The sequence below is a fragment of the Bacillus cereus group sp. BfR-BA-01379 genome, from assembly GCF_022663605.1.
GTDB classification, from domain to species: Bacteria; Bacillota; Bacilli; order Bacillales; family Bacillaceae_G; genus Bacillus_A; species Bacillus_A mobilis.
The window spans coordinates 57672-115342 of the sequence record NZ_JAKUFT010000003.1; the positions used below are offsets into that span (position 1 = coordinate 57672).

The following is a 57671-nucleotide window of genomic DNA, read 5'->3' on the forward strand; positions in this document are numbered from 1 at the left end:
TTTTGATGAAAGCTAGTCTATTTTTAATCATTACATCATTACTTAATAGTAAAGGAAGTAGAAAGGATAGAGCGATGTTTGGAGCGATTATACAACAAATTGTATTAGGTATTTCATTAGCTGCGCCGGTAGGTCCGATTAATATTGAAATGTTAAAACGAGGAATTGAACGAGGTTTTTGGCATGCGTGGGTTGTTGGAATTGGTGGAATGACTGCAGATATTTTGTTTATGCTTCTCATTTATTTCGGTTTATCTTCTGTGTTTATGTATACATATGTACAAGCTTTTATGTATTGCACAGGGTTTTTCTTATTATTTTATTTAGGATTTCAAAGTGTAAAACAAGGAATTTCCCACACGAATATGGAATATAAAAAGGAAGAGGTAGGTGGCCTTAAACAATCGTTTATGGCAGGTTTTTTAATTGCGATATCCAATCCATTAAATCTTGTTTTTTGGTTTGGTATATACGGAAGTACACTTAGCTCATTGCTTACGAAAGTAACGAAACAAGAAGCCTTTTTGTACAGTCTTTGTATTATCCTTGGCATTATTTTATGGAATTTAAATATCGCTTTTTCTGTCCATTTTGGCAGAACTTTATTAAAGCAAAAGGCACTTGGCTATATAACAGCCGGAGCAGGTATTATTTTAGTAGGATATTCTATCCATTTTGCATACAAAGCTTTACAGTTGTTCACATAAGATTGAAGGGGAGATTTTTATGTATCGAACCACTATTGACGGAAAAGAAATTATTATTACGCTAGCACCAAAAATCCGAAAAGAAATTACTGATAGGAATCCACTATATGAAGCGGTATTTCATAATGCAGCAAGATTACTACAAACAAAGCAACCGACGTTTGCGGTAAATCATGAAATATTTGGGCTCATTATTGGAGAGGTTCAAAGAGGAGAAGTAACAGTATTTGCGGTGGAACATATTATTCCAAAGCAAAATATATTTGGATCGAACAATTTTTTCTCGACAATAGAGCAGCAGGCAAATTTGTAAGGTGAATAGAATAAGAATAGAAAATAAAAGAAATAGTCGTAACGATATGTTGCGGCTGTTTTTTTGGAAAAGGGGGAAGGAAGATGAAGAGAGTGGGGAAAGAGTTCTTTTTACAACATGATATCGTTATTATGTATGGTATTTTATTTATTTTCATCATTATTTTAAAAATGCAATTATTCACATGGATCGGTATGTTAGCGTGTTTGTTTGGGATTGTTTTTTATACGCTTAACGAATATTTAACACATCGATTTTTATTTCACTTAAAGCCACCAAAAAACGTATTTTTATTAAAAATGTTAAGAAGATTGCATTATGATCATCACGTATATCCAGATGATTTAAAACTATTATTTTTGCCTGTATGGTTTAGCATACCTAGCTTTACTATATATTTACTCATATCATACGCTATAACAAAAAGTGTTACTATTACACTTTCATTTGGAATCGGAATGATTATTATGCTTCTCGTTTATGAATGGAAACATTATATTGCCCATAAACCAATTCGTCCGTTCACTAAGTTTGGACGATGGCTTAAAAAACAGCACATATTACACCACTATAAAAATGAAAAGTTTTGGTTCGGTGTTTCAAATCCAGTATTCGATTTCATATTTGGAACGCTTAAAGATGGAAAAGAAGTTGAATTAAGCGAAACAGCTCGTAATTTAGAAAAAGAGAAAAAGACAGAAGTAGTGCGATAAGCACTACTTCTGTCTTTTTGTTTTAATGAGCATTGAATCTTTATTGGTATGAGATTGCAGTACGTAAATTTTATGTTGAAAAAGTATATTAAAAACTTAGGGGAAAATGCCGAAAAATGTCTATCGAAAAATCTTTGCAGGAATGTATGGATTGTCTAAAATGAAAATAAGTTTCTGAATATTTATAAAATTTAGTCTTTGTGTATACAAGGGGGAATTGTATTTCTAGTAAGAGAGGGGATTAGAGAATGAAACGAGATGATACGTCAGCACGTAAGTTACAAAATGAGGTGAATTATACAGAGGTTGTTCAGTCAGAAGAATTTCAATTGCTATTAAATACAAAAAAGAAGTTTATCGTTCCGATGAGTATTTTCTTTTTAAGCTTTTTTATTGCATTACCTATTTTAACATCGTATTCAAAGGTGCTCAATACACCAGCATTTGGGGATGTTACGTGGGCGTGGGTGTTTGCATTTGCACAATTTATCATGACGTGGTCATTATGTATGATTTATAGCCAAAAAGCAGAATCCTTTGATAAAATCTCACAAAACATTCTGCAAGATATGCAAAAAGGGAGGGGCTGAATTTGAATATTACTGCGTTTGCACTATTTTTAATTATTGTTCTCGGTACGCTCGTCATAACCTATTTTGCATCGAAAAAAACGAAAAATGCGAGTGAATTTTATACAGCTGGAGGGGGATTAACTGGTTGGCAAAATGGTCTGGCCATTGCGGGAGATTATATGTCTGCTGCGTCTTTTCTTGGTATAGCCGGAGCGATCGCATTAACTGGGTTTGATGGGTTCTTTTATAGTATCGGTTTCTTAGTTGCTTACTTAGTTGTATTATACTTAGTTGCAGAGCCACTTCGAAATTTAGGGAAGTACACGCTAGCAGATATGATTGCGGCGCGTTTTGATGCGAAAAAAGTTCGCGGAGTTGCAGCGCTTAATACGATGACGATTTCGATTTTTTATATGATTGCACAACTAGTTGGGGCGGGTGCACTTATTAAATTATTATTAGGGATCGAATATACGACATCCGTTTTAATCGTTGGTACATTAATGACAGTGTACGTTATTTTTGGCGGAATGACTGCGACAAGCTGGGTTCAAATTGTAAAGGCTGTACTACTTATGGCTGGTACATTTATTATTTCTGTTATCGTTTTCTCCAAATTTAATTTTAGTGTGACTGAAATGTTCGCTCAAATGAAAACGGCTACGCCATTAAAAGATTCATTTTTAAATCCAGGAGTAAAGTATAAAGATGGTCTTGATACGCTATCTTTAAATTTAGGACTAGTTCTTGGTACAGCTGGATTACCACATATTCTTGTTCGTTTTTTTACAGTACGTGACGCAAAAACAGCACGTCAATCTGTTGTATACGCTACGTGGTTAATTGGTGCATTTTATATTATGACAATTTTCTTAGGATTTGGGGCGGCGGCATTTGTAGGGAATGAGGCGATTATTAAAGCGAATCCAGCTGGTAATATGGCAGCACCTTTATTAGCGAAAGCGCTAGGTGGAGATTTCTTATTTGCTTTCGTATCAGCCATTGCCTTTGCAACGATTTTGGCTGTAGTGGCAGGACTTGTATTAACAGCCGCATCAGCATTTGCACATGATTTTTATAATGAAATTATTCGCAAGGGGAAATCAACGGAAAAAGAGCAAGTTTCAATGGCTCGCTATGCGTCTATTGGAGTAGCGGTATTATCCATTATACTAGCGTTATTTGCTCAAACATTGAATGTAGCATTTTTAGTTTCATTAGCATTTGCAGTTGCAGCGAGTGCAAATCTACCCGTTATATTATTCACAATATATTGGAAGCGCTTCAATACAACGGGTGCTATTTCGGGTATGGTTGTTGGTCTTGTATCAGCAATTGTTCTCGTAGCGTTAAGTCCAAATGTTTGGAACCCTGTAGCTGGAAAAGCTATATTTGTTGGGGAAGCGATTTTCCCATATACGACACCTGGAATTATTTCAATTCCGCTTGGATTCCTTGCAGCATATTTAGGAACCGTGTTATCTAGTAAGAAAGAAGATGCAGCGAAGTTTGATGAAATTCTTGTGAAATCTAATACTGGTCATGGTATTAGTGATGCATCTTCCCATTAAAAAGAGAAGGGCTTTTCGATATATAAGAAAAGCTCTTTTTTTCTTGTAAATATTAATGTATTGTAAGTAGGATTTTGTCTTAATTTTGTGGAATGAAAATAAGCAGGGAGAAAATTAAATCATCATGGCACCAGCGCAGCTTTTGTGAAAAATAAGTTGTTATGGAAGGTGGAAGAAATGATGAAAACGAAACAGACAGATGAATTGTTAGCAAAAGATGAGCAATATGTTTGGCACGGAATGCGTCCCTTTAGTCCAAATAGTACAATGGTAGGGGCAAAAGCAGAAGGGTGCTGGGTTGAAGATATACAAGGAAAAAGATATTTAGATGGTATGAGTGGTCTTTGGTGTGTGAATAGTGGATATGGAAGAAAAGAGCTCGCAGAGGCGGCTTATAAGCAATTACAAACATTATCATACTTTCCGATGTCACAATCGCATGAACCTGCTATAAAGCTTGCTGAAAAATTAAATGAGTGGCTTGGAGGAGAGTATGTTATTTTCTTCTCTAATAGTGGTTCGGAAGCGAACGAAACAGCTTTTAAAATAGCAAGGCAATACTATGCGCAAAAAGGTGAACCGCATCGTTATAAATTTATGTCACGTTACCGTGGGTATCATGGCAATACAATGGCTACGATGGCAGCGACGGGACAAGCGCAGCGTAGATATCAATATGAGCCATTTGCTTCAGGATTTTTACATGTAACACCGCCAGATTGTTATCGTATGCCTGGAATAGAAGCAGAGGACATTTATGATGTAGAATGTGTAAAAGAAGTAGATCGCGTTATGACATGGGAATTAAGTGAAACGATTGCAGCTTTTATTATGGAACCAATTATTACGGGCGGAGGCATTTTAATGCCACCACAAGACTATATGAAAGCCGTTCATGAGACGTGTCAAAAACACGGTGCACTACTCATTAGCGATGAAGTAATTTGCGGTTTCGGACGTACAGGGAAGGCATTTGGATTTATGAATTATGATGTGAAGCCAGATATTATTACGATGGCAAAAGGGATTACGAGCGCATATTTACCATTATCAGCGACAGCTGTGAAAAAAGAAATATATGAAGCATTTAAAGGGAATGGAGAATATGAATTCTTCCGTCATATTAATACATTTGGTGGAAATCCTGCAGCTTGTGCATTAGCACTTAAAAACTTAGAGATTATGGAAAATGAAAATTTAATTGAGCGTTCTGCACAAATGGGCTCGCTTTTATTAGAGCAATTAAAAGAAGAAATTGGAGAACATCCACTTGTTGGGAATATTAGAGGGAAAGGTCTACTAGTTGGAATCGAACTAGTAAATGATAAAGAGACGAAAGAGCCCATTGATAACGACAAAATTGCAAGTGTTGTAAATGCTTGTAAAGAAAAAGGGTTAATTATAGGGCGAAATGGTATGACAACAGCAGGATATAATAACGTCTTAACATTAGCACCACCACTTGTTATTTCGAGTGAAGAAATCGCTTTTGTTGTTGGAACGTTGAAGACAGCGATGGAACGTATTTAATGAATGAAGCGAGCTTGTAGATTACAGCTCGCTTTTGTTTAGTAGGAGGGGCTTTTTATGGAGAAACATGATCTGAGTCAACATTATCACATCGGATATTATGAAGATGGATATGATTTAGAAGTGACGGCGTACAAAAGAATAAATGAACCAGTTTGGGATGCTTATATTCCGCATTATGAGGTAGACGATTTTTATAAGAAAGTGGAGAAAATGAAACTGGGTGAATATACGGATGATTACGGCATTATGGTGTATTCATTTAGTGATGATATTGACGATGAAGAAGCACGAATTATGTTTGAAAAATGGTTAAAAAAGAACGAGATTGTGTAAAGATAAAAGTAAAAAGAGATTGCTATCTTATAAGATAGCAATCTCTTTTTATATATAAAATTTATTTACTTGCTTTCATTGCTTTATCTTTTGCACCAAAAGTGTATTTTAACATTGGTGGTGTAATCATTGTAGTTAAAATAACAACGATAACGATAGCTGTAAAGTAATCTTGTGCTAGTAGACCTGAAGAAAGTCCTGTTCCAGCGATGATAAGTGCAACTTCACCACGAGAAACCATTCCAGCACCGATAATGGCAGAAGACTTAGCGTCAAATCCAGTCATTCGTGCACCGAATCCACAACCAATTAGTTTCGTTAATACAGCGATTACTGTTAATGCTAGGATGAACCAAATTTGATCACCAATACCGTCAAATGTAATATTCATACCGATACTAACGAAGAATACTGGAACGAACATAGCGTAAGCGATTGGTTCTACTTTCTTTTCTACTTCATGTTTGTAGTTCGTTTGAGAAATAGCGATACCAGCTGCGAAAGCACCGATAATGCCAGCAATTCCTAATAGCTCGCCGAAATATGCGAATGAGAAACAGATGATAAGAGCCGCACTCACGATAGACTCAGATACGCGTAGTGGTGATAACCAGCGCATGATCGCAGGAACACCTTTCCATCCGATTAAAATAATAGAAGCGAAGAATACAACTTTCTTCAAGATAACCATTGTTAAGTTAACATCGTCTGTACCTAAGAAGCTCATTGCAAATGCTAATAAAATAACAACAAGAATGTCATCAAATACAGCAGCGCCAAGCATAGTTGTACTTTCACGTGTTTTCATCTTTCCTAAATCACGAAGTGTTTGTACGGAAATACTAACACTTGTCGCACATAGAAGTAATCCTAAAAATACAGCATTTCCTTGTTCCATTCCCATAACAAGACCAGAAACGTAACCACCTACGAATGGAAGAATGATACCTCCAAGTGCAACTGCTAAAGAAGAATTACGATTTGCGTTTAATTCCTCTAAGTCTGTTTCAAGTCCTGCCATAAACATTAAAAGAATAACACCAACATTACTTAATTGTGTTAGAAGCTCTGAATTTTCAATCCAACCTAATACAGCTGGACCGATAACGATACCGACAATTAATTTACCTAGTACAGAAGGTTGACCTAGTCTAACACTAAGATCACCAGCAAGCTTTGTACTTAATAAAATAAGTGCAATTTGAAAGAAAAATTCGAATTCCATCGGATCCTCTCCTCATCATTTTTATTTTTATCATACGATTTCTCGGGATTTGCCTAATGAAAATATGTAAAACCCATTAAACAAAGGGTCTGATTACAAGTTCTTTTGAACTCGTAATTTGAACCTGTAATTAATATATAATAAAATGTATGAAAAATCAATGAAAAAATAGCAGATTTTCATGATAGGATTCGATTTAGGTATGGAGGGAACCACTATATAATAAGAAGAAACAAGGTGACATTTTTTATGAATTGGAGAAGGACATATGTTATTAAATAAACGCTTTACAATTGGAGAAATGGCAAAAATGCAAAATATAGCGGAATCTACTCTACGCTATTATGATGAAAAGGGGATTTTTCATCCGTCCATTGTGGACCCGAAAACAAATTATCGCTACTATACAATCGATCAATTTTCACTATTAGATACGATTAAATTTTTACGCCAATTAAATATTCCATTAAAGGAAATTAAGAAATATATTGATGAAAGAAATCCAGCATACGCACTCAATTTACTGGAAAAACAACAAGAAATGATGTTGAAAAAACAAAGAGAAATTGAGTATGCTTTGGCGAAAATGGAGCATAGAATTCATTTAATTAAGGAAGCAACAAAAGTAAAAGCTGAACAAATGGTAATTAAAGAGATCCCGCAGCGAAAGATAACAGCCATTGCTGTTGCCCCGAATACGACGGATGATATGTTTGAGTACTATATTCATTCGCTGCAAAAAAATATGAAACAAATGGATGATAGTTTATTTTCTGGAGATATCGGTGTAACGGTGGCAAAAAAAGGATTAATGCAAAATGAGTTTCAAGCGTATAGCAGTGTTTTTATTCTGCTGGATTACATGCCTTTTCAAATGCATAATTCAGATGAAATTAAAGAAGGTATATTTGCCTGTGTATATCACCATGGACCATATGAAGAAACGGATGAAACATATAAGAAGGTAATGAAATATATTGATCAAGAAGGATACGAAGTAAGTGGAGATGCGATTGAGATTGCATTAATTGATTGGTCTGTAACAGAAAATCCAGAGGAGCAAGTAACAGAAATTCAAATTCCTATCATGAAAAAACAAAGCAATAAGTTGTAGGGCTCGTATCATAACAAATTGGCATCAAACACAATAATTAAGTTACCTATTTTTTAATTCTCTATTGACCTTCAAGCAACTTTAAGGTTTAAACTGTGAACAGAGCATTGAAAAAAGGAGCATTTATATGATGGAAACAACAGAAAAGTTAAGAGAAAAACCGATAAAAAGTTTATTTATTTCATATTTAATACCAGCTGTTCTTGGAATGGTATTAATGTCAGTTAATATTGTGATTGATGCGGTTATGATTAGTAGGGGAGTTGGAGCAAACGGATTAGCAGGAGTAAACGTGGCTATTCCGGCCTTTTCAATTTTCTTCTCTATTTCATTATGGATTGGAATGGGCGGAGCAACGTTATATTCCATTGCTCTAGGTGAAAATAAAATAGAAAGAGCAAGGTCTATTTTTACGCAATCTATGACGGTAGCAGTAATGATCGTAGGTGTGTTAGCAGCGATTTGCTTATGGAGAATAGAAGATATAGCATACTTATTCGGTGCAAACGAAGTGATTTTACCGTATGCGTTAGACTATTTACACGTATTATTAACATTTGGAATGATATACGTTTTAGAAAATATTTTAAGTACATTTATACGAAATGATGGAAATCCTAATTTAGCAATGGCAGGTCTAGTTGTAACGGCTGTATTAAATATAGTGTTTGACTATATCTTTATTTTCATCTTTGGATGGGGCGTAACAGGTGCTGCTTCAGCGACTATTCTTTCAGCAGCGATTGGATTCCTTGTATTATTAACGCACTTCTTTAGAAAAAGTAGTATTTTAAAATGGACGAAATTCCATTTTGAATGGGATACAGTTAAACAAATTATGATCATAGGTTTCCCGAGCTTTACAGCAGAAAGTACAGTAGCGATTGTAACGATTGGTTTTAATATTGCATTCGTTCAATATGCAGGAGAAGTAGGAGTCGCTTCTTATGCGATGGTGAATAGTATTCACGCTATGACATTACTATTATTCTTCGGTGTCGGTGCTGCATTGCAACCAATCGCTAGTTTCCATTACGGTGCAAATTTATCAGAAAGATTGCGTGAAGGATTAAAGTTCGCTGTAAAAATTGCGGTAGTACTTGGTGGTATTGCAATAATTGTCGGATTATTCTTCGGGAAATATATTATTGGTCTATTTGATGTCCAATCTCCAGAGTTATTGGAGTTAACATTAACGGGTATTAGCTTGTTCTTTATCCAATATGTATTTTTAGGCTACAACATTGTGTATGGAGAGTACTTCCAATCAGTGCGACAAACGACAAAATCAGTGCTGATTATAATGAGCCGAGGGTTACTATTTATTATTCCATTATTATGGATTATGCCAAAATTATTTGGGATAAATGGAATTTGGCTTGTTATGCCAGTAGCTGAAGTATTGACAGCAATTATCGTATTTACGATGAATCGTATGAAACATCCTGTTCCATTAAATATGGCGGGAGAGAAAGAAGCAATATAATGAAGAGAATCCCCTTGAACAAGTAAGGGGATTCTTTTATGCTTTTAAACTAATCGCAAAAGATCCATCTGTTTCTTGAACAGATGCGAAAGCAACGTTTTTAATATTAGTGATGCCTTTTTCTTTTAATTCTTTATATAACCATTTTTCGTCCTTATGAATTAACTTTAAGTTATCGTATTGAATTTGCGAATCAACGATAAGGGCAATGGGTAATCCGGCATATGTAACATCTATGTTCAAATCTTTTGGAGTTAATGGTACAAGCTCACGCTTTGGTAAAATACTAATGGCTCCGTTTGCTTCTAAAATAGCATATTCAATTTCATGAACACTTGGGTATCCTGCGACGCGAAGGTTAGACAGTAGTTCAGCAATTGGATATCTACTTTTTTGTAAGTTCTCAAAAATAATATCACCATGTTTAATTAAAATGATAGGGTGTCCAAGAATAAAACGATTTAGTTTGTTTAGTAAACTTAATTTTGTAAGAAGTAAATGCAAACATGTAATAACGACCATACCGAGAAAAGCTTGCAAAGCACCAGAGACTGGTATGGCCTGAAAAGCTAAATAAGATAAAAAGATAATAGCACCAAAATCATGAGGAGTTAGTTGTGCTAAAGCAGATTTACCGAGCATCTTAAGTGATAGTAAAAATAAGATAAAAAAGAACGATACGTTACATAAAAAGAGAAGCAATAGAGACACTCCTTCGTGCAAAGTTGTACTTACTGTTCCCGAAAGAAAATATAAATATTACTTTCAGGAGGATAAATTAGGGTGAATTGGAATTTGTCTGTATACAAACAAATAAATGGATATTATCATGAAAGAAGAAAAGAACATAGGGGTATATGGATATGAGAAAGAAGAAAATAATTAAGTATATGATAGGAATTATAATGGTTTGTGCCGTTTATGCGGGATTTTTACAATATAACATTTATAAGCATGGGCAAATGAATGCTACCTACGATGCGGATTATATAATTGTATTAGGCTCGAAAGTAAACGGAACGAAACCGTCGTACTCATTGCAATATCGTATTGATAAAGCAGCTGAGTATTTACAATCACATGAAAAAACAATTGCGATTGTGTCTGGAGGGAAAGGAAAAGGCGAAGATATTTCAGAAGCATTAGCAATGAAAAATGGATTAATGAAACTAAAAATTGCAGAAGACCGCATTATTATGGAAGATAAGTCAACAAGTACAGATGAGAATATTAAATTCTCAAAACCGTTAATTTTGAGCGATATGAAAAAAGGAATGATCGTAACAAACGATTTCCATATGTTTAGAGCGAAAAAAATAGCAGCAAAACAAGGTTTACAATTAGAAGGTCTTCCGGCTGAAACACCGAAGCGAATTGTCATTCCATCGAATATACGAGAGTATTTAGCTATTACGCAATATTGGTTTATGAATCGAATATAGAGAAAAGTAATCCCGCCTGGAAATCTAGGCGGGATTATTTTTGATAAAAATCTTACAAAGATGTCATGTTTATGAAAGGTAAAGCGATAGTTTCTGGAATGGATTCCTGACATAATGAAGATAACAAAAAATATTTAGAGGTGAATCGGATGAAAGGAAATAATATATTATCTTCACTATGTTACTTTAGTATCTTTTTTGCACCATTTTTACTGCCAATTATCGTATACTTCGTTGCGGAGGATGAAGTGAAATACCACGCGAAAAAAGCATTTTGGTCACATATTTTCCCGTATGCGGTTTTATTTGGTGGATTAGCAGTATCCGGCATATATGGCTTAAGCTTCAATCAATCTGATGGTGCTGGAATTGGAATGATGATCACATATGCGGTGTTCATTCTTGTAGGGATTTATTACTTCATTTGGAATATCGTAAAAGGTATTAAAGTTTTGAAAACAGCGTAATAAGATAAGAAATAATTTATTGTTATTTATCGATATATCGATAAAATTTCATTTACCGTATTAATAGACGTTTTAAAAAGAGCAATTCAAAAAGAATTGCTCTTTTTGTGCTTATAAGTTGTGAATATTAAAAAAGATATGTTAATTTTTCATTATGAAGAGAAAAAAGGAGGGTTTTTCATGAATGAGATTATACATAAAATGGAGCAACACGTTTCAGTTCGTAAATATAAAGAAGAATCAATCCCGAAAGATGTAGTAGAAAGAATGGTACAAGCTGCGCAGCATGCCGCTTCCTCACATTTTGTACAGGCGTATTCTGTTATATATGTAACAGATCAAGACCTAAAGGCTAAACTAGCAGAGTTATCCGGAAATCGTCACGTGAAAGACTGCGCAGCATTCTTTGTTTGTTGTGCAGATTTAAAACGACTTGAAATAGCGTGTGAACAGCACAGTACAGAGATAAAACATGAAGGAGTAGAAGACTTTATCGTTGCAACGGTAGATGCTTCACTTTTCGCACAAAACTTAGCGTTAGCAGCAGAATCGTTAGGATACGGCATTTGTTATATTGGTGGTATTCGTAATAATCCGAGAGAAGTAAGTGAATTGCTTCATCTACCCGATAAAGTATATCCTGTATTCGGAATGACAGTTGGTGTACCAGATGAAAATCATGGAGTGAAACCGCGTTTACCAGTAGCAGCAATCCTTCATGAAAATGGATATGATGAAAAGAAATATGATGAATTATTAAACGAATACGATGAAACGATGAGTTCGTATTACAAAGAAAGATCATCAAATAAGAAGAACGTAACATGGACGGAATCAATGAGTTCGTTTATGGCTAAAGAAAAAAGAATGCATATGAAAGAATTTTTAAGTGAAAAAGGATTTAATAAGAAATGAGTAAAAAGGCAGACCTGTATGCAGGTCTGCCTTTTTTGGAGGAGAAATATGATTGTCTTCGAATAAGTATAGGGGGAGGAGATAATATGAAAAAAGCATTAATCTTTTTATTTGATGGATTTGCAGAATTTGAAGTGAATATAGCGAGTTTATTTTTAATAAGTAAGGAATTCGAAATAATAACAGCAACAATAGACGGCAAAACAGTTACAGGAGAAGGTGGTTTTTTGTGTCAACCACATGTTTCTATCGAACTTATTGAAGTAGCGGACTATGAAGTGCTTATCGTACCAGGAGGGCATATTTTTGACCATTTAGAAAATGAAAAGTTGTTATCTATCGTGAACGAATTACATAAGCAAAATAAATGGATAGCGGGTATTTGTGCAGGGACATCTTTACTACATGCAGCAGGAGTACTTAATAAGAAGGAATTCTCAACATCATTAACACCAGATGAAAAACAATTAGCGCATTTACATAAATGGGAATATAAACAAAATAAAGATATAACCGTTGATGGAAAAATAATAACAGCGGTAGGATCTGCGTACGTTGAATTTGCTGCTGAAATAATGAAGCAGCTCAATTTATTTAATGAAGCTGAAGCGAAGGAGAACTTGCAATATTTTAAAAATGTAACAGAGGTTTGTGATGAAACGTTAGTATAAGTGAATAATTTAATTGTTAATACCTAAGTTCAGAATGTAGATACTCCTTTCTGAACTTAGGTATTTTATTTGTTATCATTATACATAGAAATAAAAATTAAGAAATTTTTACAAAAGTGATAGAAAATGAGAATGAAATACCAATAGTAAGTAAAGGCAGCTGCTAAAGGGGAATTGAGGAAGGAAGATGTTTATGATTTTCGATTCTGAAGAGGATTTAATTATAGCTATGAAAAAACGTGATCAAGATGCTTTGAAAGAAGTAATTGATCAATATGGAAAGTTAATTTTATACATTATTCATAAATCATTAAGTACCCCTATGGAGAAACAATATGTGGATGATTGTTATAACGATGTATTTACTGTCATTTGGTTTCATATCGAACAATTTGATACAGAAAAGGGAAACTTAAAATCTTGGATGATTGGTATTACTAAATTAAAGGCATTGGAATATAAAAAGAAAATATATAAAGAGAATAAAATCGATAAAGACGTAGAAATAGATACAGGTATTCATGATAGGTATGAAATAGAACAAGAAGAAGAGATTATGGAAATAGTTCAAGATTTAAATAAGAAAGATCGATATATCTTTTTGAAGAGGTATATTGATGGATATTCCATTGACGATATTGCGAAAGAATTAAAAGTGACGGCAGATTATATATACAATAGAATTTCTCGTGGGAAGAAAAAACTCCAAAAACTGTGGAAAGGGAGTGTGTAATATGGATAAAAGATTATTATCTATGTTAAATGAGCTCCAATATTCAGAGGAAGAAATTGCACGTTTAGAGCAAGAAGCGAATGAGTCTATAAATGTAGATAAGTATTATGTGAAAAACGGGGAATTATTGAAGAAATTAACGGTGCAAATGTTGGAAGAATCAGTTCGGAAAGAGTTACAAGAAGGAGAAGAAATCGAGTGTGAAATATTAGTGGAAGAAGGAGGATTTGTTAATTCTAAAGTTATACCGAATATATTCACGGCAGGTGCTACTTTTTATTATTACATTGTTTTAACTAATACAAGGTTACAAATTGTAGCGTTAGATTGTTATTTTAAAAAGTTGAATGAATACAATGTACTAATAAACTCAATTCAAGCAGTTTCGCAACATAAAAAAATGAAAAATGTATATGGAATTAAAATAAATAACAATTATATACAATTAGGAAGTGAAGAGTATAATCAAAAATTAACAATTTTAATTGAAAAACTAAAACAATATGGAGTGAAAGAAGAGAGATATAAGGAATTTGAAAAACGTTGGATGATTTTTTTCAATGTCTTTGTAATAGTAATAGGTGGGATTTTAGTTTTAAAATATTTAATGTGAATATAAAAAGCGGCATAATAGCCGCTTTTTATCGTTTAGTTAGTATTTTATTTATGATTTTGTAGCTCTAAAATATGTTTTTTTTCGATGTAGACTACTCCACCACACGTAATAATATAAAGCATCTTTTATATTGAAAAACTTACTTATAACAAATGTAAACTCTCAATAAGAAGATACATACCTGTACAACTTAAAAGGATATACGTAAATATTTTGAAAATCCGTTGATTAAGCCATTTGAAAATAATTTGACCTATATACAAACCTAGAAATACGATTGGAATAGCATAAAAACTGGATTCCCAAATTGTTTTATTTGTACCAGTAAAGAGTATTTGAGTTAGTAGACTAATGAAATATATAAATAGATAAAAAGCTAAAGTGGTTGCTCTCAATTTCTCTTTTTTCGTATCCGTTCCTGTAAAGTAAAGCAACAGAGGTGGTCCTGGCATACCGATACTTGTCGTTAAAAGACCAGATAATCCGCCAACTATGAAATCTCTAGATTTTGTTGATTGAATCTTAAAGTTGCATATTAGCATCAACGTTAATAGTAAGAGCAGGATGCTAATTGCTAATTTAAATGTGTTGATGTTAATGGAAGTGAAAATGATAATACCAAACGGAACACCAACTATGCTTCCGAAAATTAATCTTTTCAGTAGAATAAAATCAATGTCTGTTCTTATTTTCCAAATGAGTGATATGGAAATAATTAATGATAAAATAATATTTATTTGAATAGCTTCTTGTGGTAGAAATAGCATGAGTAAGAAAGGTGTTGCCATAATAGAAAAGCCAAAACCTGTACTTGTTTGTAAAATAGAAGCTACTAATATAATACATATGAAAATGAATATAATCTCCAAAATAGCCCTCCTACATAATCAAATCCAATACATATTTTAACATAAAGTGAAACTTAAATCAGTGAGGGCTTACTGTCCTTTAAAATGGGAAAAAAGCGGCTAAATAGCCGCTTTTTATGATGCATTTAATATTCCAATGATGACCCTGTAGCCTTAAAATATTTTTCTCGGGAAGGTGTCATTACCCGGATTGCTAATAAACAGGAAAGGAGAAGAATGAGTAATGAACTAATGATTACAGTAATTTGAACGGAAAGAAATTGTGCGGATGCCCCAATTGCTAAAATGAAAAAGATTTGGATGAAATTTTTTATAGAATCAAATACGCTATCAATACGTCCTATCATATGAACTGGGATGTTATTTTGATAAAATGTGATAAAGCCAGTACCAGCAAATGATGAAGAAATGCCAAGTAAAATGAAACCGCCTGCCGCGACTATAAATGAATTTGAAAAGGCGAAAATTACATAACCTATTGCTGTAAAAAACATACCGAATCCGATACAATGTTGAATCGGTAATCGTTTAGCAAAGAGAGAAACAAGAAATGAACCGAAAATATATGCAGCACCAGTTATACTAACAAGCATGCTATATTCCATGTCGGATAAAAACAGTACTTGTTTTGTGAATACAACTTCTTGTGAATCGAGCGCCATAGAAACAAGCATAGTAGCTTGAAATAAAACGAAAATGAGAATGATGTAAGTTTCCGTTCGAGCGAATGAAAAAACTTGTTTCAAATCACTTCGTAATGTTTGTACGAAAGTATTTGCAACTTCTTCGTTTTGCTTTGTTTGTAATGTAATGTTTGGCAAGAAATAAATGAGAATAGTAGAAAGTAGAAAGGAAAGTGAGTTGCAGTAAATAACAAAGGATGCTGAGTGCGTGGTGAGAAGTATTCCAGCAAGGGCTGGACCGATAATAAAAGCCCCGCTTGTACAAAAGTTATTCCAAGCATTGAATTGAGCGCGTTCTTCAGCTCGTATGAGCATTGTTCTATAAGAAAATGATGCTGGATCGAAAAATGATGTAGCGATGCGAGTTAAAAAGATAAAAATATAAATGGCCCAAATAGAATCAAATAGTGGAATACAGCCAATGAGAGCTGCACGAATTATATCTGTGATGAGCATAATAGACCGTTTGTTTAATCGATCTACTATGCTACCAGACCATATTTTTGTAACAACGGTCGCAATTGGACCTACAATCCATAATCCTGCTACAGCAGCAGGGGAGTTTGTGCTATTTAACACCATTACGTTTAGGGCGATGAGATACATAAAATCACCTAAACGAGAAATTCCTGTTCCCGACAATAATAATAATTTATTTTTCATGAGCAGCTGGACCTTTCTTTCATTGTTTTTTAATCTTGCAGGAAATAGCGTATTCCTCTTCGGAGTTTGATTGACGAGCGGTTTTGTTTTCCCAGCGTAATAAAACTTGTGAAACTTCCCACGTAAGCTGTTGTAATTCCTCTGGAGTTAAAAATAAATGAGATACAATATGACTACCTGTATTCGTTCCCTCTGTGCCGCTTTCTTCAATATAGAAATGAGCAGATTTTGCCTTGTAATATTTTTCAATAATTCCTCGTTTCTCTTTCGTGTCTACTAATTCAAGTAACCCTCCATCATATAAAATTTGAACGTGATAATGTACGCTACCAGCAGATTTATTTAGTTTAGTAGCTACTTGCTTTGCAGTGAGTGCTTCGTCTTTTAAAAGGTGAAGAATTTGAATGCGAGTTGCGTTAGAAATGAGCTTCTGCTGCTCAGCTGAAATAGTAAGTCTATCGTCAAACATTATGACATCTCCTTTCTTATAATCTAAATTTATTGTATATTCTAAAAAATTAGAACGTAAGGAAAATAAATCGCCTTTTTCCTTTGAATTTCGACAAAAATAAAAATAGCATGTATTAAACATGCTATTAAGTGATAGTGGATTCTTCACTCAGTTTCCCGCGGTAATACAAGAACAGCCATATAAAACTAACAAAAATACAGCATATAGCTAACAAGGTACCGATAACTTGCGGAGAAAGAATTTCTAAAAGCGCTCCTGTAAAAAACATAGATAACTGAATAAGAGATCCGTAAATGGAATAATGGAGTGAAAAAACTTTACCCACCATATTGTCCTTCGTGTAAGTTTGAAGTAATGTCGTATCAAGTGGAACGATGATTCCTCCTGCTATGCGCATACAGAGCAATGTAATAATACCGACAATAAGCTGATCGGATAAAATGAATCCAAGAAAGAAAATTCCTTGTAGGAAGTAGGCCCAGCCAAATGCTTTTTTCATTCTTTCTTTATTATGAGACGTATAAAGATTAACGAGGAGACTTCCCATCATAAGCCCAGCCCCTTGAACCGTATATAAAATTCCGATATTCGTGTGAAAAATTTTTTCGGCATAGATCGTTAGAAGTAGCTGATAAGCACCTCCAATCATGCCCCATGAAATGCCGACAAGAATTAAGGTTAAAATGATTTTTGTTTGTAATATGTACGTATAACCATCTTTTATATCAGTAAAAAATGCTTTTTTCTTATTACAAGTATCATTAGAAGGGGCGCTCATATTATAAATAAAATAGGCTGAAATAAAGTATGACAGGCTATTAACTAAAAAAGCGAACTCAATATGTAAAGATTGTGCAAGGATTCCGCCTAAAGAAGCCCCCATAATAGACATAAAACTATTCATTATACTAGAAAGAGAGTTAGCAGTTACGAAATGATCTTGGTGTACGGTATTTTTTAAGGTTGCTTGTTTAGCCGGCTCAAATAAACAAGAAAGTACAGCTAAACATATATTAGAAATGAAAATAATCTCAATTTTATATAGTGCAAATAAGTAAGTGAGGACGATCATACCTCGTAAAATATCGGTAAAAATCAGAATCTTCTTTTTAGAAAAACGATCTACAACGCCGCCTATGAATGGACTAAGCAGAAGTTGAGGTAATCCTTTACTTATAAAGGTGAGTGCAATCATAAACGGAGATTCCGTTATGCTATAGACGAATGTTACTAAAGCTACAGTATGAAACCAATCTCCAAGTACACTTAACGTTTGACCGTAAAATAGTTTTTTGAAGTTATTATTTGTTTTTAGAAGTGTAGAATAAGAAACTGACATAACAAGATTAATCTTTATGTAATGATGATGCTTGAACTTGTTTTTTCCACTCACTTAAATACACTTTTTCCGCTGTAGGAAGTCCAACAGGTAATTGAGCAATCAATTCTAAACTATTTCCATCAGGATCGTTAAAGTATACGGCGGCATGCGCTAATTCTGGAAAAACAATCGGTTCAATTGGTTCCATTCCGAAATCTTTTCGTGCTGAAATGCCTTTTTGAGTTAGCCAATGAATCGCATTTTCTAAATCATGTAAGCTTACTTGAAAGGCGATGTGTCGTAAAGAGGGATGATAATTAACTTTGTATTCTGTGCCTTCCCAAAGGCCGAGCCAACTTTCATTTTCTTTAATCCAAAAGAAAGCAATATCATCTCCTCTTTTATATAATTTCAGTCCAAGTGATTCATAAAAAGGTATAGATATCTCTAAGTTGCGGACAGGTAAATGTGCTTCGTAAAGACCTTTAATCATTGTAATCCTCCTTAGTAAAGTATTTCTTAATTTCATCGTAAACGTTTTGTAATTAGTTGAAATCGCAAAAAAGAGGGATATCACTTCATACGAAAGTATGAAAAAACAGCTCAAATATGAGCTGTTTTCGTATAGTTTTTCGTTCATTTGTTAAGGATAGGATATATTAGTATCCGTATCCGCCGCCACCCCAGCAGCTACATCCGATGATGATTAGAAGGATGAATAGTACGATAAGCAAAGCAAATCCACCGCCGAAACCAGCGCAACTTCCACCATAGCTCATATGTTTTCCTCCTTTTGAGTAAGTTAATCTATATAATTCATGGACTACTATATACAGTATGTTTTTTGTATGGAAAAGGAGCCAGTCTCTTTTGTAATTAGACAAACGCCTGTATGGTCATTTTGATTGTATATTGAGCTAGGGATATGTGAAGAAATCGTTATATATTTTGCTATTTCTTCATAAAAAAATATAAAAATTGTAAAAAAAACCATTTTTATATTTTTTTATGAGAGGATTTGTACTATAATTTTACAAGTAATATTATGGGAAAAGGGAGTTTTAGTAAAGAGATGGAGATGGGAAAATTACACAATAAAATAGAAAACAAAAAGAAAGAGCTAATTCAACTTGTTGCTAGACATGGATTGGAACATGATAAAGTTTTGTTATTTAGCCGGGATTTAGATATACTTATTAATAAGTTTATGAATGTAAAAGATAAAGCACATAAATAATTTGTAGTTTTTTATATTAAGATATTTTGCGAAAAAGGAGAGAAAAGTATTTGGAACATTTACAAGAAGAGCTATATAAACAAATAAAAGAAGAAAAAGGTATTGTTACAATTTTTTTAAAGAGTGGCGTTAGAATAGTAGGAGAAGTTGTTGCAATAGACAAATTTACCGTTTTAATGTTAGTTGATGGGAAACAACAACTGATTTACAAGCAGGCTGTATCAACGATAATGAAATAAGACACTCAAATTGAGTGTCTTTTCATTATCGTTTGCAAGCTTCCACGTCAATGCCGGCAGCTAGTAATTTCTTTTCACCATCTTGTTCAATCATTTTTTGTAATTTAGACAGGAAAGAATCAAAGTTTGTATGCTTTGCTACTTGGAATGTCATTTTATGCTCAATTGGTAGCCACGTATCAATATCAGCTTCATTATGCTGGATTTTCACCTCAAGCTTATCAAGGGCGTTAGCTACTTTTGCTTCGTACGTTTCTTTTGCTTCGAACTCCATCCATAAATCATATAATTCCTCACCGAGAGAACCTTTTAATGTTCGTTTAATATTTAAAATGGCTTCTTGCTCATTTTTTTGTTTTTGTAATTGTAATTCATGACTATTCATTGTATCAAAAGCAGGAATATCACCAGCTTCAGCTTCGACTAAGTCGTGAATAATAACCATTTTAAGTAATTTTTCAATGTTTACTTTTTGATCTAAATAAGGCTCAACTAAAATGGCCATTAGAGACATGCGCCACGTATGTTCAGCAACACTTTCTTGACGTCCATTAGAAAGCCAGCTATGTCGCATTTCATATTTTAGTTTTTCTGCTAGTGCAATGACTTGTAAAATGTTATGTTCCATTGTAATCCTCCTCATATTTCCATACTATAATTCTAATATGGAAATGAAATGTGTCAATTTTATGAGTATATTGCGATAAATAGATGATAAGCGTATAATAAGCATTATATGTGAAAACGCATTATTAAAATAAAAAAATGTTTTATAAAAATGAAAAGGAAAGGGCAGGGATATGGGAGACGAAAATCAAGGATTTGCTAGACCACAAAGAAGAAAAAGGAAGTTTGACATTTCTAGCCCAGTTGGCATTATAGTAGGTTTTGCCATAGTAATAGCGGCAATTATGATTGGCGGCGGCGGAATAAAAGCTTTTAAAAACTTTTTAGATGTTTCATCTATTTTAATTGTCATAGGGGGAACTACAGCGACAATTGTTGTGGCGTATCGATTTGGAGAAATAAAAAAATATACGAAAAGTATTTTTACTGTTTTACATAGAAGAGAAGAAGATTTGGAACAGTTAACGGATTTGTTTGTTGATTTTTCGAAAAAGTCTAAAAAACACGGATTGCTTTCTTTAGAAGTTGATGGAGAGCAAGTAGACAATCCTTTTATTCAAAAAGGAATTCAACTTATGTTAAGTGGTTATGATGAAGAGGAATTAAAAGAAGTATTAATGAAAGATGTTGAAACGGAAGTGTATGAGTTACGAAAGGGAGCGACATTATTAGATAAAATTGGTGATTTCGCTCCAGCTTGGGGCATGATAGGGACTTTAATCGGTCTTATTATTATGCTTCAAAACTTGCAAGACACATCACAAATTGGTACAGGGATGGCAGTTGCGATGTTAACGACATTGTATGGATCAGTACTTGCAAATATGATTGCAATCCCTCTTGCTGAAAAAGTGTATCGTGGTATTGAAGATTTATATACAGAGAAGAAGTTTGTTATTGAAGCAATTTCAGAATTGTATCGTGGACAAATTCCTTCTAAATTAAAGCTGAAACTAGATACATATGTATATGAAACAAAGATGAAAAAAGTAAAACGAGCAGCCTAATATTGCAAGGAGTGTTATGGTTATGATGAAACGACCGCAAAAGGGATCGCCTCGTTGGATGACGACTTTTACAGATTTAACGATGTTATTATTAACTTTCTTTGTATTACTAGTTGCTACATCAAAGCAAGATACAGTAAAATTATCACAGATGCTTGAAAAGTTTAGTGACGTGGAGCAAGTTGATGCAAAAGTGATGGAAAATACAATACCAGATATTTCACATGAAAAAAATGATGAGAAAATGATTTCGAAAAAGCGAATGGATGACTTGTACAAAAAGTTAAAAGCATATGTAGATAGTAACGGTATTAGTCAAGTGAATGTATACCGAGAAGATACAGGAGTGAGCGTCGTTATAGTAGATAATTTAATATTTGATACGGGTGATGCGAACGTTAAACCTGAAGCGAAAGAGATCATTAGTCAATTAGTCGGGTTTTTTCAATCTGTACCAAACCCGATTGTTGTGGAGGGGCATACTGATAGTAGACCGATCCATAACGAGAAGTTCCCTTCTAATTGGGAGTTATCTTCAGCGAGGGCGGCTAATATGATCCACCATTTAATTGAAGTGTATAATGTAGAGGATAAAAGGTTAGCTGCGGTCGGATATGCAGACACAAAACCAGTCGTACCAAATGATTCACCGCAAAATTGGGAGAAAAACCGTCGCGTTGTCATTTATATTAAAGAATAGTATATTTTTATTTTAGTAATAAAATAATAAAAATACAGAAATTCTTTTAAAAAAATATTAAATTTTATCGTTTTATTTTGTATAATGAGTGAGAATGATAAGGTGAAATATTAAGATATATTTATACATAGAAGGAGAGAAACAAATAGAATGGCACATAAAATTTTAGTTGTAGACGATGCAATGTTTATGCGAACGATGATTAAAAACTTATTAAAAAGTAATTCTGAATTTGAGGTTATCGGAGAAGCAGAGAATGGAGTAGAAGCGATTCAAAAATATAAAGAACTTCAACCTGATATTGTAACATTAGATATTACTATGCCAGAAATGGACGGACTTGAAGCATTAAAAGAAATTATGAAAATTGATTCAAGTGCAAAGGTTGTTATTTGTTCAGCAATGGGACAACAAGGTATGGTATTAGATGCAATTAAGGGTGGAGCAAAAGACTTTATTGTAAAGCCATTCCAAGCAGATCGTGTAATCGAAGCTTTAACAAAAGTAGCAAATAGCTAATATAAAAGGGGTGCCACAAGGAATCAAAACAGTGATAACGGAAAGATGTGTGGCCCCCTTTTTTCTTGTTTTAAAACACTAAATTGTTATACATAAATGAAATGTTTGTTAGACAGGTAGGGGATGAAAATGCAAACAGATCTGTTAAATATATTTTTTGAAGAATCGGAAGAACATTTGCAGTCGCTAAATGAAAATGTGTTAATTTTAGAACAGAATCCTGCTGATATGGGTGTAGTAGGAGAAATATTCCGTTCAGCCCATACATTCAAAGGTATGTCTGCGAGTATGGAATTTACGGAAATGGCGGATTTAACGCATAAAATGGAAAACGTTTTAGATGAAATTCGTCATGGGAATATAGTAGTACATGCGAATATTATTGATGTGATTTTTGAGTGCATTGATAATTTGGAGAAGATGGTTGCAGATGTGCAACAAGGCGGAATGGGCAATATTGATGTAATTACAACTAAGCAGAAATTAGAAGCATTATTGAATGGCAATGTAGAAACTCCTGCGGAATATATTGAGCAAGAACCTATAAATAATGATGCAGTTTCGCATGAAGTGCATATAACAGTTGAACAGCAAGCTATTTTAAAAGCAGTACGTGCCATTATGTGTATTGAAGCGCTGCAAAATATAGGTGATATACAAAAAACAGTTCCTAGTATTGAAGAAATCGAAGCGGATGCTTTCGGATTTGAGTTCACAGTATTTATGAATACGGATCGTAGCGTAGAAGAATTAAAACAGGTAGTGCTTCATGTTTCTGAAATTGAGAAAGTACTAGTGAAACAAGGAGAATCTTTACAGGAAGTAGATTCGAAGTTTGCTATAGAAGAAATGATCCAATCGGATGTAGTTACGCAGGTCGAAGCCCCTATGGAGGCAGCAAAGCAACCAGCAAGTGCTACGACAACGAAAAGCGCTGCAAAAACGAAAAATGCTAAAGGTGAGAATCGTTCCATTCGTGTTCAATTAGAGAAAATCGAACGATTAATGAACATGTTTGAAGAAAGTGTAATTGAACGTGGGCGTATTGATGAATTGGCACAAACGATTCAAAACAAGGAGTTAATTGAGCATTTAAATCGATTAGGTGATATTTCAAAAGATATTCAAAATGTACTATTAAATATGCGTATGGTACCGATAGAAACTGTTTTCAATCGTTTCCCTCGTATGGTACGTATGTTAGCGAAAGATTTAGGGAAAAAAATCGATTTACAAATTTCAGGTGAAGACACTGAAGTCGATAAAATTGTTATTGATGAAATCGGTGATCCACTCGTTCATTTAATTCGTAATGCGATTGATCATGGGGTTGAAACTGTTGAACAACGCCGTGATGCAGGAAAAAATGAGACAGGTACGATTAAATTAGAAGCGTTTCATAGTGGAAATCATGTTGTTATTCAAATTACGGATGACGGAAATGGTATTCATAAAGGAAAAGTATTAGAAAAAGCGATTAAAAATGGTGTTGTAACAGAATCTGAGGCAAATAAATTAACGGATCGTGAAGTGTATGATCTCATTTTCCAACCAGGATTTAGTACAGCTGAAGTAGTATCGGATCTTTCAGGACGTGGCGTTGGATTAGATGTTGTAAAACATACAATTCATAGTCTAGGTGGGCATTTGATTATTGATTCAGAGGAAGGAAAAGGAAGTACATTTAGAATTGAACTTCCGTTAACGTTATCTATTATTCAATCCATGCTTGTTCAAACAAATGACACGCGCTATGCCCTACCTCTTGGTAACATTGTCGAAGCGATTCGAATTAAGAGAGAAGACATCCAATCCGTACAAGGAAAAGATGTGTTAAACTATCGTGATCAAATTATTGAAGTGAAGCATTTAAGTACTGTATTTGGTGAAAAAACAGTAGATGAGGCGTTTGGGTCATATGATAGTCAAATGGTTCCTGTGTTAATTGTTCGTAATACACATCGTAGCTATGGACTTATTGTAAACACAATTATCGGTCAAAGAGAAATAGTCTTAAAGTCATTAGGCGACTTCTTTGCAGATAGTTCAAACTATTTCTCTGGCGCGACGATTCTCGGCGATGGACGAGTGGTCCTCATTTTAAACCCAGAAGGTTTATAATAGGAATGAAGGAAAGCTCCCCACTTGTAAACAATTGGGGAGCTTTTTGTGAACTATGCAAATATAAGAAAATTAATATATAAATGGAAATAAATACATATTCATAATTAGTGTAGGAAGTTTGTTAAAATAGAATGAGTTAAAGTGTATTCATTTAATAGAAAAACAAAAATGAGGAGGCAGGAAAAATGCCTGAGCAACACACAAAAGGGGATACGAGCACAATTGTGCTAGATAAAGAAAAGGAGCTTTTAACGCCTCAAGAATGTGATATTCTTGGCGAAATCGCAAATATATCATTTGGCTCAGCTTCGACAGTATTATCAACAATTTTAAATAGGCAAGTAAGTATAACTGCTCCTCATGTAGAGTTAGTGGACTTATATGATACAAGTGATGTTGAGGTTCCTCATGTTGTATTAAACATTCATTTTACAAAAGGGTTAGATATGGAGAACTTACTTGTCCTTCAGCAAGATGTTGCTTTATCGATTGCTGATTTAATGATGATGGGGACAGGTGAAGTGGAAGAAGGGAAAGAGCTTGGCGAATTAGAGCTCAGTGCTGTACAAGAAGCGATGAACCAAATGATGGGATTCGCAGCGACGTCTATGTCGGAATTCTTCCAAGATACAGTAGACATGTCTCCGCCGACAATTAAAGTTGTAAAGCTATCAGAAGAGATGGAGAAAATCTCTGGAATAACTGGAAATAACACGGTTGTTAAAGTGTCATTTGACCTTAAAATAGATAATCTTGTAAACTCTAAACTTGTACAAATTGTTCCAGTTGAACATACGAAACAGATGATAAATAAATTACTACAATTGTCTGGTGAGGCGGAAGAGCAAGATGAGCCGGTAGAAGTAGTGGAAGCTGAGATTGTAGAAGAACATGTTGAAAAAGAGCAGTTAACGCAAGAAGAGAAAGATGTACTTGGGGAGATTGCAAATATTTCAATCGGTTCAGCCTCAACGGTATTGTCAACGCTATTAAATCAACCGGTTACGATTAGTACACCAAATGTAGAAGCGATTAATGTGCGTCATTATGACGGAGTACCAGTTCCTTTTGTTATTTTAAATGTTGATTTTGTTGAAGGCCTGAAAAATGAGAACGTATTCGTATTTACGAAAGATGTTGCTTTGACAATGGTAGATTTAATGATGATGGGAACGGGAGAGATTGATCCAGAGAAAGAGCTTAGTGAATTAGAACTGAGCGGTATTAAAGAAATCATGAACCAAATGATGGGGCATGCTGCAACAGCGATGTCAGAAATGTTTAAAGAAAAAATGGATATGACGCCGCCAGACGTTAAATTTGTCACATTAAAAGAAGAGATGGAATATTTGGGAGAAGCAATGGAAGTGGATGAGCTTGTCCAAATTACGTTTAATCTTGAAATCGGCGACCTACTTCAATCAAAAATGTATCAAATTTTACCAATTTCAGAAGCGAAAGAAATGGTAAGACGACTGCTATATCCAATGGTGGAAGCAGAAGAAGAAGAGATTGCTGAGGAAGAAATAGAAGAAGAGGTTGTAGAACCTGTTGTACAACCGATTGAATTTAAAGAAGTGAAACAAATTGAGCCAGTGTATATGGATACATCCATTCTACAAAATGTAGAAATGAACGTTAAATTTGTATTTGGAAGTACAGTGAAAACAATTCAAGATATATTAAGTTTACAAGAAAATGAAGCCGTTGTATTAGATGAAGATATTGATGAACCAATTCGAATTTATGTAAATGATGTATTGGTGGCATATGGTGAACTTGTAAATGTAGATGGATTTTTCGGAGTGAAAGTGACGAAATCACTATAAGGCGTTGAAATAGGAGTTTGAACAGGCGGATGAAAAACGTAAAGTTTTTTCTAATTTGCTGGCTATGCATACATGTGTGCTTGCTCTTCCCATTGCAAAGTCAGGCAGAAGAGCAAAATATGCCAGATCAAAATATAAATGAAGTGAATGTGCAAGAAGAAAACAAGGAAGTTCAAGAACAGCCAGAGCAAGTGGAAATGAAGCAAGATAAAGAGGAACAACAAGAAGCAAAAAATGAACAAGAAACCGAAAAAAAGATAGAGACGGATCAAGGGGTTATTACAGTAAATAAGCCAGAATTACAGGTTGGCGAAGAAGTTCGGATTATTGTAGAGCCAAAAGAGACAAATATTCAAAGTCTAAAAGGTATGTTGCAGTTGCCAAAAAACAGCGATCTGTATGAGCAAGAAAGAATACTATCTTTTAACTATGAAGAAGAAACGAAGCGATGGATTGCTAACTATAAGGTCGGGATTTTTGATTTGCAAGGTGATTGGAACCTGCAGCTTGTTCAAAGTTATAAAGAAAATGAGAAAGAAGAGCTTATAGAAAATGAAGTGAAAGTTCCTCTTATTCGTATAAATAATGAAACACCAACAATAGATAAAGAGTTGCCGAAGTTGCATAAAGTTACTGTTGACGAGGCGAAGGGTAACATAATTGAACGAAAACAAGGCGATCCTATGCATGTACGAGTGAAGGCGGCAGACGCAGAATCGGTTGTGAAAGAAGTTCGAGTTACATTAAAAGGGAAAGATAATAAAGAGATTACAATTTTATTAGATTACAATAAGCACGATATGGAATGGCAAAAAGTATTTGAAATAACGGATGCGTTGCCAATCGGCACATACGAACTACTTGTAGAAATAGTGGATGCGGCCGGCAATAAATTGGTTGAGGCAAGTGAGTATATCGTTTCTGTTTTGGAGAAAAAAACAGAAGAGGATAACAAGGTAGAAGAACGAGAGAAAGAAGATAAATTAGAAGATAAGAAAGAACCTGAGAAGCAGGAAGACTCGAAAGAAGAGGTTCCGCTACAGGAAGAAAACCCGCCAGTTGTCCAAATTCCGAAGCAAGAAGAGAAAATAAACGATTTTATAAAAGAGCCGCTGAAAGAGAACGAAGATATTACTTACTTTATAAAAGAGCCATTGAAGGATCATAAGGTGGTAAGTGATGGAAAGGCCCACAAAGAGAAAAAAAGTAGAAATGACAATGGAGTTGTTTCGAAAAAGAAAGAACAAATAGAAGAACCACAAAAGAAAAAGGAAGACAATGGCGAACAAGGAGTACAAGCTTCTAATGTGTTTGCGATTATGTCAGGGTTATTCGTATTGTTTTTAGTTTTAAAGAGTAATAAAGAATGGGGCTAATTATTTCACCGTAGTGGAGGCGCTTAAATGGAAATTAAACGTACGACAATTGAAAATAAGACGCTACAACCATTAAAACAGCCTGCAGCTATTTCAGAACATGAGATTCAAAAAGAACGAAAAGGTAGTAACCTAGTGTTTACTGGGCATTCCAAAATCATTATGAAAAATAATGAAATCGGAATTTTACTTGCTAGCTTAGGTGACGGAAAGATTGTGAAGGAAATGCTTTCTAAAGAGATGGATACAGTGTTACAACTTTTTAAAAAGTTACACACGCTATCTGGAGAAGGAAAGCAAACCGAAAAAATATATGAACAAATAATGAGAAGCTTGCAAGGGCTTGTGAAACAGGCACATATAAAAGAACTGCCTTTGTTAGATGGAACGTATGATTTCGCTGAAGTACAACTATCATTTGGTAGAAAGGTACATATTCCGTTACTAGATGTAAGTGCACTTCTTTCTAACGTGGAGAGTGATTCGTCAGAAGGAAATATAAATTTAATGGTAACGGTTATTACTGCGTATATAACGAAATTATCTAATGAAACCATTTTAATTAGTGTCACGGATCGCACAGTTAAAGAGCGGGATGCAAGTGTATGGAGAGCACTTGCAGAAATGAATATGACACAATTATCACAGGCGTTGAAACGAACGATGCAAGAACATAAATGGTCCATGACGTTTCTGTTTCTCTTTATATGGATTGTTTGTATTATTTTAATTCGAGTTATATAAGAAAATGAATGGCCCCCTGAATTGTGGACATGAAAAAAGTCACATGATTCGGGGTTTTGTATGTTTATAAGAGAGTCAACAAGAGAAAGGTATTTGCAAATTTTTCCGTCAATGGTGTAAAATTACACCGTTGACGGAATGTAATCAAAAAAGGGGGCGAAACTGTGAGAAAGTTAATCGTTATTATTCTAATAGTTTGTTTATACTGCTTTCCTTTTGTCTATTTTTCGATGTATCAAGACTTTGCTAACGGATCTATGATTGGGTATGTAATTATGGTGATAGGGACTTCGATTCTTGCTTTTTTCTCTAAACTTTTTAGCAATACAATTCCTTTTATTATAGGTAATATACTATCTATAATTATTTCATATTATTTTTTATACAAGATGGAGAGTGAGTTAGGGGTAAGCTGGCATCGGGGTTATTTTAAACCGTTTACGCCTTATCAATTATTACTATTAGTTAGTCTTTTGAATGTAATCCCGCAATTCCTCGTTATGATTTTGGTGAAAAAACATAAAAAAACAGGGTGAATTCGCCCTGTTTTTTCTATATTTTTTCGTAAAAGAATGTGTCAAAGCGCTGAAGATTGAATCGTTCGGGTGTTAAAATTTGTTCTGTGCTACCAACAAATAGCACACCGCCTTTTCGTAAAGAACGACTAAACTTTTCATACAGTTTGACTCTTGCTTCTTCTGTGAAGTAAATCATTACATTACGACAAATAATCAAATCGTAATTTGTATCGAACGACTGCATTAACAGGTCATGTTGTTTGAACGTGACGTTTTGCTTCATGTTTTGATGCAATGAATATATATCATCCTCTTTTGTGAAATGACGCTCTTTCAAATCGCTAGGTAATTCTTTTAAAGAACGTTCCGTATATTGACCACGTTTTGCAGTCTCTAAAATATGAAAATCAAGATCCGTTGCTAGTATTTCATAGCGAAATGGAGATAGATGTTTCGATAAAATTAAAGAGAGTGTATATGGCTCTTCACCGGCAGCGCAAGCGGCACTCCATACTTTTAATTTTCCGTTATTTTGTTCGAGTAATTTTGGCAGTGCTTTCGATTCTAACGTTTGCCAACGTTCTTTATTTCTAAAAAACTCTGAAACGTTTATTGTAATATAGTCAATAAAACTTAAAAATAAGCTTTGATCAGCACGTAAAGTACTTAAGAAAGTAGTGTAGTTTTCAAAGCCTTTTCTTGAAATAAAAGCATCGATTCTACGGCGCATTCTATCTTGTTTATACGAAGCGATATCCATATTGAATTGTTGTTTAAAACTCGCGATAAAATGATCATAATCTTGTTCAATTATCATATTTACACTGGGCACAATAATGATATTGTGCCGCCCCCTTTACATCATACGAATTTTTTGTTCAAAGCTTTTTTTCATTTGCTTTTCATGTAAACCTGGTAAATCATAAATAACAGCATCAATCCCAGCTTCTTTTGCAATATCAACGGGAATGACAGATGTATGTTTGTCTCCATTATAAAAACAGAGAACTAAATCGGTATCTTCAATAATTTGTTTAACAAAAAACATATAATCTGATCGGTAAATAGAGTCGGAAGGATGATCAAAAGCAACATAATCGGCTCCGTGTTTTTTTAAATAATCAACGATTTCTTGAAATTCATCTGTTACTGCTTGTAACGGTTGTAGCGTGTAAAGGCATAAATTTTGAGCGAGTCTTTCGTTTTCGACGAAAAAACGAAGTACCTCATTTTCAATAGATTTATAACATAATATGTAAATTTTATGCTTGTGAGCATAGTCAGTTAAAAATTTTTTAATTTCTTCTTGATCTAATGCTGTTAATTGATTTGAACCACAAAGAAAAATATTCATAGAATTGTGCCACCTCATGCTAAATTGTAACATATCTTCTATAAAAAATAACTGCAAAATATTAGTGTTCAGAGTATAATTATAAATAACTAGATTTTACGATTAACTTTAGGAAGAAATAAAAAAATAAATAGGTGATATATATGCTGCGTTCTATCTCGCATAATCCAATCTTATCGCATATACCGCCTGCTACTCAAATGCCGAAAGAAGCAAATGTTAGAACAGGACTTGCATTTTCGGATAATTTGCATGCAGATCCGAAAAAAGATAAATTGTTAGAACAAATGGAAGCGTTTGTTGATAATATTGGAGAAATTAAAGAGAAAATTGAAATGGAATTAACACTTGATAACGTAATGGAATACAAAAATACAGTAAAATCATTTTTGAATTTTTACGTTGATAATGTATTGCAATATAAAGATGTCATGTCTCGGCATCCGCGTTATGGATATTCACAAAAAATGACGATTGTGAAGCAGGCAGAAATGGGATTAAATGAATTAGAAGATGTTATGAATTTAATTAATACAAAAACGGGACATTTAGAAATGTTAAATCAAATTGGAGAAATCCACGGTTTAATTGTAAATTTAGTCTTGTAAAAGGGAAGGAAGCTATATGTATATACAATTATATGAAAAGCTCGTTATTATTCAAAAAGCATATGAAAACATTCAAGCGCTTGGGGAACAAATATATGAGAATTTAAAACATAAAAATGTAAATGCGGTTCAAAAACTGCAAGTAGAGCAATTGCAGTACATTGATGGTTTAAAAAAGTTATCAAATTCATTTGAAGAAATGGTTGTTCAGTTTTGTAAAGAACAGGGAGTTGAATCATTTCGCGTAAGTGCGTTATTTTCGTATTTTTCTCATGAAGAAATTGAAAAAATGGAAAAATTACAAAAAAAATTAACTGAATTAGAAGAGAATGTAAAAATGATTCTTTTGAAAAATCAATATTACTTAAACGTACTATTAAAAACTACAGAAAGTATTGTGGATTCCGTTTCTGAATATAACTTAGAACGAAACAATAATTCGCAAATCTTTATGAACGAACTATTGTAAAGGGGAAGTGAAGCATTATGAGATTATCTGATTATAATACCCCGTTATCAGGCATGTTAGCGGCACAAATGGGATTACAAACGACGAAACAAAACTTGTCTAACATTCATACACCGGGCTATGTGCGTCAAGCGGTGAATTTCGGTTCTGTTGGAGCGAGTAATGGGCATACGCCGGAACAGAGAATTGGTTATGGTGTACAAACGTTAGGTGTTGATCGTATTACAGATGAAGTGAAGACGAAACAATTTAACGATCAATTATCTCAGCTTGCTTACTATAATTATAAAAATTCTGTTTTATCAAGAGTAGAGTCTATGGTAGGAACGACAGGGAAAAATTCACTATCTAGTTTAATGGATGGATTCTTTAATGCTTTTCGGGAAGTTGCAAAAAATCCAGATCAATCAAACTATTACGATACGCTAATTTCTGAAACTGGGAAGTTTACAAGTCAGGTAAATAAACTAGCGAAAAATTTAGATTCAGTAGAAGCGCAGACGACAGAAGATATTGAAGCACATGTTAATGAATTTAATCGTCTTGCTGCTAGTTTAGCAGAAGCGAATAAAAAAATTGGGCAGGCTGGTACACAAGTACCGAATCAACTTTTAGACGAACGTGACCGCATCGTTACAGAAATGTCAAAGTACGCGAATATAGAAGTATCTTATGAATCTATGAATCCTAATATCGCAAGTGTTAGAATGAATGGTGTTTTAACAGTAAATGGACAAGATACATATCCGCTCCAATTAAATAAAACGAAAGAGCCAATGTCAGTTGAAATATATGGTTCGGAAATCCCTTTAACTAGTGGTGCAATAAAATCAGCGGTTGATATGAAAGGGCAGATTGCTAGTTATAAGAAAAATCTTGAAGACTTAATGAGTTCAATGAAAAATGAAGTAAATACAGTGATGGGAAAAGAATTCTTCGTTGGGGATTATGCGAAAGAGCTGAAGCTAAATCCAGAATTCGTAAATGATTTTTCGAAAATGAAAATATCTGCTGAGACTGCAAATAAACTGGCAGGAATTACAGATGACAATTATAAAGAAGGTCTTTCATATAAAAAAGCACTGGACCAATTTATCGTTAAGGTAGCATCTGATAAAAGTGAAGTGAATGGTTATCAAAAAATTCATGGGGATTTATTAGAAGGTATTCAGCAAGAAAAAATGAGTGTCGAAGGCGTGAATATGGAAGAGGAAATGGTAAATTTAATGGCCTTCCAAAAATACTTCGTAGCAAACTCTAAAGCTATTTCTACGATGAATGAAGTGTTTGATAGTCTGTTTTCGATTATCCGATAGGGAATAGAAATTGATTGAAAATAAGTAAGGAGGAGATAGAAATGAGAGTATCTACATTTCAAAATGCAAATTGGGCAAAGAATCAGCTAATGGATTTGAATGTGCAACAGCAATATCATCGAAATCAAGTAACTTCAGGGAAGAAAAACCTTCTTATGAGTGAAGACCCACTTGCAGCAAGTAAATCATTCGCGATTCAACATTCGTTGGCGAATATTGAACAAATGCAAAAAGATATAGCAGATTCTAAAAATGTGCTAAGTCAGACAGAAAATACATTGTCAGGTATTGTGAAATCTTTAACGAGAACGGATCAATTAACGGTACAAGCATTAAATGGACCAAATGGTGAAAAAGAATTAAAGGCAATCGGTGCCGAAATCGATCAAATTTTAAAACAAGTTGTATATTTAGCGAATACGAAAGAGCAAGGTCGCTATCTGTTTGGTGGAGATAGTGCAGAGCAGCCTCCATTTGCGGATGATGGGACATACCAAGGCGGCGAAAAAGATGTAATGTGGAAGCTAAATGATGGTTATGAAATTAAAGCGTTTCGTAAAGGTGAGGACTTACTAACTCCTGTGATTCAAACGTTAGTAAAGATGAAAGACGCGATGCAAAACGGTGATCAAAAAGCGTTACAACCGTTATTAGCGGAAAATAAACAAAACTTGGATAGTGTTATTAATCGTACAACAGAAGTAGGAGCAACGATGAATACTGTAGATACGTTTAAGACCATTTTAAGCGAGCAAAATTTAGCACTTCAAGAAAATCGTAAAGAAATTGAAGATGTTGATTTAGCGGTAGCAATTTCAGACTTAGCGTATATTAATGCGACGTATGAAGCGACACTTAAAGCGGTTAGCACGATGAGTAAAACGAGTATTTTAGACTACATGTAAACAATAAGGAGTGAGAAATATGGCAGGAACGTTAACCGGTATTGGCGGTAGACAACAGATTTGGAACCTCGGAAATAACATGATCGATACTTCTAATTTCGTTGAATTAGAAATGAATGCGTTAGATATGAGAAAAACGCCGTATACAAATGAAAAAAATAGCCTTTCACAAGATAAACTTTTATATACAAGTTTAAAATCAGAATTTAGTTCTTTCACGCAAACCTTTAAAAACTTAGCGGCTTTTAAAGGAAATGAGAAAAAGGTAACAACATCACAAGACGGTTATATTAATGTAAAAGCTGATGGCGGTGCGATTGCTGGAACTTTTAATATGACAATTACTCAACTTGCACAGCGTCATCAAATAGCTTCTAAAGAAATTGATGATATAGATGCGAAGCTTAATAGAGATGAAACATTAAAACTAGGCGGTAAAGAATTAAAAGTAACATCTGATATGACATACAAAGATTTAATTAATAAAATTAATGACGGGGATTACGGCGTATCAGCGTATACACTTGGAAATAAAATTTTTATGTCCTCAAAAAAAGAAGGTAAAGAAGGAGAAATTAATTTTAAGGACAACACATCTACATTGTTTCAAGATATAGGGTTAGCTAATGAGAGTGGCGTAGCGGTTAATGTAATTAATGAAGCGCAAAATGCTGAATATACGATTAATGGTATTAAAGGTAATAGTTCTACCAATACAGTTGAAGCCCTTCCTGGTGTGAAAATTGAATTGTTAAAAGTAACTGAGCAAAAAGTAGAAGAAAAACCAGATGGTGAAAAGACAGAGGTTGATCCAAAGACAACAGAGGCGAAAGCAAAAGGGATAGAACTGAAATTTACAGTAAGTGACTCAAACGTAACAGATGCATCAAATATTATTAAAAAGATGGTTGCGGATTATAATAAAGCTGTTTCTACAATAGATATCTTTGCTGGAAAAGGCGGAGCTTTCCAAGGGCAAACGATTATGCAAAGTGTACGCCAAGCGATGAATAACGTCGTAACATTTTCTCAAGATGGTAATTATTTATTCTCATTTGGTATTCAATTAAAACAAGATGGAACGATGGAAGTTAATGACGAAGCATTAACGAAAGCGTTAAAAGAGAAGCCAGATGCAGCGAAGCAATTTTTCTTTAGTTCTAACGGTTTAGGAAAAATGATGGAAGAACCACTTGATAAATTATTCGGTGATAAAGGTATAGTTGGAGAACGTGTGAAAAACATTGATTCACGTGTAAGTGATTTAGATAAGAAGATAAAAGACATTGAGTCACAAAATTTACAAAAGCAAGATGAAATCGTGAAAAAGTATCAAAAGCTAGAAAGTACATTAGCGGCGCTAGATAGCCAATTAAAAACAATTAAAGCAATGACAAAACAAAAAAGTGATGATTAATGAAAGTTGAGGAAGTGATCGTATGCAAGCATGGCAACGTTATATGCAAAATGATATTATGACGAGTAATCCGATTAAAAATACAATTTTTATTTATGAAAGATGTATTGTAGAGTTTCGTAATTTAGAAGAGCTTTTACATACTTTTAAACTACAAGAAGGGGATGCACTTCTTGAAAAGTTAGAACGTATTTTTGAAGAATTAAAGCTTCAATTAAATCCTGAGATTACGAAAGATTTATATGATAGTCTTTATGGTTTATATGACTGGATTAGCGTTCAAATTCAAATGATGAAAGTAACGCGAGAAGCGAAAGATATTGATGCGATTGTGAAAGTATTACAAGATTTAATAGACGGTTACCGCGGAGCACTTGAAAATGAACAATGATATTTATCGAGCATTTGTCGGCTGTTTTAATGAAATCGGTGAATTGCAAGTGTCAGATGGAGAGTTTGCTGAGAAGAGTGCGATGTTAAATCGCTGGATGATGACATTGGATGAAGAAACGCGCGCGAAAGTAGCCGCAGAAGTAAGCCCATTCATCATTAAGGCAGCACAGCATATTCGTGATAAGCAAAAGATTTTGGAAGAAATGATTATGACAAATGATGGTCGAATGAAAGCAAATTCATTTTACGGTAAATATTAATAATAATGTGCGGGAACGGATTCCTCTTTTTGAAAGGGGGTCCATTCCTTCATGTAAATAAAGAATTCCGCTGGTTGAGGTTTCATTTTATGACTGTAAAAAACAGGAGTAATCTAAATAATATAAAAATAACATGCGACTAGTCGTAAATATATTGAAATGTTATATAGATTACTACGCGTATACAGTTTTTTTATATTCTTTTTATATTTTTGTATTTTTCTAAAGACAACAATGTAAAAATGGAATAAAATATGTAAGGGTACATAATAGTTAATATTTTAATAAATACATATAGGAAATTAAATAATGAAGTGAAACTTCCATCAGTGGATCATTATGTTCAAAATGATAAGTTAAAAAGGAAGGGTGTGGAGTATGCCAGATTTAGTGAGTGATGTAAGCCATTATATGAATTATTTAGTGACGAAACGAAATACTGTTTCTAGTAATATTGCAAATGCGAATACACCTGGCTATAAAGCACAAGACGTTACATTTGCTGAGCAAATGAATAAGAGTAGTGCATTATATAAGAGTAATGCTGCAGATTTAAAAAGTAATCCAGATTTATATCAAACGAATGAAATGCACTTACCGACAGTAAATACGAAAAATACGTATGCAAAGATTCAAACGAAATCAATGCAAACGAATAAAGATGGAAATAGTGTGGATGTAACGACAGAAATGCTAGATTTAATGAAAGCAAACCAATTATATGGTATTTCAATTAACGCGATTAATACACAATACGCAATTAACCAAGCAGCGCGTGGACGTTAATAGTAGAAGGAGAGACAACGATGTTTCAGGCAATTAATGCAAGTGGATCAGGGCTAACGACAGCGAGAAAGTGGATGGAAGTTACTTCAAATAATATTGTAAATGCAAATACAACGGCAGCTCCGGGGGCAGATTTGTATGAGCGCCGTAGTGTAGTACTTGAATCAAATAATAGTTTTGCAAATATGTTAGACAGTGCACCTACTAACGGGGTGAAAATAAAAAGTATTGAAGCGGACAAAACTGAAAACTTAGTGTATGATCCGACGCATCCGCATGCTAATGAAGAAGGATATGTACGTTATCCGAATGTAGATGTGACTGCTGAAATGACGAATGTAATGGTTGCTCAAAAAATGTACGAAGCAAATACAAGTGTGTTAAATGCGAATAAAAAAATGCTTGATAAAGATTTAGAAATCGGCCGAGGATAAAGGGGGAATATGGGAAGATGAAAATTCAACCAATGTTACATACACAGCCATTTGGCGCGATTCAGTCAATTGGTGCACCGAAAACTTCAGAAACACCTGTAGTCGAGGGGAAAAAGTTTATCGATTTATTGGAAGATATGAATCAAACACAAAACAATGCACAAACAGCTGTATATGATTTACTAACAAAAGGGGTAGGAGAAACACATGACGTTTTAATTCAGCAAAAGAAAGCTGAATCTCAAATGAAAACGGCTGCTCTTGTACGTGATAATCTTATTGAAAATTATAAGTCACTAATTAATATGCAAATTTAGGAAAATGGACGGGTGTGTTTAAATGGAAAAGTTAAGAAATGTTTTCCAATCGTTAAAAACGTGGCATAAGTTAGTCATTGGTGCTGCGCTTTTAGCAATTGTAACAGGAGCACTTTTATACTTCACCTTGCCAGATAAATATGTTGTTGTATATCAAAATTTAAATGATACAGACAAGCAAGAGATTACAGCAGAATTATCGAAGCTAGGTGTCGATTACCAATTAGCAGCCGATGGTTCGATTCGTGTGCAAAAGAATGATGCTCCATGGGTTCGAAAAGAAATGAATGGAATGGGCTTACCGTTTAATTCAAAAAGCGGTGAGGAAATTTTATTAGAAAGCTCGCTCGGTTCAAGTGAGCAAGATAAAAAAATGAAGCAAATTGTCGGTACAAAAAAGCAATTAGAGCAAGATATTGTAAGAAACTTTGCGGCGATAGAAACGGCAAATGTTCAAATTACATTACCTGAAAAAGAGACGATTTTTGATGAAGAAAAAGCAAAGGGGACAGCAGCGATTACGGTTGGTGTGAAGCGTGGCCAACTATTAACGGCTGATCAAGTTGCGGGTGTACAGCAAATGATTAGTGCGGCAGTTCCTGGTGTAAAAGCCGAAGAAGTGAGTGTTATTGATAGCAAAAAAGGTGTTATCTCAAAAGGAGCAGATGAAGCACATTCTAGTAGTTCTTCTTCTTATGAGAAAGAAGTAGAGATGCAACACCAAATTGAAGGTAAATTAAAGCAAGATATCGATGCAACGTTAATGACGATGTTTAAGCCAAATGAATATAAAGTGAATACGAAAGTATCTGTAAACTATGATGAAGTTACACGTCAGTCTGAAAAGTATGGCGATAAAGGTGTACTTCGTAGTAAACAAGAGCAAGAGGAAAGCTCTACTGCGCAAGAAGGTGCAGATGCGAAGCAAGGTGCTGGTATTACAGCAAACGGTGAAGTGCCAAACTACGGTACGAACAATAATCAAAATGGCAAAATCGTCTACGATAATAAAAATGGTAACAAAATCGAAAACTATGAAATAGATAAAACAGTTGAAACGATTAAGAAACATCCAGAATTAACGAAAACAAATGTTGTTGTATGGGTAGATAATGATACGTTAGTAAAACGAAGAATTGATATGACAACTTTCAAAGAAGCAATTGGTACAGCAGCTGGACTTCAAGCTGATCCAAATGGAAACTTTACAAATGGTCAAGTTAATGTGGTAACAGTTCAGTTTGATCAACCGAAAGAAGAGAAGAAGAAAGAGCCAGAAGCAAGTGGTATGAACTGGTGGTTAATCGGTGGAATTACAGGAGGCGTGTTAGCGCTCGTTGGTCTATTATGGTTCTTCTTAGCAAGACGTAAGAGAAAGAAAGAAGAAGAGGAATATGAAGAATACTTAGCAGAAGAGGAAGTTGCTGCAAGTAGTGAAAGTATTATGGAAATTCCTGAAGAGAAAATAGTAACAGAGCCAAAAGTAAAACTTGAACCAGAAGAACCGAAAGAACCGACGTTAGATGAACAAGTGCAGGATGCTACGAAAGAACATGTAGAAGGTACTGCAAAAGTAATTAAAAAATGGTTAAACGGACAGTAAGGGAGGAACAACGATGTTAGATGAAATCTCCTCCAAAGAAAAAGCTGCCATCCTCATTCGTACATTAAATGAAGAGGTGGCAGCGAAAGTCATTGAATATATGACGGCTGAGGAAAAAGAAGTGTTACTTCGTGAAATCGCGAAGTTTCGTGTATATAAACCAGAAACGTTAGAGAATGTACTAGGGGAATTTTTATATGAACTAAATGTAAAAGAATTGAACTTAGTCACTCCGGATAAAGAGTACATTCGTCGCATATTTAAAAATATGCCAGAAGATGAGCTGGAAAAATTATTGGAAGACCTTTGGTATAACAAAGATAATCCATTTGAATTCTTAAATTCACTTACAGATTTAGAGCCACTTCTTACAGTGCTGAATGATGAATCGCCACAAACAATTGCAATTATCGCTTCTTACATTAAACCGCAGCTTGCTTCGCAGTTAATTGAGAGATTACCAGATCATAAGCGAGTAGAAACGGTAATGGGTATTGCGAAACTAGAACAAGTTGACGGTGAACTCATTAATCAAATTGGTGAGTTATTAAAAGCGAAATTAAATAATATGGCATTTAGTGCAATTAATAAAACAGATGGCTTAAAAACAATCGTGAACATTTTAAATAACGTTTCACGAGGCGTTGAAAAAACAGTCTTTCAAAAGCTGGATGAAGTTGATTATGCTTTATCTGAGAAAATTAAAGAAAATATGTTTGTCTTTGAAGACTTACTTGGTCTTGAAGATCTTGCGCTTCGCCGTGTACTAGAAGAAATTACAGATAACGGTGTCATTGCAAAAGCACTTAAAATTGCAAAAGAAGAAATTAAAGAGAAACTATTTACATGTATGTCTTCAAACCGTAAAGAGATGATTCTAGAAGAATTAGATGGCTTAGGACCGCTTAAGATGACGGATGCTGAGAAAGCGCAGCAAACAATTACAGGTACGGTGAAAAAGCTAGAGAAAGAAGGAAGAATTATCGTTCAAAGAGGTGAAGATGATGTCCTTATTTAAAAACAGAATTCCGAAGAATTCTGTTTCTTTTTCTGAAGAAACGTATGAATTACAATTTCCAAAACCAATACTAGCTCACGTAGAAGAAGAAATCCAAGTAGATCATGAAGAACTTCTTGCACAGCAACAATCATTACATGTTGAACTCAATCAGCTAAGGCAAGAACAACAAATGTTAGAGCGAGAACGTCAACAGTTATTACAGGATCAAGAACAATTTCGAATGCATGTTCAGCAACAGATGCAAGAGATAGATTCAGCACATATGCAGTTTCAAAAAGATCAACAAGAAACAGCATACGAATGGATGGAATTGTTATGGGATCAATCTTTTCAACTAGCAGAAAAAATTGTGAATCAAGCTGTAGATGCTAGATTACTTGATGTGTTACCTATATTAACGGGCATCGTTCAAACATTGCCTACCTCTTTTGAAAAATTAGTCATTACCGTACATCCAGAAACATTTGAACGTATTCAAGAAGAGAAGGAAAATACGAAAGAGTATTGGTTACTACAATTAGTAGAATGGAAATACGATTTCTCCTTACAGTTCGGTGAATTTGTTCTAGAAGAAGAGAAAGAGTTTTTTGAATTTAAATTTGCACCTATATTCGCGAAGCTTCGCCAGAAATGGGAAGAAGAGAAGTTGTTTGAGGAGCAAAACGTATGAATCGACTGTTAATGAATGAAAACCAAAAATGGAATACATTTATTGAAACGCCGTTTTATACGAAAGTCGGTAAAGTTCATAGTGTACAAGAGCAGTTTTTCGTAGCGAAAGGGCCAAAGGCGAAAATAGGTGATGTTTGTCTAGTTGGAGAACATAGCGTCTTATGTGAAGTAATTGCGATTGAAAAAGAAAACAATATGTTACTCCCATTTGAACAGACAGAAAAAGTATGTTACGGAGATTCCGTTACATTAATTGCTGAAGATGTTGTTATACCCCGTGGTAATCATTTACTCGGAAAAGTATTAAGTGCAAATGGCGAAGTGTTAAATGAGAACACTGAAAACATACCAGTGCAAAAAATAAAGTTAGATGCTCCGCCTATTCATGCATTTGAACGGGAAGAGATTACCGATGTATTTGAAACTGGAATTAAATCCATTGATTCTATGCTAACAATTGGCATCGGTCAAAAGATTGGTATTTTCGCTGGATCAGGTGTTGGTAAATCTACTTTACTCGGAATGATTGCGAAAAATGCAAAAGCTGATATAAACGTTATTAGTTTAGTAGGAGAACGTGGCCGGGAAGTAAAAGACTTTATTCGAAAAGAATTAGGTGAGGAAGGTATGAAGAAAAGCGTCGTTGTTGTAGCGACGTCAGATGAAAGTCACCTTATGCAACTCCGCGCAGCTAAGCTTGCAACATCTATCGCTGAATACTTCCGAGACCAAGGCAATAACGTATTACTTATGATGGACTCTGTTACTCGTTTTGCTGATGCACGTAGAAGTGTTGATATTGCCGTTAAAGAGTTACCGATCGGTGGTAAAACACTCTTAATGGAAAGTTATATGAAGAAGCTGTTAGAGCGCTCTGGGAAAACACAAAAGGGGTCTATAACAGGTATTTATACTGTACTCGTTGATGGAGACGATTTAAACGGTCCTGTCCCAGATTTAGCACGTGGTATTTTAGATGGACATATTGTATTAAAACGTGAACTTGCAACACTCAGTCATTATCCTGCTATTTCAGTGTTAGACTCGGTAAGTAGGATTATGGAAGAAATTGTTTCGCCAACCCATTGGCAACTAGCAAATGAAATGAGAAAAATTTTATCTATTTATAAAGAAAATGAATTATATTTCAAATTAGGAACGATTCAAGAAAATGAAGAAAATGCTTATGTTTTTGAATGTAAAAATAAAGTAGAAGGTATAAATTCATTTTTAAAACAAGGTCGATCAGATCGTTTCCAATTTGATGATATCGTTCAAGAAGTGCACCATATAGTATAAGACCTCGCACCTGCAGGTCTTATTTTTTTGTTTTTTAATATTTCACAGATTTTTTTGTAAAAAAACTATATAATAGAAAAAGAGAGCGTTATAATAGGAAGGGGCTATGAAAACAGGTGGATAAGCAGCAGTACGACACGATAAAATTGCAAATAAATCAAGAAAAAGAACAGATTTTGAAAGAAGTGTATGAATTAACGGCTGAAAAAAGAAAAATAGAACAAAAAAAAGAATATGATTTATATGTTGTGAAATCGCGTAGTAAAGTTGTACAAACTGGGCAACGTATTATGGCTGGGATGCTATCCTCACATACGTTTTCACCTGAAAGAATAGAAGAATGGAATCGGAAAATTAAAAAAACAGAAGATTTTATTCGAAAAAATGAAAGCCTTTTAGAACAAGTAAAAGAAAAAGAACGTGTCATTGATGAGATGTATCAAGAAGATTGTAGAAAGCTTGCAAAAGTACGAGAAAAGCAGGAAGAAAAAATGCTTCTTGATTTGAAAATGTGTATGAATGGATGAGGTGAATATAGTGATACAGTCTGTATTACCGGTGCAACAAAGTTTACCTCCGCAAAAAGAAAAAGGGCTAGAAGTACAATCCAAAAGTGAAGATTCTTCATTCGATCGTGCGATGAGGATGGAAAATAAACAGCAGCCGAAAACGGAGAAAACAAAGCGAGAAGATGCACCAGAAGATAGAAAAGAAAACATTCTTTCTAAAAAATCGGCAACGAAAGAAGAGCCTAATGTAAAGAAAGAAGAAAAAAAAGAGACAGAACAGTTATTATTAGCTGTATCTGAGCAAATGGTTGCAATTGAGCAATTACGTGTGCAGCCAGAATTGTTATATCAATACATACAAAAAATACAAGAGCTGTATAAAGAATATGGAAATATAAAACTTAACGAATTACCCGCAGGTGAATTACAACAATTACAAGAACTCCTTTCCAATATGAATATCAAAAATGCTATATGTTTAGAAGATACAATGCAAATGATATTAGATAAAGTGAAGATGCCTGAGCAAATGATGCAAGTATTGAAAGCGGTAGAAACAGAGACTTGTAATATTGCCAAGAAACAAGAAGAGTTCAAAGACTTAGATGTAGATCTTCCGAAAGCTGAGAGCGAGGATGTAAAGATAGAGTTGCCAGAAGGTGATGTATTCAACGATTCAAATTCTGCGGGTGCGGAGTTATTAAATAAAGCGACGAGTACTGATCATATAGGAAAATCCAATAGTGGCGCTGAGAAAGTTTCATTGCCTGACTTAGGAAAGAAAATGGAAGCACAAGTAGAGGCACTACAAAAGTTTGTAGTGAAACAAGAACGTGTTTTATTTCAGTTAAATCCAGAAAAACTCGGTACATTAACAGTGTTTATGAAAAAACATGGAGATCAAATTGATGTTCACATAGAAATGGAAAAACACGATGCGAAAAAACGTGTTGAAATCATTTTTGATGAATTGAGATTGAAGTTAAAAGAAAAAGAAATCAATATTCAAATTAGCTATTCAGATAAAGATGAAAATCGTAAAGAGCAGCGAGAGCAAGAACAAAGGCAAAAACAACAATTAACAAATACGAAACATGAGAAACAAGAATCAAAAGAATTTGCGGGATTATTGGAGGAATAAAGCGTGCCAACAGTTGGATTAAATGCAACGAGTACAAATCATATTCCATTGCAAGCAGGAGTGCAGAATAGGAACGCATCTGTTAATGGTGCACAACCGGCAGTAGGGCAAGCAAATGGAGTTTCAGCAGGAGAACAAAAGACTCCTGGTGTAATGGGGAAAGATGATTTTCTAAAATTGTTTTTAGCGAGTTTTCAACATCAAGATCCATTTAATGCGATGGATATGAATCAAATGATGAACCAAACAGCGCAATTATCTCTTATGGAACAAGTGCAGAATATGACGAAAGCAGTAGACTCTTTAAAAACGACAATGTATTCAACAGCACTTGATGGTGGAATGAAGTTTTTAGGGAAGTATGTAAGAGGTGTTGACGGTGATGGCAAAAAAGTCACTGGCCAAGTAGAGACAGTTCGCCTCGCAGAAAATAATGAGGTACAGCTCGTTATTGATAATAAAGTTGTATCTCTTCGTTTCGTTGAGAGAGTGTCTGACAAACCAATTGGAGAAACAAATCCAGAAGATGCGAAAAAAGACGAGCAAAAAGGTACTGAAGAAGTAAAAACTATAAATTCATAAGGAGTGTCCATACGTTATGATTAAAGCGTTATATACAAGTATTACAGGAATGAATGCAACACAAAATGCATTAAGTGTAACTTCAAATAATATCGCCAATGCACAAACGGTTGGTTATAAAAAACAAAAGGCTATGTTTGATGATTTACTATATAACAATTCTATTGGTTCAAAAGGTGACAATAAATATGCTGGAACGAATCCAAAAAGTATCGGTAACGGTGTGAAAATGAGCGGAACGGTTACAGACTATAGCGACGGAACAATTACGTTAACTGGTGGTAAAACACAAGCGGCAATGGAAGGGAATGGTTTCTTCGTAGTAGGTGATTCAACAGGCGGGAATATGGAATTTACTCGTAAAGGTACGTTTGGGATATCTTCAGATTACTATATTACGAATACAGAAGGTCAATACGTATTTGCATACCCTGCAAACCAAGCAACAGGTGAAGTTGATTTATCTGGCATTCCAGGACCATTGCAAATCCCGATGGGAACAGCAATTGGTGGTATTCAAACAACGAAGGGTACAATTAAAGGGAATATCCCGGTGAATGAAAGTAAAATTACGCAAGATTTACCGTTTTATGATGATGCCGGTAATACATGGACGATGCGTGTAGAATTTACGAAAACGAATGACCACGAGTATACGTATAAAGTGCAAAGACGTAATGACTCGGCAAAAGATCCAAAGTTTGAAGAGGTTACAGGGGCAGGTTCAACAGGTACTTTGAAATTTAATAGCGTTGGAAATCCAGACCCGGTACAACAAGGAGCAGCTATCCCGTTTAACGGCGGAACGATAAATTTAGATTTTAGTAAATTAACAAACCATCCGACAGATAAAACATTATCCGTAACAGATGTAGACGGTAGAGCAGCAGCAACTGTTAAAGATTGCTTTATTGCTGACGGTGGATACGTAATGGTAAAATACTCTGATGGAAGTATGAAGTCAGCTGGTCAATTAGCTGTTGCGATGTTCCCGAACGAAGGTGGACTAATGAAAACAGGTAATGGTAACTATACAGCGACGAATACAACGGGTATTTTAGCACTTGGTGCATCTGGTCAAAACGGTGCAGGTAAAGTACGTGGTGGTGCGCAAGAAGGTGCAAACGTAGATTTATCTGTAGAATTTGTTGATTTAATGTTATACCAACGCGGATTCCAAGGAAATGCGAAAGTAATTAAAGTATCAGATGAAGTATTAAATGAAGTTGTAAACTTAATTCGATAATATATAATAAAGAAAAATCGTAATGTAGTAGAAAGGATTTTTTATTCGTATGACAAGACAAGAGCGGATTTTACAATTGCCTTTTTTCGAAAATAAACGTGAACTTGCCGAGCAAGTGTTAAAAATGGAACGAGAAGAGCATGTATATTTACCAGATCAATTTGAAATTAAGCAAGTCCCTCCGTACTCATTTGGTGAAAAACAAGCAATCATCGGCCGTATTCACGAATTTTATTTCGTAAGTGTTGGTAGCGATGAGGTTTGGAAGTATCAACTGTTTAAAGATGAAATGAAGTGTCGTGAGTTTTTTGTTACGTTGCCGGATATTGCGGATCAGCAGATAGCGTTTTGGTTCAATAACATCGAGTTATTGAAAGGATCTTAAAAAAGATTTTAAAGCCTTTTTAGGTTTTGAGAGAGGGCCTGGCGGTGTTTGGTAGCGGTCAGTGCCTAATAGAGTCTCGACCGGTGTTTAAGATCAGAGATATGGAGAGTTACTAGGGTAGTATAAGAAGAGGTAAGCGAAGTGTGGATAATAGTTATGATCCACATGGAGTTGTAAAGAGATATGAGAGGTACTGAGATGGCTGGGGATGAGATAATCATTTCATAGTAGGTCAGTGCTTTCTGGATAGTTTGTGACGATGGATTTTTATAAAAGGAGAGGTGAGGAGGATGGCGCAGAATAAGTATCGCGTTACATTCATTTCGCCAAGTGAGGTTGAGCAGCGGACTGTAATGGCGGCGAGTAGTTTGCCGGATTTAATTCGTAAAGTGGAGAGTATTATTGCAGATCCAAACGGTTATTTTGTAAATGATAAAAAAAATAATTGCTATTTTAAAGTGATTAAAGAAAATGTTACGTTTATTCAATATGAATTACTATTTTCAGATAAAGAAATTCACATTGAAAAATTAAAACATATAGCACCGGCAGTATTAAAACGATTATTTAAAAAAATAAATGATCCGGAACTGTATGCTCTTGCGCTACTGGATGTTGATATAGCAACGAAAGACTATGTGCTAGAACATATGAACGCAGAGTTAAGGATAAGAGTAGAAACGGAGCTTTCGAAAAAATGGGAAGCAATGCCGACAGAAATTGTAGGGGCACAAGAAGTGTTACTAGAAGCACTTGCTTCGTTTATACAAGAATAATCGCTTTTTTAAATAAATCATGCAACTATCTATATTTTTCATATAGATAGTTGACTTTTTCGTTTTAATAAAGCTTAATAATTAGATATACGGAAATAATGAAAGGGGAGCGACACCTTTATGTCACAAGCACAAAGTATTTTATTAGAAAGCGGAACAAATGAATTAGAGATTGTTACATATACTGTTGGTGAAAACCTATTTAGTATTAACGTAATGAAAGTACGTGAAATCATTAATCCATTCCCTGTTACAACAGTGCCAGAATCTCATCATGCAGTTGAAGGTGTTGTTCAAGTACGTGGTGAAATTTTACCTGTTATTAACTTAGCGACAGCTCTTAATTTAAAATCGACAAAGCCACTTGATCAAACGAAATTTATCATTTCAGAATTAAACCAAATGAAAGTTATTTTCCGTGTGGATGAAGTGCATCGTATTCAACGTATTTCTTGGGAACAAATTGATGAGCCAGCTTCATTGTCTATGGGACTAGAAGAAACAACATCTGGTATTGTAAAACTAGATGGAAAAATCATTTTACTATTAGATTATGAAAAAATTGTTTGCGAAATTAGCAACACGGGTTATGACAATAAATCACTTGCAGGATTAGAGCAAAAAACAGATCGAGCTGAAAAAGTTATTTATATTGCGGAAGATTCAGCAATGCTTCGTCAAATATTAGAAGAAACATTATCATCAGCCGGATATACGAAAATGAACTTCTTCAGCAATGGTGCAGAAGCGTTAGCGCAAATTGAAAAGCTAGCGAAAGAGCAAGGAGAAAAAATGTTTGAACATATTCACTTGCTCATTACGGATATTGAAATGCCGAAAATGGATGGACACCATTTAACGAAAGTAATTAAAGATGGTGAAGTAACGCATCGTTTACCAATCGTTATTTTCTCTTCCCTAATTACAAATGAATTATTCCATAAAGGCGAAGCTGTAGGGGCAAATGCTCAAGTAAGTAAGCCAGATATTCAAGAGTTAATTGGTTTAGTAGATAAGTTAGTGCTGTAAAAGAGTTTGGAAAAGCTTTTTTTAGCTGGAATAGAAGCTCTAGCTATGTGTGGTGGCGGTCAGTGCCTAATGGAGCGCCGTACCATATGAGACCAGAGATATGGAGTGGTTTTAGGTAAGTAGAAGAAGTAAGGATTTGCAGACACTATTTACAACTCTATTCTTTTAGTGGAGAGAAGGGAACTAGCCATGTGTAGTATTGGTTAGTTCCTTTTTAGTATTTTATACTCTATATAGGTGGAAAGATGGAACGTTTTTAGAGTGTTTGAGCTTGTATGTATAAAAAATCTTTAGTTGAAGATTTTTGATTTGAAAATATAAAAAAGCGTACCTTTGGATTATTTTAGTAATTTTTCGTGGTAACGCAAACTTTTTCGGTGAAAATACATCCGAAATACCATATAATATAATTAAATGTAATTAATATGCAATTATACATATTAATTAAAAAATCCTTTTTTCTATATCTATACTTTCTATACATTTTTGTATGTTTATTATTTGACAGACAATTTCGAAATGTTATAATATGGATATGTAAAAATTGCTATTTTCTGAAAAGACATGGGAGTCAGATGAGAATTGTGAAAGGATGAGGGGGAGTGGCACAGATTATGTATCACCACACAGCAATCAATGTATTAAGTCTCTTACAAAACATGTCAAATAATAAAATGAACGATACACAACTAGAAGCGGAATTTAAAAAAATAGAAAAACAATTCCAAGTAAAGTATGAAGAACTAGTTGATTTACATAATAGAATGGTATTATTTCAAATAGATATAGAAAAACATGGCGGGATGCGAGCATATGAAAAATCAGCGATTACATGGCTAAAGTCAGAGCTAGAGTTACTGTATGAAGTGTATCAATTTTGCCAACGTCACGGTTTAAACATTATTAATATTTCAAAATATGTTAGTAAAAACGAACTAAATCTTTTCCCGAAAACAGAAAGTCAATTACAAAATACGTATTACAAGTTAAAAAAGCGTGAAATACCGTTTGAAAATATTGAAAAGCAAAAACCTGGACGAAAGCGAAAGTATACACCTGTAAAAGAAACAATTGTTGAAATGAAAAAAGAAAACAATCACGTATTAATAGAGGAAGTACAGCATAAAGAGAATGAAAAAAGTCTTGTAACAGTTATATCTGGTATCGTTGATAATTTTGAAACAATTAGTCAACATAGTGAAAGAAAAGAAGATGAATTACATCAGTTTATGGAAGGTATTTATAAGCTTTCTAGCATGGCCGCAGGGCATTTTAAAGAAGAGTCTAGTAGAAGTAGTCTAGAAAGTGAATTACGAGCGCTACGATTGGAAAATGAAAGGTTAAAACGAGAAAAAGAAGAACTTGTACAAGATGTGAAAGACATGACGCAACATTTAATTAATTTCATTAAAAGTTCGGATGTCAATCAAATTCGAAAATTACCAACCTTCGTACAAGAATGCAAACTAGAATTACATAAACTAGGATTATATAACGCACAAGACGGAAAAATGAAAATAAGGATCGACCGTAGAGGACAAGTTATGACGGTAGCGCCATAGAAGTATTGGGTACAAAATAAAAGGGAAGTACATAGTTTATATGTATTTCCCTTTTATTTTGTGTGGAATCGTTTCAAAGAGTGAAATGACAATTATGATTGTAGTAATTTATATACCATTTGCGGAATTTGATTTGCTTGTAAAACCATGCTAAGTGCAACCTCAGTTAACAATTTAAATTTTAAAAAGTCACTCATCTCCTGCGCCATATCCGCATCCTCAATTCGGGAAGTAGTATCTGTTAGGGCCATACTTTGGCTGTTTAAATTTTCAATATTAAATTGTAAACGATTCATCATAGCCCCAAGATCAGCACGATGAAGTGATACATTATGTAAAGCTTCTTCAATTTTACGAATCGCCGCTCTTGCTTCTTGTTCTGTTGAAATGTTGATGTCATGTTGTGTAGGGGGAGGGGGAATATGTTTCGTTACATTTACTGTATGACCAATATCATCTAACGTAACAGGCCGGTTTTGTCCATCAAATACGGATAAATCATTAAACTCAGTCGTCTCATCAATATAGCCAATTTGTTCTATTAAAGATTGAAACTCTTTATTCAGTGAATCACGGTGTTTATTTGAATTTGTACCGTTAGCAGATTGAACAGCTAAATCACGCATACGCTGTAAAATATTTGTCACAGTTTGAAGTGCAGCTTCCGCAGTACGAAGCATGGATAGCGCATCTTCATTATTACGAATGGCCACACGCATACCACTTGCTCTCGCATGCATACGAGTCACAATCGCAACATTCGCAGGATTATCAGAAGCGTTATTTAACTTCTTACCAGTCGCCAAATGCTCCATCGCAACATTCATACGCTTCTCATTCTCATACAACGACTGCCTAGCATTCATACTTAAAACATTCGTACCAATACGCATAATAGACACTCCTTATCTTATACTTTCATATATGATCTTAAAGTCAATAAACGGCTATGAAAAAAGGACTTATGCTTATTTTTTGTATATATTTTAACGCGGGAGGGGATCAAAATAGGCACTGACCGCTTCTCCATATGGATGGAGCTTCTCTCCAGGCTAAAAAGAAAGCTTTTAATCTATCTAGATAGAAAAAATAAACCTCTCCGCAAGCAGAGAGGTTTATTCATGAAACTAAATCAAATGGCTTATTGTAATAATTTAGAAACCATTTGTGGAGTTTGGTTTGCTTGAGAAAGCATGCTGATTCCAGCTTCGTTCAAGATTTTGAACTTAGTCATTTCAGACATTTCTTTCGCCATGTCAGCGTCTTCGATTTGAGAAGCAGCTGAAGCCATAGCAGAAGATTGGCTCTTAAGGTTGTTTACGTTAAAGTCTAAGCGGTTTAATGTAGCACCTAGAGTTGCACGGTTGTCAGCAACTGTTTTTAATGCTTCGTCAATTTTGCTAACGGCATCTAATGGAGTTCCGTTTGTAGCTGCAGCTCTAGAAGCCTCGAATGTTGCTACAAGAGCTTTAGAAGCTGGAGTACCTTCCATTGCTGATTTAGCATTTTCAAATGCTAGCTTATTAGCTGCATTATTTTTGTCAGCTTCATAAACAGCCTTCGTAGCAAGATATTCTTTAGCTGGATTATCTAGGCGACCTTTATCATCAGTATAGGCTGTAACTAACTTTTTAGCTTGTTCATCTTGATTAGAAGCAGTTTTGGCTAGAGAAAGTTCAGCCTCTTTACCTTTTTGTGCAGCTTCTAATGCATCTAATTTATCTGCTAATGCAACAGCTTTAGCATTACCTGCTAGATCATTTCTTCTATCTGCTTTATCTGCAGGATCAGCGTCCATATAAGCTTTAGCTAAAAGAGCGGCAGCTTGATCATCCCCAACAGGACCAGTAGAAGTTGAATTGATTGATGCTTTAAATGCTTCAGTTACTGCTTTAGCGCTATCAGCTGCTTCACTTGCATCAACAGTAGCTTTTGCAAGTGGGTTAGCAGAAGCACCAATTGCTAAGTCTGCAATTCCAAGAGATTTTAATGTAGCTGATTTTAAGTCAATACCAATTTGTTGGTTACCATCTGAAGAGTCTAAAGTTTGAATGTTAATAGAAGAATCAGATTGTAATAAGTTTTTATCATTAAATTGTGTGTTTTCTGCGATGTAAGTAATTTGCTTTTGTAGTTCTGCAAATTCTTTTTGCATTGCAGATTGGTTATCAGATGTATTTGTTCCATTTGCAGATTGGTTTGCAAGGTCACGCATACGAAGTAAGATGTTAGATACAGAACCTAATGCTGAATCAGCTGTACGGATTAATGACATACCATCTTGTGTGTTGTTAGCTGCAACACCTAATCCGCTTTCACGTGCACGCATACGAGTTGCGATTGCAAGACCTGCTGCATCGTCAGAAGCGTTGTTGATACGTTTACCGCTTGATAAACGGTCCATAGCGTTACTCATTTTAGCTTGGTTTTGACGCATGTATTCTTGCGTACGCATGCTATTAATGTTTGTATTAATTCTCATGTAAAAGAACCCCCATTTTTTTATATTGACTTTTCTGCAAATTGAAAAACGGTAATATGCGAAAAAATCGATTTCGAATTTATTGTAAGCCTTGCTATAATGGGTGTCAACTGAAAATTTGAATTAATAAATATAAAAAAATAACAGTTTAACAATTTAGTCGTTTTTTTATTACAATATAATTGCAAAGGATTATTGCAAACTTTACGAAAAAACTCTAATATTAGATTATCTTTGTTTACCGAAAAGGTGATATTATGGTAGTTGGAAATATAGTAAAAGAAGTACTTGCATATAAAAAAGGACAGTTTCAGCAAAAGTTAAGTAGTCCGCAGGCGTTTGTTAGTAGTAGGTTTCAAGAGAAGTTGCAAAGCGAGCCTATGAAGGAAACGAAGGCTACTACACAGCCGGAAAAAGTAGAGGATATGAGTCAGCCGGTACAATCTACGAAAATAGAAGCGGTTGTAAATAAACCGTTAGAATCTATTCATAAAGTAGAGGAAGTAAGTAAGCCGGAAGAAAAGCCTGAAACGAAGAAAGTTGATGAAGTGCAAGTTGCACAAAAAGAGTTTGAACGACGTTTCCCGGAAACGAAAAATGAGGCTGTTGATACGTGGGGATTAACGAAGAAGTATAATATTCAAAAAATACGTTCTTCAAATGAAGGGAAGTATGAGGATATTATTGATCGCGTGAGCCGTTCATACGGAATTCCGAAAACGTTAATTCAAAAAATGATTGAAGTAGAGTCTAATTTCAATCCGAAAACGGTGTCGCATGCAGGGGCGATGGGGCTTATGCAGCTTATGCCGGCGAATGTGAAAGAGATGGGGATAAAAAATCCATTTTCACCAGCTGAAAGTATTGAAGGTGGCGTGAAAGAGTTAAGCGGTTATTTAAAGAAAAATAACGGTGATTTAGTATTAGCGCTTGCTTCTTATAATGCTGGTCCTGGTAATGTGAGAAAGTACGGAGGCGTACCTCCATTTAAAGAAACGCAAGGATATATTAAAAAAATATTAAATATCGACGTTTCGAAATAAGAAATTTCATTTATATAAATAGAGAACATGAAATTTTCGTGAACATGATATGGGAGTTGGCTAGATTTGAAATTACAAGATGATATTCCGTTAACAATTTATTTTGAAATCGGAAATACGAAAAAGAAAATTGAAGATCTGCTTCATATTACGAAAGGTACATTGTATCGTCTTGAAAATTCAACGAAAAATACGGTGCGTCTTATGCTTGAGAATGAAGAGATTGGAACCGGAAAGATTTTGACGAAAAATGGAAAGATGTACGTTGAAATCGTTGAATTGAAAAGGTAGGGAAGGGGATTTTCATGAGTGGCGATAAATTAAGCCAAGAGCAAATTGATGCCCTGCTGAAGGCGGTAAATGAAGGCGAGGAAATGCCAGCTTTCGCACAAGAAGCAGGGAAGCAAGATAAATTTCAAGAGTATGATTTTAATAGACCGGAGAAGTTCGGTGTTGAACATTTACGTAGTTTGCAAGCGATTGCTTCTACGTTTGGTAAACAGACATCACAGACGTTATCTGCACGTATGCGTATTCCGATTGAGTTAGATCCTTCGACAGTGGAGCAAGTTCCGTTTACGAGTGAGTATGTGGAGAAAATGCCGAAAGATTATTATTTATATTGCGTCATTGACCTCGGACTTCCAGAGCTTGGAGAAATTGTTATTGAGATTGATTTAGCATTTGTTATTTATATTCATGAGTGTTGGCTTGGCGGAGATAGTAAACGTAATTTTACGATGCGTAGACCGTTAACTGCATTTGAGTTTTTAACGCTTGATAATATTTTTGCACTTCTATGTAAAAATTTAGAGCAATCGTTTGAAAGTGTTGTGGCAATTAAACCGAAATTTGTGACGACTGAGACGGATCCGAATGCATTAAAGATTACGACAGCGAGCGATATCATTTCATTACTGAACGTAAATATGAAAACGGATTTTTGGAATACGACGGTGCGTATCGGTATTCCGTTCTTATCTGTTGAAGAAATTATGGATAAGTTAACGTCTGAAAATATTGTCGAACATTCTTCGGATAAGCGTAAAAAGTATACGTCTGAAGTGGAAGTGAAAGTAAATCAAGTGTTTAAACCTGTTCATGTTGCGATTGGTGAGCAGAAGATGACAATGGGTGACATTGAACAAATTGAAGAAGGCGATATTATTCCGCTTCATACGAAAGTTTCGGATGAATTGCTTGGTTTTGTAGATGGAAAGCATAAATTTAATTGTTTTATTGGAAAAGATGGAACGCGTAAGGCGCTCCTATTTAAAAGTTTTGTAGAGTAGGAGGATCCATATGAAGCATGAAGTATCTCCTGTGTCATTAATGGGATTAGAAGAATTTGCAGGAAAGCGAAATGAAGCGGGTAAAGCACATATTGATACTGTTTCGGATATTTCGATTGAACTTGGTGTAAAGCTTGGGAAATCATCTATTACGCTCGGTGATGTGAAGCAATTAAAAGTGGGCGATGTTCTTGAAGTAGAGAAAAACTTAGGGCATAAAGTAGATGTGTATTTAAGTAATATGAAAGTCGGCATAGGTGAAGCAATCGTAATGGACGAGAAGTTCGGTATTATCATTTCTGAAATTGAAGCTGACAAGAAGCAAGCTGCGCTTATGAAAGCGCAAAGTCAAATGCTAGATAAAGAGTAGAGGAGGAGTCATATGTCGTATATGACGACCTTATTTCAAGTCGTTTTACTGTTTGGTGCGCTCGGCTACGGTGCATATTATATGACGAAAAAGACGCGCAAGCAGCAGTTTTTTAAACAAGGTGAAAATGGCCATATTCAAGTGAAAGACGGCGTGTATTTAAATCATCAAACGAGCGCTTTTTTATTTGAAGTAGACGGCAAGCAAGTGTTCACTGTTATTAGTAATAACGGTGTACAATCTGTGCAATTAACAGGAACAGGAAATCAGTTTCAACAAGCGCTAGAAGATGCGGTGAAGAGTGAAACGAAAAAAGTAGAGGATCCATCATGAGAATAAAGAAACAGTTATCATTATTAGCCGTTATTTTCGTATTTTCTATCGTTTTTTCAATTATTTTTGTAAATCCAGCGTATGCGGCCCAAAACGGTTTTATTAATTTCGAAAATGGAAAAGAGTTTACGAGTAATTCAAGTGTACAGTTATTTGCGCTCGTTACCCTTTTATCATTATCTTCTTCTATCGTTCTATTATTTACACATTTTACTTATTTTATGATCGTTCTTGGGATTACACGTCAAGGACTTGGGGTAATGAATTTACCACCGAACCAAGTACTCGTTGGACTTGCCTTATTTTTATCACTCTTTACGATGCAGCCTGTACTTGGGCAGCTGAAGAGCGATGTGTGGGATCCGATGACGAAAGAGAAAATAACTGTAAGTCAAGCTGCGGAGACGACAGCTCCAATTATGAAAGAGTATATGTCAAAACATACGTATAAGCATGATTTAAAGATGATGCTGAAAGTGCGCGGAGAAGAGTTACCGAAAGATTTGAAAGATCTTTCTTTATTTACGCTCGTGCCATCTTTTACGTTAACGCAAATTCAAAAAGGATTGTTAACGGGGATGTTCATTTATTTAGCGTTTGTATTTATAGATTTGATTATTAGTACACTTTTAATGTACCTCGGGATGATGATGGTACCGCCGATGATTTTAAGTTTACCATTTAAAATACTCGTTTTCGTATATTTAGGTGGATATACAAAAATCGTCGACATTATGTTTAAAACGGTCGCCTGAAGCGTTTGATGCTATGTGATAGGAGTCATATAAATGAATACGTCACCAATTATAGATATTTTTCAAACCTTTTTTTATAAAGGGGTTATGATTTTAATGCCGGTTGCCGGCGTAAGTATGATTGTCGTTATTATTATCGCTGTCATTATGGCGATGATGCAAATTCAAGAGCAAACGCTGACGTTTTTACCGAAAATGGCGAGTATTGTACTCGTTATTATCATTTTAGGTCCGTGGATGTTTCAAGAGTTAACGACACTTATTTTAGATTTATTTGATAAAATCCCATCGCTATTGCGTTCGTACTAAGATAGGTGAACTGAAATGAATATGGAATTATGGGCGGCGACGTTTTTTGCGTTTTGCCGCATTACTTCATTTTTATATTTTTTACCGTTTTTCTCAGGTCGATCCATTCCAGCGATGGCGAAGGTTACAGTAGGACTTGCTCTTTCGATTACAGTTGCCGATCAAGTTGATGTCTCTCACATAAAGACAACGTGGGACGTAGCAGCTTATGCAGGTACGCAAATTGTAATTGGATTATCGCTTTCAAAAATTGTAGAAATGCTGTGGAATATTCCAAAAATGGCTGGGCATATTTTAGACTTTGATATCGGTTTATCACAGGCAAGTTTGTTTGATGTAAATGCAGGTTCACAGTCTACTTTACTTTCAACCATTTTTGATATATTTTTTCTCATTATTTTTATTTCACTTGGCGGCATTAATTATTTCGTTGCCACGATTTTAAAGTCGTTTCAATATACAGAGGCGATTTCAAAATTGCTGACGACTAGTTTTCTAGATAGTCTACTCGCAACGTTATTATTTGCGATTACATCAGCGGTTGAAATTGCTCTTCCGCTTATGGGAAGTTTGTTCATCATTAACTTTGTTTTAATTTTAATCGCAAAAAACGCTCCGCAATTAAACGTTTTTATGAATGCGTACGTCATTAAAATTACATGTGGTATTTTGTTTATTGCGATGAGTGTACCGATGCTTGGTTATGTGTTTAAAAATATGACGGACGTATTGCTTGAGGAATATACAAAACTATTTAACTTTTTCTTAACGAAGTAGGGGGACGCGCATGGCAAAGGATAATAAAACAGAAAAGGCCACCCCGCAGAAGCGTAAGAAATCGCGTGAAGAAGGGAATATTGCCCGGAGTAAAGATTTAAATAATTTATTTTCCATACTTGTATTGGCAGTTGTCGTTTACTTTTTCGGAGATTGGCTCGGATATGAGATTGCAAATTCTGTAGCGGTACTGTTTGATCAAATTGGAAAAAATACAGATTCAACACAGTATTTTTATTTAATGGGCATTTTATTATTAAAAGTATCAGCACCGATATTAATACTCGTATACGCTTTTCATTTATTTAATTATATGATTCAAGTCGGTTTCTTATTTTCTTCTAAAGTCATTAAGCCGAAAGCTTCACGTATTAATCCGAAAAACTATTTTACGAGATTGTTTAGTCGTAAAAGTTTAGTAGATATTTTGAAATCACTATTTTATATGGGATTAATCGGTTACGTCGCTTACATTCTGTTTAAAAAGAATTTAGAGAAGATCGTGAGTATGATTGGATTTAACTGGACTGCGTCACTTACTGAAATTATTAGGCAAATTAAATTTATCTTTTTAGCTATTTTAATTATATTAATCGTTCTTTCTATTATTGATTTTATATATCAAAAGTGGGAATACGAACAAGATATTAAGATGAAAAAAGAAGAAGTAAAACGAGAGCATAAAGATAATGAAGGGGACCCGCAAGTAAAGGGGAAACGAAAAAACTTTATGCATGCCATCTTGCAAGGGACAATTGCGAAGAAAATGGATGGTGCAACGTTTATTGTAAACAACCCGACTCATATTTCGGTCGTACTTCGGTACAATAAACAGGTTGATGCGGCGCCAATTGTCGTTGCAAAAGGGGAAGATGAGCTCGCATTAT

The 57671-nt window shown here is 34.7% G+C and carries 68 protein-coding genes and 1 pseudogene (1 of these 69 only partly in view); 56 read left to right on the forward strand and 13 right to left on the reverse strand.

The features are described 5' to 3' along the window. Positions 1–74: 74 nt before the first annotated feature. From MR113_RS01925 to MR113_RS01955, 7 genes are all read left to right on the forward strand, one after another. Entirely contained in the window at positions 75–707 is a 633-nt protein-coding gene (locus MR113_RS01925; RefSeq protein WP_242250844.1) for a LysE family transporter, read from the forward strand. 19 nt (positions 708–726) lie between these two features. Then, entirely contained in the window at positions 727–1020 is a 294-nt protein-coding gene (locus MR113_RS01930; protein ID WP_000286363.1) for a hypothetical protein, read from the forward strand. Between the two features lie 83 nt (positions 1021–1103). Continuing rightward, positions 1104–1733, forward strand: coding sequence for a sterol desaturase family protein (locus tag MR113_RS01935; RefSeq protein WP_242250783.1), 630 nt, complete (start codon positions 1104–1106; stop codon positions 1731–1733). A gap of 248 nt (positions 1734–1981) precedes the next feature. Further along, positions 1982–2323 (forward strand): DUF485 domain-containing protein, encoded by a 342-nt coding sequence (locus tag MR113_RS01940; protein ID WP_242250784.1) that lies wholly within the window; start codon positions 1982–1984, stop codon positions 2321–2323. A gap of 2 nt (positions 2324–2325) precedes the next feature. After that, a complete protein-coding gene (locus tag MR113_RS01945; protein ID WP_242250785.1) occupies positions 2326–3876 on the forward strand; it encodes a solute symporter family protein in 1551 nt (516 codons plus the stop codon). A gap of 180 nt (positions 3877–4056) precedes the next feature. Beyond that, complete coding sequence (locus MR113_RS01950) at positions 4057–5406, forward strand: aspartate aminotransferase family protein (RefSeq protein WP_242250786.1); 1350 nt, start codon at positions 4057–4059, stop codon at positions 5404–5406. A 57-nt stretch (positions 5407–5463) separates the two neighbouring features. Next, a complete protein-coding gene (locus tag MR113_RS01955; RefSeq protein WP_061680519.1) occupies positions 5464–5742 on the forward strand; it encodes a DUF3986 family protein in 279 nt (92 codons plus the stop codon). Between the two features lie 61 nt (positions 5743–5803). Here MR113_RS01955 and MR113_RS01960 read toward each other — a convergent pair whose 3' ends face one another. After that, positions 5804–6967 carry a cation:proton antiporter gene (locus MR113_RS01960; protein ID WP_098991726.1) on the reverse strand — a complete coding sequence of 388 codons (1164 nt, stop codon included), beginning with the start codon at positions 6965–6967 and terminating at the stop codon, positions 5804–5806. 268 nt (positions 6968–7235) lie between these two features. Between MR113_RS01960 and MR113_RS01965 the strand changes: the two genes are divergently transcribed. Both MR113_RS01965 and MR113_RS01970 read left to right on the forward strand, forming a co-directional pair. Further along, complete coding sequence (locus tag MR113_RS01965) at positions 7236–8081, forward strand: MerR family transcriptional regulator (RefSeq protein WP_242250787.1); 846 nt, start codon at positions 7236–7238, stop codon at positions 8079–8081. Between the two features lie 130 nt (positions 8082–8211). Next, the gene (locus tag MR113_RS01970; RefSeq protein WP_242250788.1) at positions 8212–9567 is read left to right on the forward strand and encodes an MATE family efflux transporter; all 1356 of its coding nucleotides are present in this window, start codon (positions 8212–8214) and stop codon (positions 9565–9567) included. 36 nt (positions 9568–9603) lie between these two features. Here the strand turns inward: MR113_RS01970 and MR113_RS01975 are convergent, their stop codons facing one another. After that, on the reverse strand, positions 9604–10269 hold the full coding sequence (locus MR113_RS01975; RefSeq protein ID WP_097864589.1) for a DUF421 domain-containing protein: 666 nt from the start codon (positions 10267–10269) through the stop codon (positions 9604–9606). 161 nt (positions 10270–10430) lie between these two features. On the opposite strand from MR113_RS01975, the gene MR113_RS01980 reads away from it, so the two are divergent. From MR113_RS01980 to MR113_RS02005, 6 genes are all read left to right on the forward strand, one after another. Continuing rightward, positions 10431–11009, forward strand: a complete 579-nt coding sequence (locus MR113_RS01980; protein WP_242250789.1) for a YdcF family protein — start codon at positions 10431–10433, stop codon at positions 11007–11009. 149 nt (positions 11010–11158) lie between these two features. Next, entirely contained in the window at positions 11159–11476 is a 318-nt protein-coding gene (locus MR113_RS01985; RefSeq protein WP_000678049.1) for a magnetosome magnetite crystal formation protein family, read from the forward strand. Between the two features lie 180 nt (positions 11477–11656). Next, positions 11657–12391 (forward strand): oxygen-insensitive NADPH nitroreductase, encoded by a 735-nt coding sequence (gene nfsA / locus MR113_RS01990; protein ID WP_242250790.1) that lies wholly within the window; start codon positions 11657–11659, stop codon positions 12389–12391. Positions 12392–12477: 86 nt separating this feature from the next. Continuing rightward, positions 12478–13062 (forward strand): DJ-1/PfpI family protein, encoded by a 585-nt coding sequence (locus MR113_RS01995; RefSeq protein ID WP_242250791.1) that lies wholly within the window; start codon positions 12478–12480, stop codon positions 13060–13062. Positions 13063–13249: 187 nt separating this feature from the next. After that, positions 13250–13795, forward strand: a complete 546-nt coding sequence (locus MR113_RS02000) for a sigma-70 family RNA polymerase sigma factor (protein ID WP_242250792.1) — start codon at positions 13250–13252, stop codon at positions 13793–13795. 1 nt (position 13796) lies between these two features. Then, a complete protein-coding gene (locus tag MR113_RS02005) occupies positions 13797–14408 on the forward strand; it encodes a hypothetical protein (RefSeq protein ID WP_000361345.1) in 612 nt (203 codons plus the stop codon). Between the two features lie 146 nt (positions 14409–14554). On the opposite strand, the gene MR113_RS02010 is transcribed toward MR113_RS02005, so the two are convergent. From MR113_RS02010 to MR113_RS02035, 6 genes are all read right to left on the reverse strand, one after another. Continuing rightward, positions 14555–15280, reverse strand: a complete 726-nt coding sequence (locus tag MR113_RS02010) for a sulfite exporter TauE/SafE family protein (RefSeq protein ID WP_242250793.1) — start codon at positions 15278–15280, stop codon at positions 14555–14557. Positions 15281–15405: 125 nt separating this feature from the next. Further along, positions 15406–16626, reverse strand: a complete 1221-nt coding sequence (locus MR113_RS02015) for an MFS transporter (protein ID WP_242250794.1) — start codon at positions 16624–16626, stop codon at positions 15406–15408. Between the two features lie 19 nt (positions 16627–16645). Continuing rightward, the gene (locus MR113_RS02020) at positions 16646–17095 is read right to left on the reverse strand and encodes an ArsR/SmtB family transcription factor (RefSeq protein ID WP_242250795.1); all 450 of its coding nucleotides are present in this window, start codon (positions 17093–17095) and stop codon (positions 16646–16648) included. A gap of 127 nt (positions 17096–17222) precedes the next feature. After that, positions 17223–18437, reverse strand: coding sequence for an MFS transporter (locus MR113_RS02025; protein ID WP_242250845.1), 1215 nt, complete (start codon positions 18435–18437; stop codon positions 17223–17225). A gap of 7 nt (positions 18438–18444) precedes the next feature. Beyond that, the gene (locus MR113_RS02030; RefSeq protein ID WP_242250796.1) at positions 18445–18912 is read right to left on the reverse strand and encodes a VOC family protein; all 468 of its coding nucleotides are present in this window, start codon (positions 18910–18912) and stop codon (positions 18445–18447) included. A 166-nt stretch (positions 18913–19078) separates the two neighbouring features. Next, positions 19079–19198, reverse strand: coding sequence for a YjcZ family sporulation protein (locus tag MR113_RS02035; protein ID WP_000120179.1), 120 nt, complete (start codon positions 19196–19198; stop codon positions 19079–19081). 239 nt (positions 19199–19437) lie between these two features. Between MR113_RS02035 and MR113_RS02040 the strand changes: the two genes are divergently transcribed. Both MR113_RS02040 and hfq read left to right on the forward strand, forming a co-directional pair. Next, positions 19438–19656, forward strand: coding sequence for an aspartyl-phosphate phosphatase Spo0E family protein (locus MR113_RS02040; RefSeq protein WP_242250797.1), 219 nt, complete (start codon positions 19438–19440; stop codon positions 19654–19656). Positions 19657–19706: 50 nt separating this feature from the next. Then, the gene (gene hfq / locus MR113_RS02045) at positions 19707–19895 is read left to right on the forward strand and encodes an RNA chaperone Hfq (RefSeq protein ID WP_000400661.1); all 189 of its coding nucleotides are present in this window, start codon (positions 19707–19709) and stop codon (positions 19893–19895) included. 25 nt (positions 19896–19920) lie between these two features. Here the strand turns inward: hfq and MR113_RS02050 are convergent, their stop codons facing one another. Next, on the reverse strand, positions 19921–20523 hold the full coding sequence (locus MR113_RS02050) for an HD domain-containing protein (RefSeq protein ID WP_000400774.1): 603 nt from the start codon (positions 20521–20523) through the stop codon (positions 19921–19923). 172 nt (positions 20524–20695) lie between these two features. Here MR113_RS02050 and MR113_RS02055 point away from each other — a divergent pair, with 172 nt between their 5' ends. The 8 genes from MR113_RS02055 to MR113_RS02090 all read left to right on the forward strand — a co-directional run bounded on the left by MR113_RS02055 (position 20696) and on the right by MR113_RS02090 (position 29357). Further along, positions 20696–21529: a flagellar motor protein MotP gene (locus MR113_RS02055; protein WP_097843325.1), complete on the forward strand. Its 834-nt coding sequence runs from the start codon at positions 20696–20698 to the stop codon at positions 21527–21529. 22 nt (positions 21530–21551) lie between these two features. Further along, complete coding sequence (locus tag MR113_RS02060; RefSeq protein WP_242250798.1) at positions 21552–22229, forward strand: OmpA family protein; 678 nt, start codon at positions 21552–21554, stop codon at positions 22227–22229. A 150-nt stretch (positions 22230–22379) separates the two neighbouring features. Continuing rightward, entirely contained in the window at positions 22380–22748 is a 369-nt protein-coding gene (locus tag MR113_RS02065) for a response regulator (protein WP_000940577.1), read from the forward strand. A gap of 129 nt (positions 22749–22877) precedes the next feature. Next, complete coding sequence (locus tag MR113_RS02070) at positions 22878–24869, forward strand: chemotaxis protein CheA (protein WP_242250799.1); 1992 nt, start codon at positions 22878–22880, stop codon at positions 24867–24869. Between the two features lie 188 nt (positions 24870–25057). Continuing rightward, positions 25058–26701 carry a flagellar motor switch protein gene (locus MR113_RS02075; protein WP_242250800.1) on the forward strand — a complete coding sequence of 548 codons (1644 nt, stop codon included), beginning with the start codon at positions 25058–25060 and terminating at the stop codon, positions 26699–26701. 29 nt (positions 26702–26730) lie between these two features. After that, entirely contained in the window at positions 26731–28077 is a 1347-nt protein-coding gene (locus MR113_RS02080; protein WP_242250801.1) for a transglycosylase, read from the forward strand. A gap of 27 nt (positions 28078–28104) precedes the next feature. Further along, complete coding sequence (locus MR113_RS02085) at positions 28105–28821, forward strand: hypothetical protein (RefSeq protein WP_242250802.1); 717 nt, start codon at positions 28105–28107, stop codon at positions 28819–28821. Positions 28822–28985: 164 nt separating this feature from the next. Then, positions 28986–29357 carry a hypothetical protein gene (locus tag MR113_RS02090; protein ID WP_242250803.1) on the forward strand — a complete coding sequence of 124 codons (372 nt, stop codon included), beginning with the start codon at positions 28986–28988 and terminating at the stop codon, positions 29355–29357. A 16-nt stretch (positions 29358–29373) separates the two neighbouring features. On the opposite strand, the gene MR113_RS02095 is transcribed toward MR113_RS02090, so the two are convergent. Then, entirely contained in the window at positions 29374–30156 is a 783-nt protein-coding gene (locus MR113_RS02095) for a CheR family methyltransferase (RefSeq protein ID WP_242250804.1), read from the reverse strand. A gap of 39 nt (positions 30157–30195) precedes the next feature. Next, positions 30196–30693: a flagellar motor switch protein FliG gene (locus MR113_RS02100; RefSeq protein ID WP_242250805.1), complete on the reverse strand. Its 498-nt coding sequence runs from the start codon at positions 30691–30693 to the stop codon at positions 30196–30198. Between the two features lie 143 nt (positions 30694–30836). On the opposite strand from MR113_RS02100, the gene MR113_RS02105 reads away from it, so the two are divergent. From MR113_RS02105 to MR113_RS02210, 22 genes and pseudogenes are all read left to right on the forward strand, one after another. After that, the gene (locus MR113_RS02105) at positions 30837–31301 is read left to right on the forward strand and encodes a YaaR family protein (protein ID WP_000946323.1); all 465 of its coding nucleotides are present in this window, start codon (positions 30837–30839) and stop codon (positions 31299–31301) included. 16 nt (positions 31302–31317) lie between these two features. Continuing rightward, entirely contained in the window at positions 31318–31770 is a 453-nt protein-coding gene (locus tag MR113_RS02110; protein ID WP_242250806.1) for a hypothetical protein, read from the forward strand. 17 nt (positions 31771–31787) lie between these two features. Beyond that, positions 31788–33086 (forward strand): flagellar hook-associated protein FlgK, encoded by a 1299-nt coding sequence (gene flgK / locus MR113_RS02115; protein ID WP_242250807.1) that lies wholly within the window; start codon positions 31788–31790, stop codon positions 33084–33086. Positions 33087–33127: 41 nt separating this feature from the next. Continuing rightward, positions 33128–33991, forward strand: a complete 864-nt coding sequence (locus MR113_RS02120; RefSeq protein ID WP_242250808.1) for a flagellar hook-associated protein 3 — start codon at positions 33128–33130, stop codon at positions 33989–33991. Positions 33992–34010: 19 nt separating this feature from the next. After that, positions 34011–35408: a flagellar hook-associated protein 2 gene (locus tag MR113_RS02125; RefSeq protein ID WP_242250809.1), complete on the forward strand. Its 1398-nt coding sequence runs from the start codon at positions 34011–34013 to the stop codon at positions 35406–35408. A gap of 22 nt (positions 35409–35430) precedes the next feature. Further along, positions 35431–35799: a flagellar export chaperone FliS gene (locus MR113_RS02130; RefSeq protein WP_151035364.1), complete on the forward strand. Its 369-nt coding sequence runs from the start codon at positions 35431–35433 to the stop codon at positions 35797–35799. Beyond that, positions 35789–36061 (forward strand): flagellar biosynthesis protein FlgG, encoded by a 273-nt coding sequence (locus tag MR113_RS02135; RefSeq protein WP_073517849.1) that lies wholly within the window; start codon positions 35789–35791, stop codon positions 36059–36061. Before MR113_RS02130 ends, MR113_RS02135 begins: the two co-directional genes overlap by 11 nt. Positions 36062–36375: 314 nt before the next feature. Then, a pseudogene (gene flgB / locus MR113_RS02140) lies at positions 36376–36847 on the forward strand (flagellar basal body rod protein FlgB). 20 nt (positions 36848–36867) lie between these two features. Further along, entirely contained in the window at positions 36868–37281 is a 414-nt protein-coding gene (gene flgC, locus MR113_RS02145; RefSeq protein ID WP_000484677.1) for a flagellar basal body rod protein FlgC, read from the forward strand. 17 nt (positions 37282–37298) lie between these two features. After that, positions 37299–37598: a flagellar hook-basal body complex protein FliE gene (gene fliE, locus MR113_RS02150; RefSeq protein ID WP_063263686.1), complete on the forward strand. Its 300-nt coding sequence runs from the start codon at positions 37299–37301 to the stop codon at positions 37596–37598. 22 nt (positions 37599–37620) lie between these two features. Beyond that, the gene (gene fliF, locus MR113_RS02155) at positions 37621–39201 is read left to right on the forward strand and encodes a flagellar basal-body MS-ring/collar protein FliF (RefSeq protein ID WP_242250810.1); all 1581 of its coding nucleotides are present in this window, start codon (positions 37621–37623) and stop codon (positions 39199–39201) included. 13 nt (positions 39202–39214) lie between these two features. Next, entirely contained in the window at positions 39215–40219 is a 1005-nt protein-coding gene (fliG, locus tag MR113_RS02160; RefSeq protein ID WP_000883369.1) for a flagellar motor switch protein FliG, read from the forward strand. Then, entirely contained in the window at positions 40206–40892 is a 687-nt protein-coding gene (locus MR113_RS02165) for a FliH/SctL family protein (RefSeq protein WP_242250811.1), read from the forward strand. The genes fliG and MR113_RS02165 overlap by 14 nt, the downstream gene beginning before the upstream one ends. Next, positions 40889–42193: a flagellar protein export ATPase FliI gene (locus MR113_RS02170; protein WP_242250812.1), complete on the forward strand. Its 1305-nt coding sequence runs from the start codon at positions 40889–40891 to the stop codon at positions 42191–42193. The genes MR113_RS02165 and MR113_RS02170 overlap by 4 nt, the downstream gene beginning before the upstream one ends. A gap of 116 nt (positions 42194–42309) precedes the next feature. After that, positions 42310–42720, forward strand: a complete 411-nt coding sequence (locus MR113_RS02175) for a hypothetical protein (protein ID WP_000360875.1) — start codon at positions 42310–42312, stop codon at positions 42718–42720. A gap of 10 nt (positions 42721–42730) precedes the next feature. After that, positions 42731–43843, forward strand: a complete 1113-nt coding sequence (locus tag MR113_RS02180) for a flagellar hook-length control protein FliK (protein WP_242250813.1) — start codon at positions 42731–42733, stop codon at positions 43841–43843. A gap of 3 nt (positions 43844–43846) precedes the next feature. Beyond that, positions 43847–44425, forward strand: a complete 579-nt coding sequence (locus tag MR113_RS02185) for a flagellar hook assembly protein FlgD (RefSeq protein ID WP_242250814.1) — start codon at positions 43847–43849, stop codon at positions 44423–44425. A 16-nt stretch (positions 44426–44441) separates the two neighbouring features. Then, the gene (locus tag MR113_RS02190) at positions 44442–45671 is read left to right on the forward strand and encodes a flagellar hook protein FlgE (RefSeq protein WP_242250815.1); all 1230 of its coding nucleotides are present in this window, start codon (positions 44442–44444) and stop codon (positions 45669–45671) included. A gap of 49 nt (positions 45672–45720) precedes the next feature. Then, positions 45721–46056: a DUF3964 family protein gene (locus tag MR113_RS02195; RefSeq protein ID WP_097843309.1), complete on the forward strand. Its 336-nt coding sequence runs from the start codon at positions 45721–45723 to the stop codon at positions 46054–46056. A gap of 290 nt (positions 46057–46346) precedes the next feature. Then, positions 46347–46832: a LysR family transcriptional regulator gene (locus tag MR113_RS02200; protein ID WP_242250816.1), complete on the forward strand. Its 486-nt coding sequence runs from the start codon at positions 46347–46349 to the stop codon at positions 46830–46832. Between the two features lie 120 nt (positions 46833–46952). Further along, the gene (locus MR113_RS02205; RefSeq protein ID WP_071721905.1) at positions 46953–47861 is read left to right on the forward strand and encodes a chemotaxis protein; all 909 of its coding nucleotides are present in this window, start codon (positions 46953–46955) and stop codon (positions 47859–47861) included. 614 nt (positions 47862–48475) lie between these two features. Beyond that, positions 48476–49423: a DNA-binding domain-containing protein gene (locus MR113_RS02210; protein ID WP_242250846.1), complete on the forward strand. Its 948-nt coding sequence runs from the start codon at positions 48476–48478 to the stop codon at positions 49421–49423. Between the two features lie 92 nt (positions 49424–49515). Here the strand turns inward: MR113_RS02210 and MR113_RS02215 are convergent, their stop codons facing one another. Together MR113_RS02215 and MR113_RS02220 are read right to left on the reverse strand one after the other, a co-directional pair. After that, a complete protein-coding gene (locus tag MR113_RS02215) occupies positions 49516–50316 on the reverse strand; it encodes a flagellin N-terminal helical domain-containing protein (RefSeq protein ID WP_242250817.1) in 801 nt (266 codons plus the stop codon). Positions 50317–50564: 248 nt separating this feature from the next. Then, complete coding sequence (locus MR113_RS02220) at positions 50565–51905, reverse strand: flagellin N-terminal helical domain-containing protein (protein WP_242250818.1); 1341 nt, start codon at positions 51903–51905, stop codon at positions 50565–50567. 257 nt (positions 51906–52162) lie between these two features. Here MR113_RS02220 and MR113_RS02225 point away from each other — a divergent pair, with 257 nt between their 5' ends. From MR113_RS02225 to flhB, 9 genes are all read left to right on the forward strand, one after another. Beyond that, the gene (locus tag MR113_RS02225) at positions 52163–52948 is read left to right on the forward strand and encodes a lytic transglycosylase domain-containing protein (protein WP_242250819.1); all 786 of its coding nucleotides are present in this window, start codon (positions 52163–52165) and stop codon (positions 52946–52948) included. Between the two features lie 66 nt (positions 52949–53014). After that, positions 53015–53239: a flagellar motor switch protein FliN gene (locus tag MR113_RS02230; RefSeq protein ID WP_000775712.1), complete on the forward strand. Its 225-nt coding sequence runs from the start codon at positions 53015–53017 to the stop codon at positions 53237–53239. 14 nt (positions 53240–53253) lie between these two features. Next, entirely contained in the window at positions 53254–54240 is a 987-nt protein-coding gene (gene fliM / locus MR113_RS02235) for a flagellar motor switch protein FliM (protein WP_063263673.1), read from the forward strand. Between the two features lie 10 nt (positions 54241–54250). Further along, the gene (fliN, locus tag MR113_RS02240; RefSeq protein WP_048566843.1) at positions 54251–54610 is read left to right on the forward strand and encodes a flagellar motor switch protein FliN; all 360 of its coding nucleotides are present in this window, start codon (positions 54251–54253) and stop codon (positions 54608–54610) included. A gap of 12 nt (positions 54611–54622) precedes the next feature. Beyond that, positions 54623–54943: a hypothetical protein gene (locus MR113_RS02245; RefSeq protein ID WP_000121176.1), complete on the forward strand. Its 321-nt coding sequence runs from the start codon at positions 54623–54625 to the stop codon at positions 54941–54943. Continuing rightward, positions 54940–55698 carry a flagellar type III secretion system pore protein FliP gene (locus tag MR113_RS02250; protein WP_001220586.1) on the forward strand — a complete coding sequence of 253 codons (759 nt, stop codon included), beginning with the start codon at positions 54940–54942 and terminating at the stop codon, positions 55696–55698. Before MR113_RS02245 ends, MR113_RS02250 begins: the two co-directional genes overlap by 4 nt. 33 nt (positions 55699–55731) lie before the next feature. Next, positions 55732–56007 carry a flagellar biosynthetic protein FliQ gene (locus MR113_RS02255; protein WP_001098085.1) on the forward strand — a complete coding sequence of 92 codons (276 nt, stop codon included), beginning with the start codon at positions 55732–55734 and terminating at the stop codon, positions 56005–56007. A 15-nt stretch (positions 56008–56022) separates the two neighbouring features. Next, positions 56023–56784: a flagellar biosynthetic protein FliR gene (locus MR113_RS02260; RefSeq protein WP_001055716.1), complete on the forward strand. Its 762-nt coding sequence runs from the start codon at positions 56023–56025 to the stop codon at positions 56782–56784. Between the two features lie 10 nt (positions 56785–56794). Beyond that, on the forward strand, positions 56795–57671 hold the 5' portion of the coding sequence (gene flhB, locus MR113_RS02265; protein ID WP_242250820.1) for a flagellar type III secretion system protein FlhB. It continues 170 nt past the right edge of the window; the window shows 877 of its 1047 coding nt (coding positions 1–877); it begins with the start codon at positions 56795–56797; the stop codon falls past the right edge of the window.

What these genes read in the sequence shown, in the direction of transcription:
- MR113_RS01925 (WP_242250844.1), top strand. Translation starts at nt 75, where the DNA reads ATGTTTGGAGCGATTATACAACAAATTGTATTAGGTATTTCATTAGCT.
- MR113_RS01930 (WP_000286363.1), top strand. Translation starts at nt 727, where the DNA reads ATGTATCGAACCACTATTGACGGAAAAGAAATTATTATTACGCTAGCA.
- MR113_RS01935 (WP_242250783.1), top strand. Translation starts at nt 1,104, where the DNA reads ATGAAGAGAGTGGGGAAAGAGTTCTTTTTACAACATGATATCGTTATT.
- MR113_RS01940 (WP_242250784.1), top strand. Translation starts at nt 1,982, where the DNA reads ATGAAACGAGATGATACGTCAGCACGTAAGTTACAAAATGAGGTGAAT.
- MR113_RS01950 (WP_242250786.1), top strand. Translation starts at nt 4,057, where the DNA reads ATGAAAACGAAACAGACAGATGAATTGTTAGCAAAAGATGAGCAATAT.
- MR113_RS01955 (WP_061680519.1), top strand. Translation starts at nt 5,464, where the DNA reads ATGGAGAAACATGATCTGAGTCAACATTATCACATCGGATATTATGAA.
- MR113_RS01960 (WP_098991726.1), bottom strand. Translation starts at nt 6,967, where the DNA reads ATGGAATTCGAATTTTTCTTTCAAATTGCACTTATTTTATTAAGTACA.
- MR113_RS01965 (WP_242250787.1), top strand. Translation starts at nt 7,236, where the DNA reads ATGTTATTAAATAAACGCTTTACAATTGGAGAAATGGCAAAAATGCAA.
- MR113_RS01970 (WP_242250788.1), top strand. Translation starts at nt 8,212, where the DNA reads ATGGAAACAACAGAAAAGTTAAGAGAAAAACCGATAAAAAGTTTATTT.
- MR113_RS01980 (WP_242250789.1), top strand. Translation starts at nt 10,431, where the DNA reads ATGAGAAAGAAGAAAATAATTAAGTATATGATAGGAATTATAATGGTT.
- MR113_RS01985 (WP_000678049.1), top strand. Translation starts at nt 11,159, where the DNA reads ATGAAAGGAAATAATATATTATCTTCACTATGTTACTTTAGTATCTTT.
- nfsA (WP_242250790.1), top strand. Translation starts at nt 11,657, where the DNA reads ATGAATGAGATTATACATAAAATGGAGCAACACGTTTCAGTTCGTAAA.
- MR113_RS01995 (WP_242250791.1), top strand. Translation starts at nt 12,478, where the DNA reads ATGAAAAAAGCATTAATCTTTTTATTTGATGGATTTGCAGAATTTGAA.
- MR113_RS02000 (WP_242250792.1), top strand. Translation starts at nt 13,250, where the DNA reads ATGTTTATGATTTTCGATTCTGAAGAGGATTTAATTATAGCTATGAAA.
- MR113_RS02005 (WP_000361345.1), top strand. Translation starts at nt 13,797, where the DNA reads ATGGATAAAAGATTATTATCTATGTTAAATGAGCTCCAATATTCAGAG.
- MR113_RS02015 (WP_242250794.1), bottom strand. Translation starts at nt 16,626, where the DNA reads ATGAAAAATAAATTATTATTATTGTCGGGAACAGGAATTTCTCGTTTA.
- MR113_RS02020 (WP_242250795.1), bottom strand. Translation starts at nt 17,095, where the DNA reads ATGTTTGACGATAGACTTACTATTTCAGCTGAGCAGCAGAAGCTCATT.
- MR113_RS02025 (WP_242250845.1), bottom strand. Translation starts at nt 18,437, where the DNA reads ATGTCAGTTTCTTATTCTACACTTCTAAAAACAAATAATAACTTCAAA.
- MR113_RS02030 (WP_242250796.1), bottom strand. Translation starts at nt 18,912, where the DNA reads ATGATTAAAGGTCTTTACGAAGCACATTTACCTGTCCGCAACTTAGAG.
- MR113_RS02035 (WP_000120179.1), bottom strand. Translation starts at nt 19,198, where the DNA reads ATGAGCTATGGTGGAAGTTGCGCTGGTTTCGGCGGTGGATTTGCTTTG.
- MR113_RS02050 (WP_000400774.1), bottom strand. Translation starts at nt 20,523, where the DNA reads ATGGAACATAACATTTTACAAGTCATTGCACTAGCAGAAAAACTAAAA.
- MR113_RS02055 (WP_097843325.1), top strand. Translation starts at nt 20,696, where the DNA reads ATGGGAGACGAAAATCAAGGATTTGCTAGACCACAAAGAAGAAAAAGG.
- MR113_RS02060 (WP_242250798.1), top strand. Translation starts at nt 21,552, where the DNA reads ATGATGAAACGACCGCAAAAGGGATCGCCTCGTTGGATGACGACTTTT.
- MR113_RS02065 (WP_000940577.1), top strand. Translation starts at nt 22,380, where the DNA reads ATGGCACATAAAATTTTAGTTGTAGACGATGCAATGTTTATGCGAACG.
- MR113_RS02070 (WP_242250799.1), top strand. Translation starts at nt 22,878, where the DNA reads ATGCAAACAGATCTGTTAAATATATTTTTTGAAGAATCGGAAGAACAT.
- MR113_RS02075 (WP_242250800.1), top strand. Translation starts at nt 25,058, where the DNA reads ATGCCTGAGCAACACACAAAAGGGGATACGAGCACAATTGTGCTAGAT.
- MR113_RS02080 (WP_242250801.1), top strand. Translation starts at nt 26,731, where the DNA reads ATGAAAAACGTAAAGTTTTTTCTAATTTGCTGGCTATGCATACATGTG.
- MR113_RS02085 (WP_242250802.1), top strand. Translation starts at nt 28,105, where the DNA reads ATGGAAATTAAACGTACGACAATTGAAAATAAGACGCTACAACCATTA.
- MR113_RS02095 (WP_242250804.1), bottom strand. Translation starts at nt 30,156, where the DNA reads ATGATAATTGAACAAGATTATGATCATTTTATCGCGAGTTTTAAACAA.
- MR113_RS02100 (WP_242250805.1), bottom strand. Translation starts at nt 30,693, where the DNA reads ATGAATATTTTTCTTTGTGGTTCAAATCAATTAACAGCATTAGATCAA.
- MR113_RS02105 (WP_000946323.1), top strand. Translation starts at nt 30,837, where the DNA reads ATGCTGCGTTCTATCTCGCATAATCCAATCTTATCGCATATACCGCCT.
- MR113_RS02110 (WP_242250806.1), top strand. Translation starts at nt 31,318, where the DNA reads ATGTATATACAATTATATGAAAAGCTCGTTATTATTCAAAAAGCATAT.
- flgK (WP_242250807.1), top strand. Translation starts at nt 31,788, where the DNA reads ATGAGATTATCTGATTATAATACCCCGTTATCAGGCATGTTAGCGGCA.
- MR113_RS02120 (WP_242250808.1), top strand. Translation starts at nt 33,128, where the DNA reads ATGAGAGTATCTACATTTCAAAATGCAAATTGGGCAAAGAATCAGCTA.
- MR113_RS02125 (WP_242250809.1), top strand. Translation starts at nt 34,011, where the DNA reads ATGGCAGGAACGTTAACCGGTATTGGCGGTAGACAACAGATTTGGAAC.
- MR113_RS02130 (WP_151035364.1), top strand. Translation starts at nt 35,431, where the DNA reads ATGCAAGCATGGCAACGTTATATGCAAAATGATATTATGACGAGTAAT.
- MR113_RS02135 (WP_073517849.1), top strand. Translation starts at nt 35,789, where the DNA reads ATGAACAATGATATTTATCGAGCATTTGTCGGCTGTTTTAATGAAATC.
- flgC (WP_000484677.1), top strand. Translation starts at nt 36,868, where the DNA reads ATGTTTCAGGCAATTAATGCAAGTGGATCAGGGCTAACGACAGCGAGA.
- fliE (WP_063263686.1), top strand. Translation starts at nt 37,299, where the DNA reads ATGAAAATTCAACCAATGTTACATACACAGCCATTTGGCGCGATTCAG.
- fliF (WP_242250810.1), top strand. Translation starts at nt 37,621, where the DNA reads ATGGAAAAGTTAAGAAATGTTTTCCAATCGTTAAAAACGTGGCATAAG.
- fliG (WP_000883369.1), top strand. Translation starts at nt 39,215, where the DNA reads ATGTTAGATGAAATCTCCTCCAAAGAAAAAGCTGCCATCCTCATTCGT.
- MR113_RS02165 (WP_242250811.1), top strand. Translation starts at nt 40,206, where the DNA reads ATGTCCTTATTTAAAAACAGAATTCCGAAGAATTCTGTTTCTTTTTCT.
- MR113_RS02170 (WP_242250812.1), top strand. Translation starts at nt 40,889, where the DNA reads ATGAATCGACTGTTAATGAATGAAAACCAAAAATGGAATACATTTATT.
- MR113_RS02190 (WP_242250815.1), top strand. Translation starts at nt 44,442, where the DNA reads ATGATTAAAGCGTTATATACAAGTATTACAGGAATGAATGCAACACAA.
- MR113_RS02195 (WP_097843309.1), top strand. Translation starts at nt 45,721, where the DNA reads ATGACAAGACAAGAGCGGATTTTACAATTGCCTTTTTTCGAAAATAAA.
- MR113_RS02200 (WP_242250816.1), top strand. Translation starts at nt 46,347, where the DNA reads ATGGCGCAGAATAAGTATCGCGTTACATTCATTTCGCCAAGTGAGGTT.
- MR113_RS02205 (WP_071721905.1), top strand. Translation starts at nt 46,953, where the DNA reads ATGTCACAAGCACAAAGTATTTTATTAGAAAGCGGAACAAATGAATTA.
- MR113_RS02210 (WP_242250846.1), top strand. Translation starts at nt 48,476, where the DNA reads ATGTATCACCACACAGCAATCAATGTATTAAGTCTCTTACAAAACATG.
- MR113_RS02215 (WP_242250817.1), bottom strand. Translation starts at nt 50,316, where the DNA reads ATGCGTATTGGTACGAATGTTTTAAGTATGAATGCTAGGCAGTCGTTG.
- MR113_RS02220 (WP_242250818.1), bottom strand. Translation starts at nt 51,905, where the DNA reads ATGAGAATTAATACAAACATTAATAGCATGCGTACGCAAGAATACATG.
- MR113_RS02225 (WP_242250819.1), top strand. Translation starts at nt 52,163, where the DNA reads ATGGTAGTTGGAAATATAGTAAAAGAAGTACTTGCATATAAAAAAGGA.
- fliM (WP_063263673.1), top strand. Translation starts at nt 53,254, where the DNA reads ATGAGTGGCGATAAATTAAGCCAAGAGCAAATTGATGCCCTGCTGAAG.
- fliN (WP_048566843.1), top strand. Translation starts at nt 54,251, where the DNA reads ATGAAGCATGAAGTATCTCCTGTGTCATTAATGGGATTAGAAGAATTT.
- MR113_RS02245 (WP_000121176.1), top strand. Translation starts at nt 54,623, where the DNA reads ATGTCGTATATGACGACCTTATTTCAAGTCGTTTTACTGTTTGGTGCG.
- MR113_RS02250 (WP_001220586.1), top strand. Translation starts at nt 54,940, where the DNA reads ATGAGAATAAAGAAACAGTTATCATTATTAGCCGTTATTTTCGTATTT.
- MR113_RS02255 (WP_001098085.1), top strand. Translation starts at nt 55,732, where the DNA reads ATGAATACGTCACCAATTATAGATATTTTTCAAACCTTTTTTTATAAA.
- MR113_RS02260 (WP_001055716.1), top strand. Translation starts at nt 56,023, where the DNA reads ATGAATATGGAATTATGGGCGGCGACGTTTTTTGCGTTTTGCCGCATT.